Annotated in this window: 54 protein-coding genes, 1 tRNA gene and 4 riboswitches (1 of these 59 cut by a window edge); of the genes, 37 read left to right on the plus strand and 18 right to left on the minus strand. The window is 61.0% G+C overall.

Annotated features, from left to right (window positions below; genetic code table 11):
- Positions 1 to 248 precede the first annotated feature (248 nt).
- The 5 genes from WG78_RS20140 to WG78_RS20160 all read left to right on the plus strand — a co-directional run bounded on the left by WG78_RS20140 (position 249) and on the right by WG78_RS20160 (position 6,327).
- Positions 249 to 1,520 carry an ABC transporter substrate-binding protein gene (locus WG78_RS20140; protein WP_053939644.1) on the plus strand — a complete coding sequence of 424 codons (1,272 nt, stop codon included), beginning with the start codon at positions 249 to 251 and terminating at the stop codon, positions 1,518 to 1,520.
- 3 nt (positions 1,521 to 1,523) lie between these two features.
- The gene (locus tag WG78_RS20145; RefSeq protein WP_053939645.1) at positions 1,524 to 2,441 is read left to right on the plus strand and encodes a carbohydrate ABC transporter permease; all 918 of its coding nucleotides are present in this window, start codon (positions 1,524 to 1,526) and stop codon (positions 2,439 to 2,441) included.
- A 1-nt stretch (position 2,442) separates the two neighbouring features.
- Positions 2,443 to 3,294, plus strand: coding sequence for a carbohydrate ABC transporter permease (locus tag WG78_RS20150; protein ID WP_053939790.1), 852 nt, complete (start codon positions 2,443 to 2,445; stop codon positions 3,292 to 3,294).
- 283 nt (positions 3,295 to 3,577) lie between these two features.
- Positions 3,578 to 5,209, plus strand: a complete 1,632-nt coding sequence (locus WG78_RS20155) for an alpha-glucosidase family protein (RefSeq protein ID WP_053939646.1) — start codon at positions 3,578 to 3,580, stop codon at positions 5,207 to 5,209.
- Complete coding sequence (locus WG78_RS20160; protein ID WP_053939647.1) at positions 5,206 to 6,327, plus strand: ABC transporter ATP-binding protein; 1,122 nt, start codon at positions 5,206 to 5,208, stop codon at positions 6,325 to 6,327. Before WG78_RS20155 ends, WG78_RS20160 begins: the two co-directional genes overlap by 4 nt.
- A 161-nt stretch (positions 6,328 to 6,488) precedes the next feature.
- Here WG78_RS20160 and WG78_RS20165 read toward each other — a convergent pair whose 3' ends face one another.
- Positions 6,489 to 7,382 carry a YihY/virulence factor BrkB family protein gene (locus tag WG78_RS20165; RefSeq protein ID WP_053939648.1) on the minus strand — a complete coding sequence of 298 codons (894 nt, stop codon included), beginning with the start codon at positions 7,380 to 7,382 and terminating at the stop codon, positions 6,489 to 6,491.
- Between the two features lie 157 nt (positions 7,383 to 7,539).
- Positions 7,540 to 9,171: a methyl-accepting chemotaxis protein gene (locus WG78_RS20170; protein ID WP_053939649.1), complete on the minus strand. Its 1,632-nt coding sequence runs from the start codon at positions 9,169 to 9,171 to the stop codon at positions 7,540 to 7,542.
- 363 nt (positions 9,172 to 9,534) lie between these two features.
- Between WG78_RS20170 and WG78_RS20175 the strand changes: the two genes are divergently transcribed.
- The 4 genes from WG78_RS20175 (at position 9,535) to WG78_RS20190 (ending at position 13,217) form a co-directional block, all read left to right on the plus strand.
- Positions 9,535 to 10,863, plus strand: coding sequence for an MFS transporter (locus WG78_RS20175; RefSeq protein WP_161805170.1), 1,329 nt, complete (start codon positions 9,535 to 9,537; stop codon positions 10,861 to 10,863).
- A gap of 183 nt (positions 10,864 to 11,046) precedes the next feature.
- Positions 11,047 to 11,508, plus strand: a complete 462-nt coding sequence (locus tag WG78_RS20180) for a hypothetical protein (RefSeq protein WP_053939651.1) — start codon at positions 11,047 to 11,049, stop codon at positions 11,506 to 11,508.
- 245 nt (positions 11,509 to 11,753) lie between these two features.
- The gene (locus WG78_RS20185) at positions 11,754 to 12,422 is read left to right on the plus strand and encodes an O-methyltransferase (RefSeq protein ID WP_053939652.1); all 669 of its coding nucleotides are present in this window, start codon (positions 11,754 to 11,756) and stop codon (positions 12,420 to 12,422) included.
- A gap of 222 nt (positions 12,423 to 12,644) precedes the next feature.
- Complete coding sequence (locus tag WG78_RS20190; RefSeq protein WP_053939653.1) at positions 12,645 to 13,217, plus strand: hypothetical protein; 573 nt, start codon at positions 12,645 to 12,647, stop codon at positions 13,215 to 13,217.
- 75 nt (positions 13,218 to 13,292) lie between these two features.
- On the opposite strand, the gene WG78_RS20195 is transcribed toward WG78_RS20190, so the two are convergent.
- The 10 genes from WG78_RS20195 to WG78_RS20240 form a co-directional block, all read right to left on the minus strand.
- Positions 13,293 to 13,958 (minus strand): DUF1345 domain-containing protein, encoded by a 666-nt coding sequence (locus WG78_RS20195; RefSeq protein ID WP_053939654.1) that lies wholly within the window; start codon positions 13,956 to 13,958, stop codon positions 13,293 to 13,295.
- Between the two features lie 13 nt (positions 13,959 to 13,971).
- The gene (gene tam / locus WG78_RS20200) at positions 13,972 to 14,739 is read right to left on the minus strand and encodes a trans-aconitate 2-methyltransferase (protein WP_053939655.1); all 768 of its coding nucleotides are present in this window, start codon (positions 14,737 to 14,739) and stop codon (positions 13,972 to 13,974) included.
- Between the two features lie 98 nt (positions 14,740 to 14,837).
- On the minus strand, positions 14,838 to 15,167 hold the full coding sequence (locus WG78_RS20205) for a hypothetical protein (RefSeq protein ID WP_152969327.1): 330 nt from the start codon (positions 15,165 to 15,167) through the stop codon (positions 14,838 to 14,840).
- Positions 15,168 to 15,306: 139 nt separating this feature from the next.
- Positions 15,307 to 15,382: transfer RNA gene (locus WG78_RS20210), tRNA-Met, on the minus strand.
- 71 nt (positions 15,383 to 15,453) lie between these two features.
- Positions 15,454 to 16,497, minus strand: coding sequence for a peptide ABC transporter ATP-binding protein (locus WG78_RS20215; protein WP_053939657.1), 1,044 nt, complete (start codon positions 16,495 to 16,497; stop codon positions 15,454 to 15,456).
- On the minus strand, positions 16,490 to 17,473 hold the full coding sequence (locus WG78_RS20220; RefSeq protein ID WP_053939658.1) for an oligopeptide/dipeptide ABC transporter ATP-binding protein: 984 nt from the start codon (positions 17,471 to 17,473) through the stop codon (positions 16,490 to 16,492). The genes WG78_RS20215 and WG78_RS20220 overlap by 8 nt, the downstream gene beginning before the upstream one ends.
- Positions 17,473 to 18,378 carry an ABC transporter permease subunit gene (locus WG78_RS20225; protein WP_053939659.1) on the minus strand — a complete coding sequence of 302 codons (906 nt, stop codon included), beginning with the start codon at positions 18,376 to 18,378 and terminating at the stop codon, positions 17,473 to 17,475. Before WG78_RS20225 ends, WG78_RS20220 begins: the two co-directional genes overlap by 1 nt.
- A 2-nt stretch (positions 18,379 to 18,380) precedes the next feature.
- Complete coding sequence (locus WG78_RS20230) at positions 18,381 to 19,391, minus strand: ABC transporter permease subunit (RefSeq protein WP_053939791.1); 1,011 nt, start codon at positions 19,389 to 19,391, stop codon at positions 18,381 to 18,383.
- A gap of 150 nt (positions 19,392 to 19,541) precedes the next feature.
- Entirely contained in the window at positions 19,542 to 21,137 is a 1,596-nt protein-coding gene (locus WG78_RS20235) for an ABC transporter substrate-binding protein (protein ID WP_053939660.1), read from the minus strand.
- 469 nt (positions 21,138 to 21,606) lie between these two features.
- Positions 21,607 to 22,374: a DUF2189 domain-containing protein gene (locus WG78_RS20240; protein ID WP_053939661.1), complete on the minus strand. Its 768-nt coding sequence runs from the start codon at positions 22,372 to 22,374 to the stop codon at positions 21,607 to 21,609.
- A 357-nt stretch (positions 22,375 to 22,731) separates the two neighbouring features.
- Here WG78_RS20240 and coxB point away from each other — a divergent pair, with 357 nt between their 5' ends.
- The 6 genes from coxB (at position 22,732) to WG78_RS20265 (ending at position 27,347) form a co-directional block, all read left to right on the plus strand.
- Entirely contained in the window at positions 22,732 to 23,841 is a 1,110-nt protein-coding gene (gene coxB / locus WG78_RS20245) for a cytochrome c oxidase subunit II (RefSeq protein ID WP_083459466.1), read from the plus strand.
- A gap of 15 nt (positions 23,842 to 23,856) precedes the next feature.
- The gene (gene ctaD, locus WG78_RS20250) at positions 23,857 to 25,560 is read left to right on the plus strand and encodes a cytochrome c oxidase subunit I (protein ID WP_083459468.1); all 1,704 of its coding nucleotides are present in this window, start codon (positions 23,857 to 23,859) and stop codon (positions 25,558 to 25,560) included.
- Positions 25,557 to 25,652, plus strand: a complete 96-nt coding sequence (locus WG78_RS23205; RefSeq protein ID WP_236692088.1) for a cytochrome oxidase small assembly protein — start codon at positions 25,557 to 25,559, stop codon at positions 25,650 to 25,652. Before ctaD ends, WG78_RS23205 begins: the two co-directional genes overlap by 4 nt.
- A gap of 2 nt (positions 25,653 to 25,654) precedes the next feature.
- Positions 25,655 to 26,230, plus strand: coding sequence for a cytochrome c oxidase assembly protein (locus WG78_RS20255; RefSeq protein ID WP_053939662.1), 576 nt, complete (start codon positions 25,655 to 25,657; stop codon positions 26,228 to 26,230).
- Positions 26,227 to 26,409: a DUF2970 domain-containing protein gene (locus WG78_RS20260; protein ID WP_053939663.1), complete on the plus strand. Its 183-nt coding sequence runs from the start codon at positions 26,227 to 26,229 to the stop codon at positions 26,407 to 26,409. The genes WG78_RS20255 and WG78_RS20260 overlap by 4 nt, the downstream gene beginning before the upstream one ends.
- Before the next feature lie 71 nt (positions 26,410 to 26,480).
- Positions 26,481 to 27,347 carry a cytochrome c oxidase subunit 3 gene (locus WG78_RS20265; RefSeq protein WP_053939664.1) on the plus strand — a complete coding sequence of 289 codons (867 nt, stop codon included), beginning with the start codon at positions 26,481 to 26,483 and terminating at the stop codon, positions 27,345 to 27,347.
- Positions 27,348 to 27,774: 427 nt separating this feature from the next.
- On the opposite strand, the gene WG78_RS20270 is transcribed toward WG78_RS20265, so the two are convergent.
- Positions 27,775 to 27,972 carry a DUF2909 domain-containing protein gene (locus WG78_RS20270; RefSeq protein WP_053939665.1) on the minus strand — a complete coding sequence of 66 codons (198 nt, stop codon included), beginning with the start codon at positions 27,970 to 27,972 and terminating at the stop codon, positions 27,775 to 27,777.
- Here WG78_RS20270 and WG78_RS20275 point away from each other — a divergent pair.
- From WG78_RS20275 to cyoE, 4 genes are read left to right on the plus strand one after another with little or no spacing between them, the layout of a single operon-like run.
- Complete coding sequence (locus WG78_RS20275; RefSeq protein ID WP_053939666.1) at positions 27,971 to 28,711, plus strand: SURF1 family protein; 741 nt, start codon at positions 27,971 to 27,973, stop codon at positions 28,709 to 28,711. The genes WG78_RS20270 and WG78_RS20275 overlap by 2 nt on opposite strands.
- The gene (locus WG78_RS20280; protein ID WP_053939667.1) at positions 28,701 to 29,186 is read left to right on the plus strand and encodes a redox-active disulfide-containing membrane protein; all 486 of its coding nucleotides are present in this window, start codon (positions 28,701 to 28,703) and stop codon (positions 29,184 to 29,186) included. Before WG78_RS20275 ends, WG78_RS20280 begins: the two co-directional genes overlap by 11 nt.
- Before the next feature lies 1 nt (position 29,187).
- Positions 29,188 to 30,222, plus strand: a complete 1,035-nt coding sequence (locus tag WG78_RS20285; protein WP_053939668.1) for a COX15/CtaA family protein — start codon at positions 29,188 to 29,190, stop codon at positions 30,220 to 30,222.
- Positions 30,182 to 31,081, plus strand: coding sequence for a heme o synthase (gene cyoE / locus WG78_RS20290; protein WP_053939669.1), 900 nt, complete (start codon positions 30,182 to 30,184; stop codon positions 31,079 to 31,081). The genes WG78_RS20285 and cyoE overlap by 41 nt, the downstream gene beginning before the upstream one ends.
- A 191-nt stretch (positions 31,082 to 31,272) precedes the next feature.
- Here cyoE and WG78_RS20295 read toward each other — a convergent pair whose 3' ends face one another.
- Positions 31,273 to 32,277, minus strand: a complete 1,005-nt coding sequence (locus tag WG78_RS20295; protein ID WP_053939670.1) for a bile acid:sodium symporter family protein — start codon at positions 32,275 to 32,277, stop codon at positions 31,273 to 31,275.
- A 194-nt stretch (positions 32,278 to 32,471) separates the two neighbouring features.
- Positions 32,472 to 32,546: riboswitch (Fluoride riboswitch) on the plus strand.
- Positions 32,547 to 32,606: 60 nt separating this feature from the next.
- Between WG78_RS20295 and WG78_RS20300 the strand changes: the two genes are divergently transcribed.
- The 15 genes from WG78_RS20300 to WG78_RS20370 all read left to right on the plus strand — a co-directional run bounded on the left by WG78_RS20300 (position 32,607) and on the right by WG78_RS20370 (position 46,354).
- Positions 32,607 to 33,836 carry a voltage-gated chloride channel family protein gene (locus tag WG78_RS20300; protein ID WP_053939671.1) on the plus strand — a complete coding sequence of 410 codons (1,230 nt, stop codon included), beginning with the start codon at positions 32,607 to 32,609 and terminating at the stop codon, positions 33,834 to 33,836.
- Positions 33,837 to 34,156: 320 nt separating this feature from the next.
- Complete coding sequence (gene ssuE / locus WG78_RS20305) at positions 34,157 to 34,753, plus strand: NADPH-dependent FMN reductase (RefSeq protein ID WP_053939672.1); 597 nt, start codon at positions 34,157 to 34,159, stop codon at positions 34,751 to 34,753.
- A gap of 39 nt (positions 34,754 to 34,792) precedes the next feature.
- The gene (locus tag WG78_RS20310) at positions 34,793 to 35,734 is read left to right on the plus strand and encodes a sulfonate ABC transporter substrate-binding protein (protein ID WP_053939673.1); all 942 of its coding nucleotides are present in this window, start codon (positions 34,793 to 34,795) and stop codon (positions 35,732 to 35,734) included.
- A gap of 10 nt (positions 35,735 to 35,744) precedes the next feature.
- Positions 35,745 to 36,683 carry a sulfonate ABC transporter substrate-binding protein gene (locus tag WG78_RS20315; RefSeq protein WP_053939674.1) on the plus strand — a complete coding sequence of 313 codons (939 nt, stop codon included), beginning with the start codon at positions 35,745 to 35,747 and terminating at the stop codon, positions 36,681 to 36,683.
- A 20-nt stretch (positions 36,684 to 36,703) separates the two neighbouring features.
- Positions 36,704 to 37,891: an FMNH2-dependent alkanesulfonate monooxygenase gene (gene ssuD / locus WG78_RS20320; RefSeq protein ID WP_053939675.1), complete on the plus strand. Its 1,188-nt coding sequence runs from the start codon at positions 36,704 to 36,706 to the stop codon at positions 37,889 to 37,891.
- Between the two features lie 5 nt (positions 37,892 to 37,896).
- The gene (gene ssuC, locus WG78_RS20325) at positions 37,897 to 38,682 is read left to right on the plus strand and encodes an aliphatic sulfonate ABC transporter permease SsuC (protein WP_053939676.1); all 786 of its coding nucleotides are present in this window, start codon (positions 37,897 to 37,899) and stop codon (positions 38,680 to 38,682) included.
- 10 nt (positions 38,683 to 38,692) lie between these two features.
- Positions 38,693 to 39,505: an ATP-binding cassette domain-containing protein gene (locus WG78_RS20330; protein WP_053939794.1), complete on the plus strand. Its 813-nt coding sequence runs from the start codon at positions 38,693 to 38,695 to the stop codon at positions 39,503 to 39,505.
- 87 nt (positions 39,506 to 39,592) lie between these two features.
- Positions 39,593 to 41,266 carry a hypothetical protein gene (locus tag WG78_RS20335; protein WP_152969328.1) on the plus strand — a complete coding sequence of 558 codons (1,674 nt, stop codon included), beginning with the start codon at positions 39,593 to 39,595 and terminating at the stop codon, positions 41,264 to 41,266.
- A 165-nt stretch (positions 41,267 to 41,431) separates the two neighbouring features.
- Positions 41,432 to 41,647, plus strand: coding sequence for a TOBE domain-containing protein (locus WG78_RS20340; RefSeq protein WP_053939678.1), 216 nt, complete (start codon positions 41,432 to 41,434; stop codon positions 41,645 to 41,647).
- A 182-nt stretch (positions 41,648 to 41,829) separates the two neighbouring features.
- Complete coding sequence (locus WG78_RS20345) at positions 41,830 to 42,834, plus strand: sulfate ABC transporter substrate-binding protein (RefSeq protein WP_053939679.1); 1,005 nt, start codon at positions 41,830 to 41,832, stop codon at positions 42,832 to 42,834.
- A gap of 82 nt (positions 42,835 to 42,916) precedes the next feature.
- The gene (cysT, locus tag WG78_RS20350; protein ID WP_083459472.1) at positions 42,917 to 43,750 is read left to right on the plus strand and encodes a sulfate ABC transporter permease subunit CysT; all 834 of its coding nucleotides are present in this window, start codon (positions 42,917 to 42,919) and stop codon (positions 43,748 to 43,750) included.
- A gap of 2 nt (positions 43,751 to 43,752) precedes the next feature.
- Positions 43,753 to 44,619, plus strand: coding sequence for a sulfate ABC transporter permease subunit CysW (gene cysW / locus WG78_RS20355; protein WP_053939681.1), 867 nt, complete (start codon positions 43,753 to 43,755; stop codon positions 44,617 to 44,619).
- Positions 44,620 to 44,636: 17 nt separating this feature from the next.
- Entirely contained in the window at positions 44,637 to 45,713 is a 1,077-nt protein-coding gene (locus WG78_RS20360; protein ID WP_053939682.1) for a sulfate/molybdate ABC transporter ATP-binding protein, read from the plus strand.
- Between the two features lie 115 nt (positions 45,714 to 45,828).
- The gene (locus WG78_RS20365) at positions 45,829 to 46,101 is read left to right on the plus strand and encodes a type II toxin-antitoxin system Phd/YefM family antitoxin (protein WP_053939683.1); all 273 of its coding nucleotides are present in this window, start codon (positions 45,829 to 45,831) and stop codon (positions 46,099 to 46,101) included.
- The gene (locus WG78_RS20370; protein ID WP_053939684.1) at positions 46,085 to 46,354 is read left to right on the plus strand and encodes a Txe/YoeB family addiction module toxin; all 270 of its coding nucleotides are present in this window, start codon (positions 46,085 to 46,087) and stop codon (positions 46,352 to 46,354) included. Before WG78_RS20365 ends, WG78_RS20370 begins: the two co-directional genes overlap by 17 nt.
- 118 nt (positions 46,355 to 46,472) lie before the next feature.
- Here WG78_RS20370 and gcvP read toward each other — a convergent pair whose 3' ends face one another.
- From gcvP to WG78_RS20390, 4 genes are all read right to left on the minus strand, one after another.
- A complete protein-coding gene (gene gcvP / locus WG78_RS20375) occupies positions 46,473 to 49,331 on the minus strand; it encodes an aminomethyl-transferring glycine dehydrogenase (RefSeq protein ID WP_053939685.1) in 2,859 nt (952 codons plus the stop codon).
- Between the two features lie 194 nt (positions 49,332 to 49,525).
- Positions 49,526 to 49,912, minus strand: a complete 387-nt coding sequence (gcvH, locus tag WG78_RS20380) for a glycine cleavage system protein GcvH (protein WP_053939686.1) — start codon at positions 49,910 to 49,912, stop codon at positions 49,526 to 49,528.
- Positions 49,913 to 50,023: 111 nt separating this feature from the next.
- On the minus strand, positions 50,024 to 51,106 hold the full coding sequence (gene gcvT, locus WG78_RS20385) for a glycine cleavage system aminomethyltransferase GcvT (protein ID WP_053939687.1): 1,083 nt from the start codon (positions 51,104 to 51,106) through the stop codon (positions 50,024 to 50,026).
- Between the two features lie 35 nt (positions 51,107 to 51,141).
- Positions 51,142 to 51,246, minus strand: a riboswitch (glycine riboswitch).
- A gap of 13 nt (positions 51,247 to 51,259) precedes the next feature.
- A riboswitch (glycine riboswitch) is annotated at positions 51,260 to 51,357 on the minus strand.
- Between the two features lie 497 nt (positions 51,358 to 51,854).
- On the minus strand, positions 51,855 to 52,358 hold the full coding sequence (locus WG78_RS20390; RefSeq protein ID WP_053939688.1) for an REP-associated tyrosine transposase: 504 nt from the start codon (positions 52,356 to 52,358) through the stop codon (positions 51,855 to 51,857).
- A gap of 143 nt (positions 52,359 to 52,501) precedes the next feature.
- Positions 52,502 to 52,579: riboswitch (S-adenosyl-L-homocysteine riboswitch) on the plus strand.
- A gap of 79 nt (positions 52,580 to 52,658) precedes the next feature.
- Here WG78_RS20390 and ahcY point away from each other — a divergent pair.
- From ahcY to WG78_RS20405, 3 genes are all read left to right on the plus strand, one after another.
- Positions 52,659 to 54,089, plus strand: coding sequence for an adenosylhomocysteinase (gene ahcY, locus WG78_RS20395; RefSeq protein ID WP_053939689.1), 1,431 nt, complete (start codon positions 52,659 to 52,661; stop codon positions 54,087 to 54,089).
- Between the two features lie 238 nt (positions 54,090 to 54,327).
- Positions 54,328 to 55,347 carry an HDOD domain-containing protein gene (locus WG78_RS20400; protein ID WP_053939690.1) on the plus strand — a complete coding sequence of 340 codons (1,020 nt, stop codon included), beginning with the start codon at positions 54,328 to 54,330 and terminating at the stop codon, positions 55,345 to 55,347.
- Positions 55,344 to 56,023: the 5' portion of a putative bifunctional diguanylate cyclase/phosphodiesterase gene (locus WG78_RS20405; RefSeq protein ID WP_161805171.1), read on the plus strand. The gene runs 1,381 nt beyond the window's last position; the window shows 680 of its 2,061 coding nt (coding positions 1–680); its start codon is at positions 55,344 to 55,346; its stop codon lies beyond the right edge, outside the window. The genes WG78_RS20400 and WG78_RS20405 overlap by 4 nt, the downstream gene beginning before the upstream one ends.

Genomic DNA, 56,023 nt, shown 5'->3' on the forward strand with positions numbered 1-56,023 from the left:
GGCGCAACGGGGCGCCCCCCGGTTTCAAAACATGCGCCGCAGGCTCAAGCGTTTAAAGGTTTAACACCACACAGCGGAATCCCCCCAAAGCGCGCCAAAACATCCGCCCCCAATCATCCCCACCCCATGTTTCAATTGTTAACACACCCATCCCCCCACGAAATCCGCCATTAACATTCCACGCCTCCAATACGACTCACAGTGCGGGCCACACCCGCACATCCTTCCCCCATTGAGGAGTCGTGAAGATGCGCAAATCCACCACCACCACGTTGCTGGCGCTCGCCCTGGGCCTCGCTGGCATGAACGCTCATGCCGCGTTGGTCCGCATTGCGTGCGGCGCTACCGGGCAAGAGCTTGAGTTGTGCAAGCAGTCCGCCGATGAATGGGCCAAAAAGACCGGCAATGAAGTGCAGGTGGTGTCCACGCCCAATGATTCGAATGAACGCCTGGCGCTGTATCAGCAGATTCTGGGCAGCGGTTCCGACAAGGTGGATGTGCTGCAGATCGATGTGGTCTGGAGCGGCTTGCTGGCCAGCCATCTGATCGATCTGAAGCCGTATTCCAAAGGCGTGGAGAAAGATCACTTCCCCAGCATCATCGCCAACAACACGGTGGGCGGAAAGCTGGTGGGCATCCCGTGGTTTACCGATGCCGGCCTGTTGTACTACCGCAAGGATCTGCTGGAAAAGTACAACCTGAAGCCGCCGCAAACGTGGGATGACCTGGCCACCGACGCCAAGAAAGTGCAGGACGGTGAGCGCGCGGCAGGCAATGACAAGATGTGGGGTTTTGTCTTCCAGGGCCGCGCCTATGAAGGCCTGACCTGCGATGCGCTGGAATGGATTACCAGCTACAAGGGTGGAGCGATCGTCGAGCGTGACGGCAAGGTGTCGATCAACAATCCGGGCGCGATCAAGGCGATCGATACCATCGCCAAATGGATGGGCAATATCGTGCCCAAAGCCGCGTTGAATTACGGCGAGGAAGAAGCGCGCGGGGTATTCCAGTCCGGCAATGCGGTGTTCATGCGTAACTGGCCGTATGCCTGGGCGCTGGCGCAGAAGGATGAGAGCCCGGTGAAAGGCAAGGTCGGCATCATGGCCCTGCCCAAGGGCGGCGCGGACGGGCGCAATGCGGCCACGCTAGGCGGCTGGCAGCTAGCCGTGTCGAAGTACAGCAAAAACGCCAAGGCGGCGGCCGATCTGGCGATGTATCTCACCTCGCAGCCGGTGCAGAAAATGCGGGCGATTTCGGGCGCGTATAACCCGACCTTGCCGGCTTTGTACAAAGACCCGGATGTGCTGAAAGCCAATCCGTTTATGGGCGATTTGTACACCACGTTTACCAGCGCGGTGCCGCGTCCTTCCACCGTGACGGCCAGCAAGTACAACCAGGTCAGCAACCAGTTCTGGAACGCCACGCACGATGTGCTAAGCGGCAATGGCGATGCGGCGGCAGCGTACAAGCAGCTGGAGCAATCGCTGAAGCGTCTGGCCCCGTCCGGCACCTGGAAATAAGCGATGAGCACCGCCAGAGAACCGGTTTCGGTGATCGGGAAGCAGCGGCGGCGCCAGGCCTGGTGGCTGGTGTTGCCGACGCTGCTGGTGCTGGCCGCCACGGCGGGCTGGCCGTTGGCGCGCACGATCTGGTTCAGCCTGACTGACGCGCAGCTGCAAGACCTGAGCGCGCGCCAGTTTGTCGGGCTGGCCAATTACATTGGCGAAGGCGGCATTCTGCGTGATGGCGAATGGTGGCATGCGGTGGGCAACACGCTGCTGTTTTCGGTTAGCACGGTGTTTCTGGAAACGCTGATCGGGCTGGGCGTGGCGCTGTTGCTCAACACGCCCTCGCGCGTGCAAGGCTTGCTGCGCGCGGCGGTGCTGGTGCCGTGGGCGATCCCGACGGTGGTGTCGGCCAAGATGTGGTCGTGGATGCTGCATGACCAGTTCGGCATCATCAACGCCATTCTGGTGGGGCTGCATCTGGTTGATCGTGGCCTGGCGTTTACCGCCGATCCGCATCTGGCTTTTCCCACCATCATCATGGTCGACGTCTGGAAAACCACGCCGTTTATGGCGCTGCTGATATTGGCGGCGCTGCAGATGGTGCCCGGCGATTGCTACGAAGCCGCGCGCGTGGATGGCGTGCCGCGCTGGCGGGTGTTCCGCTACATCACGCTACCTTTGATCATGCCGGGCATTCTGGTGGCGATGATCTTCCGGTCGCTGGATGCGCTGCGGGTGTTCGACGTGATCTATGTGATGACCTCCAACAGCCACGTCACCAAGAGCATGTCGGTGTACGTGCGCGAACAACTGATCGATTTCCAGCAGGTGGGTTATGGCTCGGCGGCGGCGACCTTGTTGTTTTTCATCATCGCGCTGTGCACCACGCTGTATATGGGCCTGACCCGGCCCCGACTTGATGCGGACCGCTGACATGCATGATCACGATACCGGTATCCCTAAAAATCCATGGTCGGTGTTTGGCTATTACGTAGCGGTGGTGGCGGTGCTGATCTTTGCGCTGTTTCCGTTTTTTTATGCGATCAGCTCGTCGCTAAAGAAAGGCCAGGCGCTGTTTACCACCTCGTTATGGCCAGCGCATCCGTCGCTGGATAACTACATCGCCGTGTTCAAAGAGCAGCCGTTCGGCGCCAATTTGCTTAATTCGGTGATTGTGGCGACGGCGGTGGTGGCGTTTTCGCTGGGGCTGTCTTTGCTATCGGCCTATGCGCTGGGGCGGGTCAGCTTTAGAGGCCGCGGCACGCTGATGCTGTGCATTCTTAGCGTGTCGATGTTTCCGCAAGTGGCGTTGTTGTCCGGGTTGTTTGAGCTGATCCGCTTTCTGGGCCTGTACGACCATCTGGGCGCACTGATGCTGTCCGATCTGATTTTTACGCTGCCGTTTACGGTGTGGGTGCTGGTGACGTTTATCCGCGATCTGCCCAAAGAGCTGGAAGAAGCGGCGGTGATGGATGGGGTGGGGCTGTTTACGCTGATCTTCAAAATCTTTATGCCGCTGCTGTGGCCGGCGATGGTGGCGACGTCGTTGCTGGCGTTTATCGCGGCGTGGAATGAGTTTTTGTTTGCGCTGACGTTTACCTTGTCCTCAGACGAACGCACGGTGCCGGTGGCGATTGCGCTGATCTCGGGCGCCAGCAGCTTTGAGCTGCCTTGGGGCAACTTGATGGCCGCGTCGGTGATTGTGACGGTGCCGCTGATCTTGCTGGTGCTGGCGTTCCAACGCTACATCGTGTCCGGGCTGACCGCTGGCGCGGTCAAGGGCTAACGCCCCGCGCATAGGGTGGGTCTGGACCCACCACCCAAAGCCATCAAAAAGCACGCCGAAGCGAACCGGGATATGGCATTGAATGGTGGGTCCGGGCCCACCGCCCAAAGCCATCAATCAATACGCTGCCTTTTGCATGCTTGCGTGCCACTTTGATTGGTGGGTCATGACCCACCCTATGCGACAAACGTCCCGCGGTGCTTTTTGCTGGCCGAGTTACGCACGCGGCATTGAATGGTGGGTCTCGACGGGGACGCCGAGTCCCACCCAACAGGAGCAGTAAATGGCGACATTGTGGTGGCAAGGCGCGTTGATTTATCAGATCTACCCGCGCAGTTATCAAGACAGCAACGGCGATGGCATTGGCGATCTGCCTGGCATTACGCAGCGGCTGCCGTACGTGGCCAGCCTGGGCGTGCAAGCCATCTGGATTTCACCATTCTTTACCAGCCCGATGCTCGATTTTGGTTACGACGTGGCCGATTACTGCGATGTCGACCCGATGTTTGGCACGCTGTCCGACTTCGAGGCGCTGACCGCCCGCGCGCATGAACTGGGCCTGAAGGTGATTATCGATCTGGTGCTCAGCCACACCAGCGAAATCCACCCATGGTTTATCGAAAGCCGCGCCAGCCGCGATAACGCGCGCGCCAACTGGTATGTGTGGGCCGAATGCAAACCCGATGGCACGCCGCCCAATAACTGGCTATCGGTATTCGGCGGCCCGGCCTGGCAATGGGATACGCGGCGTGAGCAGTATTACCTGCACAATTTTCTGGTGGGCCAGCCCGATCTCAATTTTCGCGAGCCGCAAGTGCAGGACGAAATGCTGCGCGTAGCGCGCTTCTGGCTGGATCGCGGCGTGGACGGTTTCCGCCTTGATGCCGTCAATTTCTACACGCACGACGACCAGCTGCGCGACAACCCGCCGATGCCGCCGGGCCGTTATGCCGTGTCGGTGCAACGCAATAATCCGTATTCGCGCCAACGCCATCTGTACGACAAAAGCCGCCCCGAGAACCTGGATTTTCTGCATCGATTGCGCGGCGTGATGGACCAGTATCCGGGCTCGGTCACCATCGGCGAGCTGGGTGATGATGACCAGTATCTGACCTTGGCGCAGTACACCAAGGGCCAGGATTATCTGCATATGGCCTATGTATTTGCGCTGCTGACGGCCGATTGCAACGCGCAGCATGTACACGATGTGATCGCGGAATATCTGCGCGATGCGCCGCTGTCGCAGGTGTGCTGGTCGCTGAGCAACCATGACTTCAAACGTGTGGTGACGCGGTGGGCAGCCCTTGGCGGCACGCCATTGCAGCGCGCGCATTTGCTGATCGGCTTGTTGCTGAGCCTGCCCGGCGCGGTGTGCGTGTACCAAGGCGAAGAACTGGGCCTGCAAGAGGCCGATGTGCCGTTCGAACACATCCAGGACCCGTACGGCAAAGCGATGTGGCCCGAATTTAAAGGCCGCGACGGCTGCCGCACGCCGATGCCGTGGACCAACACCGTCGATGTCGGCTTCAGCAGCGCCACGCCGTGGCTGCCGGTGGGTGAAGGCCATGCCGCGCTGGCGGTCAGCGAGCAAGAAGCCGATGCCGAATCGGTGCTGGCGCATTTCCGCCGCTTTACCGCATGGCGTAACGCCAATCCGTCGTTGCAGATTGGCGATATCACGCTGTTGCCCACGCAAGGCGAAGTGGCTTTGTTCTTGCGCCGCAGCCCGCAGCAAACCTTGCTGTGCGCGTTTAATTTGTCCGATCAAGTGGCGCGTGTGGCCTTGCCCAAGGCCGAGGGCCGGCAAAGCCTGGAAGGCCACGGTTTTACCGCGCGCGTGGACGGTTATGAGCTGGTCTTGCCGCCGTTGCAGGCGGGTTATGTGCATCTGCACGGTTATGGAGAAGAGGCATGAGTCAGGTTGAACTGGTCGGCATCAACAAGCGCTTTGGCGAAACCACGGTGATCGCGGACGTCAATCTGACCATCGCGCCCGGCGAATTCTGCGTGTTTATCGGGCCGTCGGGCTGCGGCAAATCCACGCTGCTGCGCATTATTGCCGGGCTGGAAGCGCCGTCGTCGGGCGAGCTGCGCATCGATGGCGTGCGCGTTAACGAGATGGAACCGGCCAAACGCGATATCGCCATGGTGTTCCAGAGTTATGCGCTGTATCCGCATATGACGGTGTTCGAGAATATGGCGTTTGGCTTGCGCCATCTGCATTTGCCCAAAGGCGAGATCGACCAGCGCATCGAGGTGGCGGCGCAGGCGCTTAACCTGGCGACCATGCTGCAACGCAAGCCGATTGCGTTGTCGGGCGGGCAACGCCAGCGCGTGGCCATCGGTCGCGCCATCGTGCGCAAGCCCAAGGTGTTTTTGTTTGATGAGCCGCTGTCGAATCTGGATGCGGCCTTGCGCGTTAAAACGCGGGTGGAGATCGCCAAACTGCATCGCTCACTCGATGGCGTCAGCATGGTTTATGTGACGCACGACCAGGTGGAAGCGATGACGCTGGCCGACAAGATCGTGCTGCTGCGGCCGCTGGCGGGTAACCCGGATTTGCCCAGCGTGGCGCAGGTAGGGCATCCGCTGGAGCTGTACCACCATCCGGCCAATCGTTTTGTGGCGGCGTTTATAGGCTCGCCGTCGATGAATTTTATCGAGGGCGCGATCAGCGAAGTGACGGCGCACGACGTGACGGTAAATGTGGCGGGGCAGACGCTGGCAGCGGCGGTGGAGGGGCAGGGCTTGCAGGTGGGGGCCAAGGCTACGTTGGGCATCCGGCCCGAACACGTGCTGGTGGGCAAGGCGGGGCTGACGGGCACGGTGGCGCACATGGAGCATCTGGGCGAGCACGCTTATGTGCATCTGGACACCGCGCTATCGCCGCAGCCGCTGATTGCCAAGACGCAACTGGATGCGCTGAAGCTGGGCGAGCGCGTGCAGTTCTCACTGCCCGCCACCGCGATGCATCTGTTCGACGCCAACGGCCAGGCCATGCGGCGACAACAGCAAGAACCACTCGCCGCATAAGGCATAGGGTGGGTCGAGACCCACCATTCAAAGTGGCATGCCCAGATCGATGCTCGTGGACATGGCTTTGAAGGCTAGACCCACTACTCCAAGTGGCATGCCAGGATCGCTGTTGGTGGGTATGCCTTTGAAGGGTGGGTCTCGACCCACCCTATGCGATCTCAAGAATGGTGGCCGGCGGGTTCGTTCAGCGGGCGGACCAGTTCGGCGTGGGGGCTGGGCTTGATTGATTCGCCGCGCACGGTGGCGACGGCGAAGGTCAGCTCGGCGCCCAGCAGCAGGATCAGCCCGGCGTAATACACCCACACCAGCAGCACCATCAGACTACCGGCCGCGCCGTAGGCGTTGCCCACCGAGCTATGGTCCAGGTACATGCCAATGGCCATCTTGCCCAACGTAAACAGCACCGAGGTCAGCAACGCGCCGGCCAGCGTGTCGTGCCACGTGATGATGGCGTCAGGCAAGACTTTGAAAATGGTGGCGAAGACGGCGGTAAACACCACCAGCGAAATCACCGCTTCCAGCGTGTGCCACACCACCGGTTCGTGCGGTACCAGGATGGCGATGGCCGCGCTGGCGGTAAACGACACGATCAGCAAAAACGCCAGCGACAGCAGCAAGCCAAACGCATGCAGGCGCGAGCGCAGCCACGTCATCACCGCGCCATTGGGCTTGGGCTGCAGGCCCCAGATGCGGTTGATGGACGTCTGCAATTCGGTAAACACCCCGGAGGCGGACACCAGCGTGATCACGATACTGACGATGCCGGCGATGTTGCCAAAGCCAGGCGCTTTTTGCGCATTGTCGATCACGGCTTTGACCGCATCGGACGCCTTGGGGCCCAGCAGATCATTCAGGCCGGCCACCAGATCGCTTTGATAATTGAGATTCAGCGACGCGCAAATCCAGATCATCAGCACCAGCAGCGGCGCAAACGACAAGGCGGAGTAATACGCCAGCGCGGCGGCGCGGGTGGTTAGCTCGTCATTGCTGACGCCGGAAATGACGCGTTTGATTACCGCGCCGAGAAAGCGAAAGGTGACTCGGGTGCTCATGATGGCGCTCGTCTGGCTGGGGGTACGCTGCCAGTATCGGTGAGCGGCGTCACACCCGCTGCAAGCCAGCCGCGACACTGGCTGTAGGCAGGTTTCCCGTTGCGGCGTGGCGGATGGCCGGGGTTGTGCCAGACAACGCGGTGCGCCAGGCCGTCGCTTACAGGCGGAAGTGCGTCAGTTGCCCATCCAGCCCGCGCGCCAGTTGGCGCAAATCGCCCACGGCTTTGTTGGCCTCCACCGCACCACGGCCGTTTTCTTCCGACATATTGGCGATGCGCTCCACGCTGCGCGCCACATCGGTGGCCACGGTCGATTGTTCGGTCAGCGAGGCCGAAATATCCTGGATAACGCTGATCATGCGTTCCGATTCGCTGCGGATGCGCTGGATGGCGGTGCCGGCCTCGGTGGCGATGGCGGCGCTTTGTTCGATCTCGCGCACCTCGTCGGCCATATGGCCTACCGCCTCGCGCGTGCCGGCTTCGATGCGCTGGGTCATCTCGCGGATTTCATTGGTGGCGGCGGCGGTGCGTTCGGCCAGTTTGCGCACCTCATCGGCCACCACAGCAAAGCCGCGGCCTTGCTCGCCCGCGCGGGCGGATTCAATGGCGGCGTTGAGCGCCAACAGATTGGTCTGATCGGCAATCTCGCGGATGGTGGCGACGATGCCCGAGATGCGGCCCGCTTCGTGGCCCAGTTGTTCCACGCTGTGCGCCACGGTGCGCGAATTGACCGCCATCGCGGTGACGCCGCTGACGGTGCGCTCGATGATGCCCGCCGATTCTTGCGACACGCGGCCCGCCTCTTGCGACACGTCCAGCGCCTCGCGTGCGCTGACCGCCACGTGGTTGATGCTGACCGTCAGTTGTTCCACCGCCGCCGCCATCGAAGATGCCGACGCGCCTTGTTGCTGCACGCTGGTCTCCACGCCTTCCGAAATCGTGCCGATCTTGTCGGCGCTGACGCGTAGATCGCCCGACGCTTGTTTAACCGCCTGCAACATATCGCCCAGCGTGTGTTGCATGGTGGCCAGCGCGCCCAGCAACTTGCCGATTTCGTCGTTGCCGTCGGCGCTGATGCGGTTGGTAAAGTCACCTGCCGCCGTGGCCTGCGCCACGCGCACCGCACGCGCCAGCCGCGTGGAAATATGCCGCCCCAGCCATGTGGCAATGCCGAGGCCCAAGACCACGGCCACCATGCCGCCGCCCACCAGATTGATGACGGCCCAGCGATTGGTGCGTTCGGAATCGGCCTGGCGCGCCACCAGCAAATCGGCTTCGTCCTTGGCGATTTCATCAAGCGTTTTGCGGATATCGGCCATCAGCTGAAACGCATTGCCATTGGCGACGCGATCAACCACGTCGTTCATGGTTTTGGTGCCGGCGATAACGCCACGGCGCACTTCGATGTTGGGGCCCACGCCCTGGTCTTCGTAGGTGCGGTATTGCTGCTCCAGCGTTTGCAGACGCTGCTGCTGGCGCGCGTTGTCGGAGGTCAGTTCGCGGATGCGCGCCAGCGACGCGGCAAAGGTCTTGCGGCCCTCCAGCGCGGGCTGCAGAAAATTGTCCTTGCCCGACAACATATAACCGCGCACGCCGCTCTGGATGTTAAGCAGCGAGGCATACAGCTTGTCGCTTTCGACGATCACCTGATAGCTGTGCTCAGTCCATTCCTGGCTTTGTTTGGCCGCGCGCGTGCTGTACAGCGACGAGGCAAATACCAGCACCATGATGACGATGACGGCGGTAAAGCCTGCATACAGTTTCTGGCCGATGGACAGGTTGGCAAACATGGGGGGTATTCCTTTTTTATGTGCGGGCACAACACGGCAACCAGCCAGAGCCGTTCCTTTCGGAGTGCATGATCCGGTTTAGCATCGGGCAACTGTGCCGGTGGGGCGGATGGATACCGCGCATCAGCCACTGACATGCAAATCGGACAAAACCCGACGGCTAACCGCTTGGTCAGATTGTTGTGCGCAATTGCTTTGCCAATGAAGGTTGCCGCACGCAAGCGGATGTGGCCGTGCGGCGACAGCGGGTTTGCGCGTCTGGGCTGCTGCGATAACCTGTTGGCCTGTTGCACCCTTCTTGATGCCGCCGCCCCGGCTTATCGCCCGCCCGCGGCCCGCCGCCTTCGCCCCGGAGTTGTTCTGATGTTTGACCCGTTACGCCACTCGCTTGCGCGGGTAGGACCGTCTTTTCGCCATTTGTTGAGCTGCGATGGCTTGACGCAGCTGACCGTGATGATCGGCCAGCTGGCGCTGCCGTGGTGGATCATCCACGCGGGCAACACGGCCGATCTGGCCACCTATGGCGTGGTGCTGGCGGCGGTGGTGCTAATCGGCATGCCGCTGCTGTCGCCGCTGGGGGACCGCTTTGCCAAACGCAATCTGATCTGTGGCGCGATGGGTTGGTACGCGGTGCATGCGGCGGCATTGGCGTGGCTGGCAGGACGTTCGCAATATCATGGCGGCTGGTTGCTGGCGCTGGCGGCGTCGCAGGAACTGGCCTTCTGTTTGTATATGCCCGCCGCCAGCAGCATCGCGGCCGAGCTGGTCAGTTCCGCCGATCTGCCGCTGGCGCTTAATCTGCAAAAGGGCGCGGAATCGGCGGGGCGTTTACTGGGCCCGGCGCTGGCCGGGATTACGCTGGCGGCGTGGGGCACGGCGGCTACCTTGTGGATCCATGCGGCCTTGCTGGTGGCGGCGATGTTGCTGGCGCTGAAAATCCCCACCGGGCAACGCGCGCGCGACCATGTGCGGAACGGCTGGTGGCCCGAACTGAAGGCCGGCATGGCACCCGCCTGGCGTGTGCCGGTCGAACGCGGCTGGCTGCTGGTGAACACCGTATCGTGGCTGTTCATGTATCCGGCGATCAGCATGCTGGTGCCGGTCAAAGTCAAAGCGCTGGGGCTATCCAGTGTGTGGCTGGGTACCTGCGAGGCCGCGGTGTCGGTGGGCATGTTGCTGGGCACGTTGGGGCTGAGCCAACGCATCGTTAATCGCGTGGGCCGCTTTTATGCTCGCGTGGGCGGTGGCGTGTCGATGGGCCTGACGCTGGCCGTGGTGGGTTTTACTGCGCACCCGTATGTAATGACGCTGGCGTTCTTTTTAACCGGCCTGGGCTCGTCGGTGACCACGCTGGTGGGCCTGACTCATCGCACCCTGGCGCGGCCGCCCGCGTTTAGAGGGCGCATGTCATCCGCCGGTTTTGCCATCACGCAGGTGGCGTCCACGCTTGGCCCGGCGCTGGCGGGCGTGGCCTTGCTGCATTGGGCGATTACGCCGGTGTATGTGGTGTTTGGCCTGCTGACCGCCGTGACCAGCAGTTGGCTGGCGTGGGTGCCGGGCTTTCGGCACATGATGCAGCTGAACCATATCGAAGTGGATAACTGGTACGGCCGCAACTGGCCGCATGTATTCGCCGCGGCTGACCCGATGCCGGCGGCGCAACGCGATGAGCATCCCACCCCACCCCGCTGACAACGGCGGAAAGCGCTTTGCAACGCACGTGTTTCAATCCGGATGACACGTATCAGTGTGGTGTACAGCTTGTAACGTGGCGCGCACACACGCTCACAACGCGCTGGTGATCAGCATGACAGTATGCGTCTCACGGCAACACCCGCTTGCCCTGTACCTGACAACGCTACGAGGAACACTGTCATGAAATCTTTGATCGCTATCGCTACCGCCGTCGGTGTTCTGTTCGCAGCACCGGCTTTTGCTGCCGACGCTTCTGCCGCTGCCAGCGCCCCGGTTGCTCATCACCACGTGAAGAAGCACCACGCTGCCAAGACCACCACCGCTGCGTCTGACGCTCAGAAAGCACAAGCCAAGAAGCACAAGGCTTCGGCTGCATCGGCTGCCCAAAAAGCGCAAGCCAAAAAGCACAAGGCTTCGGCTGCATCGGCTGCCCAAAAGGCTCAAGCCAAGAAGCACAAGGCTTCGGCTGCATCGGCTGCACAGAAGGCACAAGCCAAGAAGCACAAGGCTTCGGCTGCATCGGCTGCACAAAAGGCTCAAGCTAAAAAGCATCACAAGGCATCGGCTGCTTCCGCAGCACAAAAAGCCCAAGCCAAGCATCATCATCACCACGCTCACAAGCACGTTCATCACAAGGCCTAAGTCTTGCGCTGACGCGGTTGTTAAAAGGGCCTCCCACTGGGAGGCCTTTTTTATTGTGCCGCGCCGAGAGACGGATGCGCTTGAGCGTCGTATATCGACGCTTGAACCGGTAAAGCGCCCGTACAGCGCGCTCAGGCCGTTGCCATGCTGTTGCGATCCCCGATTTGCTGATCTGTGCCTCGGCAATACACGCGGCGCTGTCTATGCTGGCAGGGCCGCTCTCGGCCGCTACCGGATCAGCCTGTATGAACCAGATGCAATGGACTCACCTCGATCAGTGGTTTTCGCAACTCCTGGCGCCCGAAGACGACGCGCTGAGGCAAGTGCTGGCGCAAAGCCATGCCGCTGGCTTGCCCGACATTAACGTCACCGCCAACCAGGGCAAATTGCTGCACATTCTGGCGCGCATCAGCGGTGCGCGGCGGATTCTGGAAGTGGGCACGTTGGGCGGTTACAGCACCATCTGGCTGGCGCGTGCTTTGCCCGCCGATGGGCAACTGGTGTCGCTGGAACTGAATCCCGACTACGCCAAGCTGGCGCGACAACATCTGGCCGCCGCGGGCGTGGCCGACCGCGCCACGGTGCTGGAAGGCCCGGCCACGCAAACGCTAGCCCAACTGATCAAAGACCAGACTGCGCCGTTTGATCTGATCTTTATCGATGCCAACAAGGATGACAATCCGGCCTATCTAGCGTTGTCGCAGCAGCTGGCGCGCGTGGGCACGGTCATCATTGGCGACAACGTGGTGCGCCAGGGTCGCGTGCTCGACGCCAGCAACGCCGACCCCGGCGTAGCGGGCATGCGCACCTTTCTGCAGCAACTGGCCGCGCCCAACCTCACCAGCACCGCCATCCAGACCGTGGGCAGCAAGGGGTGGGACGGGTTTTCGATTTCGATTGTGGAAAGCGCCTGACGCCCGTCAGGGCCGGGCGGTGCCAAGGGCGGCGCAACACGCTGCAACCCGCGCCGCACAAGGCTTTGCGCCACGTCGTTAAGTGGTTCCATCTATCGGGGATGGCTGGGTCTTGCTGCTGGACGGTGGCATCGCCACTCTGGCCGCATCGGTCGCTCGCGCTGCGGGTGGCCACCTGCCATTACCCCGATCGATAACGACCAGAAAACGACGAGGCTTATCTTGAAAACCTGCATCGCCCTGCTGTTCTGTGGCGTGCTGGGCAGCGCCTTTGCGGCTGACCCGGCTCCTGCCAGTCTGATGTCCAACACGCCTGCCGCCACCGCGCCCACCAACGGGTTCTGGGTGCAGGGCAGTCTGCACAAATGGGCCGTGCCGGCCGCTAGCCATTTCGCCACCGTGGAAGACATTGCCGCGCCGCCGCTGGCGCTGGAAGACATCGGCGAATATCAAACCTGGCTGGAACGGCTGCCTCCGCGCGCTTTCGCCGTGAATGGCAAGACCGGGTTTGGTATTGGCTACGGCGCCAAGGCGATGAAGACGGCGCTGGATAATTGCGAGGCCGTGTCGCACAGCAAATGCTGGTTGTATGCGGTGGATGATCAGGTGGTGTATGCCGCCAACGAAGCGCAACGCATCGGCCTGGGCCAGGCGGGGCTGCCCGATTCGAAACTGAACGCAGTGACCGCCAGCGCGGAACCGGTGAGCGCGCCCGCTGCGCCAGTCAAAGTGGCTACGCCCGCCAAGGCTTCGCGTAGCAAAACGCCGTCGGAGGCCCCCGCTGGCGGAGCGTGAGGCGCGCAAGAGCGCAACGATCAAAGAAAGCCACCGGCAAGGGTGGCTTTTTTTATGCGTGCGTCCAGGTTTGGGTTACGACAGCAAGCTGGCCCCGACGTTGATCGATAAACCCAGAATGCTGAGGTTGAACAGAAACGCCAGAATCTCATGCGCGATCACCACGCGGCGTAAGCGCGTGCTGCTGATGGCGATATCCGCCGTTTGCGAGGCCACCGAAATCGTGATCGCAAAATACAGAAAATCCCAATACTTGGGCTCGGCGATCTTGTCAGGAAACACCAGATGACGCTGTGGCGCTTCGCCGTCGCCGCCGTAATACATATGCGCATAGTGATTGGTAAACGACGTGGCGATCAGCAGCCATGATCCCGCCAGCGTAGCGCCCGTGAGCGCCAGATGCAGCACGCGCGCCATGCCGGTTAAATCTTTCACACCAGAGAGTTCGAGCATTATGGCGATCAGGCTGGCGGCCGAGCCCAGGCTCAGGATGGTCAGCACGGTGGCGGCGCTTTCATCCTGTAGTTTGGCCACGCGACGGATGCGCTCGGGGTCGGCTTGCAGCATATGAAACCACTGCACGGCCAGATACAGCCAACTGGTGACATTCCAGCCGCATAGCACGCTGGTGAGCGTGTCCTGATTGATTGCGAAATCAAGCAGCGCATAGGTGATCACACCCGCCGCCACCGCCACCAGCAAACGCGGTCGCGCATGAAAATAATGATGCAGTCTGGCCATGGGTACTCAAAGGTTAAATACGTTGCGCCACGATAAACAGGCGCGGAAACGGCAGCAGGACGCTGCCATCGGCCAAGGCAGGATACGCTTGGGCGATGGCCGCCAGATAGCGCGCCAGGTAAACCGATTGCTCGTCCGGCGTTAACGGCGCCAGAAACGGGCGCAAGCCGGTGCTTTTAAACCAGTCGACAATCGCAGCGGGGCCGCCCGGCAAGACGTGGTAATAGGTGGTGCGCCAGATTTCGACGTTGCGGCAAGACGGGCGCAATAGCGCGTGATAAAAGCGTGCGTCGTGGCGCGGACGCTGTTGTACGTCGGCAATGCGATCAGCCCATGGGCCCGCGGCGGCCACTTCGCGCATTAAAACGTGCGCGGGCTCATCAAGATTGTCGGGGGTCTGGATGGCCAGCACGCCGCCGGGCTGGAGCTGCTGCAGCAACCGTGGATAGAGCGTGGCATGGTCGGGCAGCCATTGCAGCGAGGCGTTGGCGAGGATGACATCCACCGGCTCGGGGGCGCGCCAGTCGGCGATATCGGCCAGTGCAAATTGCGCGTGGGGCAGGCGCTGGCGCGCGGCGAGCAACATATCGTCCGAGCTATCAATGCCGAGGATTTGCGCGGCGGGAAAGCGATCGGCCAAAACCTCGGTGGAATTGGCCGGGCCGCAACCCAGATCGACCGCGCGGTTCACTTCGATCTGCGGGATGGCCGCCACCAGATCGCGCACGGGGCGGGTACGTTCTGCTTCAAAGGCGCTGTATTGCCGGGCGGACCAGGTCATCGTGCATCCTTATGCATTAACAATGCGGGCACCGTTAAGAACGGTTGCAGGATCAGTATGGATGACGTGGCGTTGGGGCGGGGAGGCTGCGGCAGGCGTTACTGGCTGAACGAGGCTTGCAGCAACATCGCCAGCCCGAAGGCTATCAGCGGCGCGGCCATCGCCACCAGTTCAACGCGCCGCCAGCGTGCGCGCGGCTTGGGCTCGCGGCGCAGGCTCCAGCCGTTAAGCATGAGTGCGGTGAGGGAGCCAATGATGCAGATCAGCGCACTGAGCATGAAGGCGCCCAGCGCACCCAGGCCGCAAGCGCGGACAGGTTCGCCGCTGGGGGCATGCAGCGGCGCAGCGGCCACCCAGTACAACAGGCTTTGCAGCACGATGGCGGTGATCACAACGATTCTGGATGTGCGGCGCAATGCGAAAGCCATTTCGCCTTCCCCATGCAATTAAATTAGCCGCGATTATCGCGGACATTGCTTGTTCGACACAGAGCAAAAAGTCAGTCCGCAAATGGCATACAGCAAAACAAAAAGCCCAACTCAATGAGCTGGGCTTTTTGTCTGGTATTGGTTGCGGGAACAGGACTCGAACCTGTGACCTTCGGGTTATGAGCCCGACGAGCTGCCAACTGCTCCATCCCGCGACAGAGAAAGGCGAGTATGTCAGAGATATTTCCCCTTGGCAAGCCTTTCGTGCATTTCTTTTCAAGTGTGCTCAGTTTTTGGGCACGTTGGTGGCGGTGATGGAGCCAGACAGAATCTCTTCCACGCGATGGCAGCTCACCAGACGCCCCGCAATCGGGCGTAGTTCGGGCACCACTGCCCTGCAATGGTCATTGGCGTACGGGCAGCGCGTATGAAACGTGCAGCCGCTGGGTGGGTTGATCGGCGAGGGCAGTTCGCCTTGCAGACGGTTACGCGTTTTGCGGTTTTCGGCGCGGATGGCCGGCGTGGCCTGCATCAGTGCGCGCGTGTACGGATGCAGTGGCTGCTCAAAGATGGCCTGGCGCGTGCCGTATTCAACGGCGGAACCGAAATACATCACCATCACATCGTCGGCCACGTGTTCGACCACCGACAAGTTGTGGCTGATAAACACATACGCTGTGCCAAATTCCTGCTGCAAATCCATAAACAGGTTAAGGATCTGCGCCTGGATTGAGACATCCAGCGCGGACGTTGGCTCATCGGCCACCAGCACTTCCGGGTTCAGCATCATCGCGCGCGCCACGGCGATGCGCTGGCGCTGCCCGCCGGAGAACATATGCGGATAGCGGTGGTAGTGCTCGGGCCGCAAACCGACGCGGGTCATCATCTCGCGCACGCGTTGTTCGCGCTGTTGCGCGGTCAGGTCGGTATTGAGCAGCAGCGGTTCTTCCAGCTGGGTGCCCACCTTTTTGCGTGGATTAAGCGAGGCGTACGGGTTCTGGAACACCATCTGTACTTTCGGCCGCAGCTTTTTGCGTTCAGACGCATTGGCCGTGGCGACTTCGGTGCCATCGATATTGAGTGAGCCGCCGCTGGGCGTTTCCACCATGGTCAGTTGGCGCGCCAGCGTGGATTTGCCACAGCCCGATTCGCCCACCACCGCCAGCGTGCGTTGCGGCGCCAGCTCAAAACTCACATTGTTCAGCGCCTTGACCGTGGCATGGCCGCGCAAAAAGCCGCGCGATACCGCGTAATACTTGCTGAGTTCGCGCGCGATCAGGATCGGGCGCACCGTTTCAGCCGGGGATTGGGGAGTCAGCGTTTCAGACATGGGTAGGGCGTCCTGCATCGTCCAGCGCATAAAAGCAGCGCGCGACGGCTGCGCCAGCTGGATAAAGATCGGGATGTTCGGTGCGGCAGCGGTCTTGCACATACGGGCAACGCGGCGACAGCAGGCAGCCGCTGGGGCGGTCGTACTGGCCTGGCACCACGCCCGGCAGCGTATGCAGGCGCTCGGCGCCTTTGCTGTGTTCCGGGATGCTGGCCAGCAAGGCCTGGGTATACGGATGGCGCGGGCGATCAAAGATTTCAGTCACCGGGCTCTTTTCCACCACTTCGCCCGCGTACATCACCACCACGTGCTGGGCCACTTCGGCCACCACGGCCAGATCATGGGTGATCAGGATCAGGCCCATGCCCTGGCTTTTCTGCAGATTAAGCAGCAGCTCCATAATCTGCTGCTGCACGGTCACGTCGAGCGCCGTGGTTGGCTCATCGGCAATCAGCAGTTTGGGATTACAGGCGATGGCAATCGCAATCATCACGCGCTGGCTCATGCCGCCGGACAACTGGTGCGGATAGGCATTCAGCCGCGATTTTGCGTCGGGGATTTCGACCAGTTCCAGCAGTTCCAGCGCGCGTTGTTTCAGCGCATCGCCACGCAATGGCGTGTGTTGGCGCAGCGTTTCGATCAGCTGGAAACCCACGGTGTACGCCGGGTTAAGGCTGGTGAGCGCGTCCTGGAAAATCATCGAGATATCGCGCCCGACGATTTGCCGCTTTTGCGCGGGCTTCATGTTCAGCAGCGGTTTGCCGTCAAAGTTGAGCGCATCGGCGGTGACCCGGCCGGGGGCGTCGATCAGGCCCATCAGCGCCAGCATGGTCACGCTTTTGCCCGAACCCGATTCGCCGACCACACCGACGATATCGCCGGCATCCACCGACAAATCGACATTGGAGACGGCGCGGAACGGATGTGCGGCGCTGCCGAATTCAACCGACAGCTTGTTGATTTCGAGTAATGCCATTACGCCAGCCTTTTCAGTTTGGGGTCGAGCGCATCGCGCAGACCGTCGCCCATCAGGTTGAGCGCCAGTACGGTAATCAGAATGGTGATGCCAGGCATGGTCACCACCCACCAGGCGCGCTCGATATAGTCACGTGCGGCCGCCAGCATGGTGCCCCATTCCGGCAACGGCGGTTGCACGCCCAAGCCCAGAAAGCCCAAAGCTGCGGTATCGAGAATCGCCGACGAGAAACCGAGCGTGGCTTGCACGATCAGCGGGGCCAGGCAGTTGGGCAGCACGGTGTTGAACATCAGCCGCAACTTGCCCGCGCCCGAGAGCTGCGCGGCAATCACATAGTCTTTGTGCAGTTCGGTCATTGCCGCTGCGCGCGCCAGCCGCACGTACGAGGGCAAGCCCACCACGGCCAGTGCCAGCATGGTGTTCTGCAAACCGGGGCCCAGCACGGCCACAATCGCAATTGCCAGCAGCAACGATGGCAGCGCCAGCATGATGTCCATCAAACGCATGATGGTGGTGCCCAGCCAGCCCGGATAAAACGCGGCCAGCAAGCCCAGCACAATGCCGGGAATCAGCGACACGATCACCGAGATCAGGCCGATGGTGAGCGACAGTCGCGCGCCATTCATCAAGCGCGACAGGATATCGCGGCCCAGTTCATCGGTGCCCAGCACAAAGCGCGCGTGGCCATCGGCCAGCCAGGACGGCGGCGTCAGCATGAAGTCGCGGAATTGTTCGCTGGACGAATGCGGCGCAATCCATGGCGCCAGGATTGCGGCGGCGGCCAGCAATACCAGATAAACCAGCGCAATCAGCGCGCCTTTGTTGGCGCTGTATGCGGACCAGAATTCGCGCAGCGGCGTGGGGTGTCCGAGGTCAGTCGCCACGGTTTTAATGATTTCGGCCATGCTTACCTCGCGTGGCGGATGCGCGGATTGATCACCCCATAAAGGATGTCGACCAGCAGGTTTACAAGAATGATCAGCGTGGCAATCAACAGTATGCCGCCCTGCACGACGGGGTAATCACGCGCGCCAATGGCGTTGATCAGCCATGAGCCCACACCCGGCCACGAGAAGATGCTTTCGGTCAGCACTGCGCCCGCCAGCAGCGTGCCCACTTGCAGGCCAATCACCGTCACCACCGGCATCAGCGCATTGCGCAGTGCGTGGATCAGCACGATGCGCGCCATCGACAAACCTTTGGCGCGCGCAGTACGGATATAGTCTTCGCGCAACACTTCCAGCATGGCCGAGCGCGTCATGCGCGCGATCACCGCCATCGGAATGGTGCCCAGCACAATCGACGGCAATATCAGATGCATCACCACCGATTTGAACGCATCCATGTCATGCGCCAGCAGGCTATCCACCAACAGCAGGCCGGTGACGGGCTGGATGTCGTACAGCAGATCGATGCGGCCCGAAACCGGCGTCCAGCCCAGCTTGACCGAAAACAGCATGATCAGCATCAGGCCCCACCAGAAAATCGGCATCGAATAACCAGTCAGCGCAATGCCCATTACGCCGTGGTCGGCCACTTTGCCGCGGCGCATGGCGGCAATCATGCCGGCGGCCAGGCCGACGGGCACCGCAAACAACATGGCACAGAAAGACAGCTCGACGGTGGCGGGGAATAAGGCCAGAAACTCTTGCATCACCGGCACTTGCGAGCGCACCGACAGGCCCAGATTGCCGTGCAGCGCGTTCACCAGGTAATGCCAGTACTGCAGATACAGCGGCTGATCCAGACCCAGGTTGTGCATCGCCAGCTTGTAGAACTCAGGGTCGATGTGGCGCTCGCCCATCATTACAAGAATGGGGTCGCCCGGGATCATATGGATCAGTGAGAACGACAGCAGCGTAATCCCCAAAAAGGTAGGGATGACCACGCCGATGCGTCGTAATAGAAAGCGGATCATGAGACGGATGGGCTCCGGAATAACAAACAACAAATTGGCGGCAACAGCGCGCCAGGTCGAACTGCAAGCGGCAAAAGCAGCGCCGCCCACATAGACAAAGCCGGCCAGGCAACGCGTACCCGGCCGGCTTGATGTACTGCTACAGACCGCTTACTTCAGGCTCACGCCGTAGAACGAGTTCAGACCAAACGGGCTGATCTTGAAGCCATCCACTTCTTTGCGCATCGGCTGGTAAACCGTGGAATGCGCCACCGGGCTAAACGGCAGTTGCTGCGCGAAGATGGTTTGCGCTTGCTCGTACAGCTTGGTGCGATCGGCCTGGCTGGTCAGCGTGCGTGCTTTCACGATCAGATCGTCAAAGCCCTTGTCGCACCACTTGGCGTAGTTGTTGCCTTCCACGGCGGCGCAGCTCAGCAGCGCGCCCAGCCAGTTATCCGGATCACCGTTGTCGCCGGTCCAGCCAATCAGCATCGCGTCGTCTTCGCCAGCGCGTGCACGCTTGATGTACTCGCCCCATTCAAAGGTGACGATTTTGGCTTTCACGCCGATCTTGCTCCAGTCGTTCTGGATCATCTCGGCCATCAGCTTGGCGTTGGGGTTGTAGGGGCGCGAAACCGGCATGGCCCACAGCGTAATTTCAAAGCCATTGGGCAAACCGGCCTTGGCCAGCATGGCCTTGGCTTTGGCGACGTCGTAGCTGTTGGTCTTCAGCGACTTGTTATACGACCACTGGGTGGGCGGCATCGGGTTGGTGGCCAGCTGGCCAGCGCCCTGGTACACGGCATCGATAATGGCTTTTTTGTTGACGGCCAGATCGAGCGCCTGGCGCACTTCCACCTTGTCCAGCGGCTTGTGCGTCACGTTGTACGAGATATAACCCTCGTTAAAGCCGGCCTGGCTCGGTACCTTCAGCGCCGGGTTGGCGGCCATGGCTTTCAGATCGGCCGGGCGCGGTTGCGCCATGATCTGGCACTCGCCCTTTTGCAGTTTCTGATAACGCACCGACGGGTCGGTGGTGATCGCAAAAATCAGCTTGTCGATCTTCACTTCGCCTTTACGCCAGTAATCCGGATTGGCGCTGTAGCGGATTACGCTGTCTTTCTGATACGCGTTAAACACAAACGGGCCGGTGCCGATCGGTTGCGTATTGATCTGGTCGGCCTTGTTGGCTTTCAGCAGTTGGTCTGCGTATTCCGCCGACACCACCGACGAGAACGACATCGCCAGGTTTTGCAGGAAGGCCGCATCCACCGATTTCAACGTCATCTTGACGGTGTAGGCATCCACCTTCTCGATTTTGGTGATGTTGGTATCCAGGCCCATATCCGACGCATACGGATAGGTGGCGTTGGTGGCTTTGTTAAACGGCAGGTCTTTGTTGGTAAAGCGCGAGAACGTAAACACGACGTCATCGGCATTGAAGTCACGGCTGGGCTTGAAGTACGGCGTGGTGTGGAACTTGACGCCTTTGCGCAGCGTAAAGGTATAGGTCAGGCCATCGCTGCTGACATCCCATTTTTCGGCCAGGCCAGCGCGGATTTGCGTGGAACCAGGAGCGAATTCAACCAGGCGGTTGTAGATGGTTTCGGCCGAGGCATCAAAGTCGGTGCCGGTGACGAAACGGGCTGCGTCAAAGCCGGACGGACTGGCTTCGGAGCAGAAGATCAGCGTTTTGCCTGCGGCCATTGCGCCGCCTGCGGAGAAAGCCAGCGCCAGTGCCAGCGCCAAACCTGCCTTGCTCTTCATCCCTGTTCACTCCATGTCTGTTTATCTGTAAATAGCGATCAACTGTTCCTTGTGGGAACGTCTGGGCGCAATTCTTGGTGCAGGTTCCAGCCAGCGTTATCGGGGAAAACCCGTATTCCTGGGCGGAAACATGACGGCGTGATTAAAGCACGTGCCGTGCCAGAGCATGTTTTTTTGTCCGGCCAGGTTTGATCAAGCGCAATGGTTGCAAAAGCAAGTACGCGTAACGCGCACGACTACATCGGCAACAAAAAAGGCCAGGCGCTATGCCTGACCTTTCTTGAGATGCGGTGCAAGTTGCTGTCCCGTTGCCATCGGTTGAGTCATCACCCACCATCCAGAGCCAGCAAGAAGTTCGCATCTGGCGTTTTTTGCCTATGGCTTTGAGGGGTGGGTCATGACCCACCCTATGGATCGGGCACCGGTTCAGCCATGGCGCGCATTACCCGCGCTTTGCATGCATATCGTTCTAGTGCACCAGTTCTTTATATGCAATCCACGTGGCGTGGCCCAGCAGCGGGAACAGCACAATCAGCCCCAGCAAGCCGGTGGCAAAGCCGATTGCGGTTAGCGCCACAATGATGGCCGCCCACACGATCATGGCTGGCAGGTTTTCCATCACCACGCGCAGGCTGGTCATCATCGCGGTCACCACATCCACTTCGCGATCAGCCAGCATCGGAATCGACACCGCCGTCAGCGCAAAAGTCAGACAGGCCAGCACAAAGCCGCCAAAGATCCACGCTGCGGTAAACATCCAGTATTCGCCCAGCAAGGCCGTCCAGAAGAAATGCAGGTTGACCGCTTCGCCGCCATAAAACAGTGCAAACAGAATGCACGATACGCGTTCCCAGCCGATGGCCACCGACCCCAGCACCACGCCCATAAACGCAATCTGGCCCAGGTTTTTCAGCAGATCGTGCAACGATTGGGCAAATGAAGTGGGCCGACCTTCCTGGCGTTCGCTGGTCAATTCATAGATACCGGCCGCGCCCAACGGGGCCAGCAACATAAAGCCGGTGATGCTGGTGGAGGTCAGATACGTGTAGTTGGAAGCCACCGCCAACACAAGCCAGCCCGCAATGGCAATCAAAAGCCCATAGCCCAGACTGGGTAGCGGATGCTGGCGGAAGTCTTGCCAGCCTAGTTTTAGCCATTCGAGCGGCCGGGATGCGCTTACCTTGTCGGTTTGAGGCAAAGTGAAGTGATCATCGAGACCGTGCATGTGCAAGTCCATGATTTATCTCCTTAAATGCGGGTACCACTTGCAGTGGCTGACTTAAGGTTTATCCGCCGCGCCCAAAAACGAAACACGCATCAGATGAGCGGTGCAGCAAAACGGTGCATGTGTTCTCACAACTGCAACAGTTGCTTGCAATTACGTCAGCGTTTGCTAGAAATTGAGTAGCCCGTATAGCCGGCACTACATAAAAAGCCGGTACCGATAAGCTGAATCTGGAGACCTACCCGCTAGCGCAGTCACGATCACGCAACCTGCCTGTGTTTAAACAACAGACAGCATCGCGTGTGCGCGCTAACGGTATGAGCGGCACAGACCAGCAGGCCGGGTATAAACAGCCACTGGAGGTTTCTGATGCAGCTCAGGCGACTTTGCGCCATGGCGGCGGCCTGTACGCCGTCGTTTGCCCTTGCTGAAAGCCCGTACACGTTCCAGACCCCGCAATCGCCTATCGCCAGCCATATCAACGACCTGCACACGTGGATCATGCTGATCATCGTGGTGGTGTTTGTGGTGGTGTTTGGCCTGATGTTCTATTCCATCTTCAAACATCGCCGCAGCGTGGGGCATCAGGCGCGGCATTTTCATGAAAACACCGCCGTCGAAGTGGCCTGGACCATCATCCCGGCGCTGATCCTGGCGGTGATGGCGTTTCCCGCCGCCCGACTGGTGCTGGCGCAAAAGAACACCACCAACGCCGACATCACCATCAAGGCCACCGGCTACCAATGGCTGTGGGGCTACGACTATATGGATTACGGCTTTGGCTACAAAAGCCGGCTGGCCACCCCGCGCGCGCAGATCGAAAACTACAAGGACGGCGCGCCGCCCAAAAGCCCGTTGTATTTGCTGGAAGTGGACGAACCGCTGGTGGTGCCCGTGGGCAAGCGCGTGCGGATACTGACCACCGCCAATGACGTCATCCACAGCTGGTATGTGCCAGCGCTGGGCGTCAAACAAGATGCCATTCCCGGGTTTATCCGCGATACCTGGTTTACCGCCGAACACATCGGCACCTATCGCGGCCAGTGCACCGAATTGTGCGGGCGCGACCACGGCTATATGCCGATTGTGGTCAAGGTGGTCAGCGATGCCGATTTCAAAACCTGGGTGACCGCGCAGCAAGCCAAGGCCAAAGCCGCGCAGGACGACCCCAACAAGAAATGGACCAAAGACGAACTGCTGGCGCGCGGCAAGCAAGTGTTTGAAAGCAACTGCGCGGCTTGCCACAAAGTGGATGGCAAGGGCGGCGGGCCGTTCCCGGCGCTGGCGGGCAGCAAAATTGCCACCGGCCCCAAAGAAGGCCACATCCATATCGTGCTGACCGGCAAAAACGCGATGCCGTCGTGGGCCGGCTTGTCGGATGTCGAGGTGGCTTCGGTCATCACTTATGAACGCAACAGCTTTGGCAATCACACCGGCGACTTCGTGCTGCCGGCGGAAGTCAAAGCGGCTCGCAAGTAACCGGGGGATAGCGATATGACCACCACCACCGACGCACTGAACCCGGCGCACCCGATCGACCACGGCCATGGCGCGGACCATGGTCACGGCGGGCACGACGCACACGACCACCATCACGCCCCGGCCGGTTGGCGGCGCTGGGTGTACGCCACCAACCACAAAGATATCGGCACGATGTATCTGTGGTTTGCTTTCAGCATGTTCTTGCTGGGCGGCACCTTTGCGCTGGGCATCCGGGCTGAATTGTTCAGCCCCGGCATGCAGTTCTGGCAGCCCGAATTCTTTAACCAGCTGACCACGCTGCACGGCGTGATCATGGTGTTCGGCGCCATCATGCCGGCGTTTACCGGGCTGATGAACTGGATGATCCCGCTCATGATCGGCGCGCCGGATATGGCGTTTGCGCGCATGAACAACTGGAGCTTCTGGCTGCTGCCGCCCGCGGCCATGCTGCTGATCATCTCGCTGTTTGTGCCCGGTGGCGGCCCCGGCGCGGGCTGGACCTTCTACCCGCCCTTGTCCGTGCAGTTAGGCGCAGGCATGGATTTCGGCATTTTCGCCATCCACCTGATGGGCCTGTCGTCGATCATGGGCTCGATCAATATCGTCACCACCATCCTGAATATGCGCGCACCGGGCATGACCTTACTGAAGATGCCGATGTTTGCCTGGACGTCGCTGGTGACTGCGTATTTGCTGATTGCCGTCGCCCCGGTGCTGGCCGGTGCAGTCACGATGCTGCTCACTGATCGCCACTTTGGCACGCACTTTTTTAATGCCGCAGGCGGGGGCGATCCCATCCTGTTCCAGCACGTGTTCTGGTTCTTCGGCCACCCCGAGGTCTACATCATGGCGCTGCCCGCGTTTGGCGTGGTTAGCCAGATCCTGCCCACCTTCAGCCGCAAGCCGCTGTTTGGTTATGTGTCGATGGTGTACGCGGTCTGCGCCATCGCCATCCTCAGCTTTATGGTGTGGGGCCATCACATGTTTGCGGTGGGCTTTCCGGCCACGGCGCAGCTGTTTTATATGTTTATGACCATGCTGATTGCCGTGCCCACCGGCGTGAAGGTGTTCAACTGGATTTCCACCATGTGGCAGGGCTCGATGACGTTTGAGACGCCCATGCTGTTTGCCATCGGCTTTTTGTGTCTGTTTACCATTGGTGGGATGTCGGGCCTGGTGTTGTCGCTGGCCCCGGTCGATATCCAGCTGCATGGCACCTATTACGTGGTGGCGCATTTCCATTACGTGCTGGTGGCGGGTGCGTTGTTCAGCCTGTTTGGCGCTACCTATTACTGGCTGCCCAAGTGGACCGGCAATATGTATAGCGAACGCATGGGCAAGCTGCATTTCTGGTGGTCGATGATCGCCTTCAATATCACTTTCTTTCCGATGCATTTTCTCGGCCTCGCGGGCATGCCACGGCGCATTCCCGATTACGCGCTGCAGTTCACCACCTTTAACGAAGTGGCCAGCGTGGGCGCGTTTCTGTTCGGCTTTGCGCAAATCCTGTTTCTGTACAACGTGATCCACACCATCCGCGGTGGCGTCGGCCCGTCGCCGCAACGGCCGTGGGATGGCGCGACCACGCTGGAATGGGACGTCGCCTGCCCCGCGCCGCATCACACCTGGACCGAACCGCCTTCGCTGGCGCTGGTGCGCGAGGGTCTGATTGCGCAGGGCCTGGAAGAATCCACCCATGTGGAGGAACTGAAGTGAGCAAGAATTTCCGCACCGCGCTGATCATGGCCAGCATCGCGCTGATGTTCTTTATCGGCATCGTGCTGCGGCATTGGCTGTTTGGTAACTAGCCATGACCAGCCTGGCGCTGCAACGACAACAAGGAAACCGCCGCACCGCGCGCCGCTTGCTGCTGGCGGTGCTGGCGATGTTGGGGTTCAGCTTTGCCATGGTGCCGTTCTACAACGTGTTCTGCCGCGTGATGGGCATCCAGCAAGACCGCACCGCCGTGGCCGATGCGCCGGTGGCGGGTTGGCAGCAGCAGGTATTGTTCGATAGCAATGTGGCGGCGGGCGTGCCGATGCAGATTCGCGCGCTGGACGCCCGGCGCGAAGGCCACGCTGGCGGCCTGATGAAAGCGCGTTTCGAGCTGCGCAACCTGGCGGACACGCCGTTGGGCGTACGGGCAGTGCCGAGTTATGCGCCGTTGTCCGCAGTGCGCTATGTCGAAAAGGTGCAGTGCTTTTGTTTTGATGCCATCCACCTGGCGCCGCGCGAAGTGCGCGAGGTGACGGTGGTGCTGGTGTTCAAGTCCGATCTGCCGGCCACGCTGGGGCCCATCACCTTGTCGTATACGGTGTTTGGTCTGGATGGCGGCAAGCAGCAGACCACAGCGACCGCGCAATCCATCGCGAAGGCCGCAACATGATTGCAGCATTCAAGGCCGTGTTGGCCGCGTTTTTTGGGGTGCGGGGGCGAAAGAGCGCGGAAGCGCAAAAAGTGAAGCCGGGTCAGATCATCTTCGCCGCATTTTTTTGCGCGTTGGTGCTGGCACTGGCTGTGGCAGGGCTGGTGCACGTGTTGGTGAGCAGCCAGGGCAGCCACTGATCAAACCGCGGGTTTGCGCAGTGGTTGCCCCCGCCCTACGGATGTGGTGCTGAACAAAGAGGGAAGCAGCAATGAACGTGGAAAACGGAATTCATGACGCGCCGTACTTTGTACCGCAGCCGTCAAAGTGGCCGATCATGGGCTCGCTGGCGCTGTTCTTTATTACGGCAGGCACGGCGTTTGGCATCAACAATGTGTCGATCGGCTGGTACGCGCTGGGTTTGGGATTTTTAGTGCTGATCGGCATGCTGTTTGGCTGGTTTGGCGATGTAATCCGCGAATCCAACCATGGCGATTATGGCCCGCAGGTGGATTACTCGTTCCGCTGGGGCATGAGCTGGTTCATCTTCTCCGAGGTGATGTTCTTTAGCGCCTTCTTTGGCGCGCTGTTTTATACGCGCGTGGTGTCGGTGCCGGAACTGGGCTGGTTTTCCAACACGCATGATTATCTGTGGCCGATGTTCCATCAGGCCTGGCCCGCGCTGTCCGGCCCCAAGGTGGCGCCGTATACGCCGATGGAAGCCGTGGGCATCCCCGCCATCAATACCGGTTTGCTGCTGACCTCGGGCATTACCGTGACCATCGCGCACTGGGGCTTTGTTAAAAACAACCGCCGCCAGATGACCCTGGGCCTGGCCGCCACCGTGCTGCTGGGCGTGATCTTCTTGTGCCTGCAGGTCAAGGAATACCACCACGCGTACACCGAAATGCATTTGACGCTGGCCTCGGGCGCGTATGGCATGACCTTCTTTATGCTGACCGGCTTTCACGGCATGCACGTACTGGTGGGCGCGATCATGCTCAGCGTGATGCTGGCCCGCGTAATCAAAGGCGACTTCACCCCGGCGCATCACTTCGGCTTCGAAGCCGCGGCGTGGTACTGGCACTTTGTGGACGTGGTCTGGCTGGGGCTGTTTATTTTTGTGTATTGCTTATAGATCGCGCATAGGGTGGGTCAAGACCCACCTATCAAAGCCGCCGATTCGAACGTGGCCGCTTTGATATGCCACTTTGGGTGGTGGGTCCAGACCCACCCTATGAGTTAAAGAAAGCAAGCGCATAGGGTGGGTCAAGACCCACCTATCAAAGCCGCCGATTCGAACGTGATGGCTTTGATATGCCACTTTGGGTGGTGGGTCCAGACCCACCCTATGAGGTTTTTATGCGTTGTCGGGTTGTGTTGGAAAGTGGATGGCGCGTACCGCGCCGAGGCTACGCCTCGAAATGTGCGTTACCCGTAGGGCAACGCACATTTTGGTTATGCCACACACACTGCAAAGGCCCGCAAGGGCCGCGCACCGGGCCAATGCAAAGCAGTGGGTAGGAATCGCCCCGCACGGATATCAGCGGGGCGTAGACGCCGCCTTATGCGGCGTGCGGTTGTAATAGACCAAAGTACCAGGCCAGCAGCAGCAAGATAAACAGACACACCGAGACCGCAATCCGGATGGTCAAAGAGCGCACCAGCGCCGGGGACCCGGAAGGACCGCGCACCAGTTGCAACAGCGCGCGGCCGAGGGCAAACAGAACCACCAGCAAGAGCAGGGCGATGACTATTTTCATGGCAAGTTCCTCCGATGCAAACCGTAGCACACGCCGCACCGACTTGCCGCGCCGCCACCGCGCGCCGGGCCGCCGTGCGCTGGTGGGCATGGGGCTGCTGGTGCTGTTAACCGTCTGCCTGGGCGCATGGCAAGCCGCGCGGGCGCTGTACAAACAAAGCCTGGCCGACCAGTACGCCGAGCGCATCGCCGAGCCCGCCTTGCTGTGGGGCACCGGCACGCAGCCGCCGCTGTACCGCCGTCTACAACTGGTGGGCCAGTGGCTGCCGCAATACACGCTGTATCTGGATCACCGCGATTTTGATGGCGCCAATGGCTACGAGGTGATCACCCCATTCCGGCTGGTGGATGGCAGCCTGGTGCTGGTTAACCGCGGCTGGAAAATGCAGGCTGCGCACGAACTCCCGCCCACCGCCGCGCCCATGGTCGAAGCCATGCCGTGGCCGCGCTTTTTTGAACTGGCGCAAACACCGCCGCAAGGTCGCGTATTCCAGAACATCACCGCCAGCCGCTTTGCCGATTGGTCGGGCCTGGCGCAACCGCAATGGTTTGCGCGCCAGCGCAGCGGCGGCGACTCGCTGATCCTGGACGCCACCGAACCCGACTTCAACCCGATGCGCCACGTGGGCTACATGCTGACGTGGTGGGGCATGAGCATCGCGGGCATCTTTTTGTGGCGCAAATTCCGCCAGCAACAAGAACAGCAACTACGCCAGGAGGCGCGCAAACATGGTGCTTAATCGCGGCCAGAAAACGCTGTTAACGCTGTTTGGCATGACGCTGCTGCCCATCGTGGCGGCGCAGATTCTGTTCCACGCCTGGCGGCCCGACACCACCTATAGCTACGGCACGCTGCTGGCCCAACCGGCCGCTGTGCCCGCCACCGGCCACTGGCGTCTGGTGGCGGCCGATCCGCAAGGCTGTACCGCGCGCCAGCGCGATCTGCTTTTCGCCACGCGGCAAATGCGGCTGGCGCAAGGGCAAGAAGCGCAACGCATCCAGCGCGCCTCCACCGCCAACTGCGCCAATCTGGATAGCGATGTGGCGCTGCTGCAATCGCACAATATGTTCCGCCAGGCCGGGCTGTATCTGATCGATCCGCAAGGCAATCTGGTGATGCATTACCAGCCCGAAAAAATCGCCGATAACGACGGCCGCAAAAAAGCCATGGCCGAAATTGGCCGCGTGCTTAAAACCAACGAAGGCCTGGGTTGAGATGCTGAGCGCCAGTCCCGCTGTCAGTCCGCGCGTACGCCTGTTGTTGTGGGTGGCCGTGGTCTGGACCTTCTGTTTGCTGATGCTGGGCGCATGGGTGCGTCTGCACGACGCGGGCCTGGGCTGCCCGGATTGGCCCGGATGCTATGGCCATCTGACGGTGCCCGAAGCGCCGCATGAAATCGCCAAAGCCAGCGCGCAATTTGGCGGCACGGTCGAGCCCGCCAAAGGCTGGAAAGAGATGATCCACCGCTACGCCGCGGGTGGCTTGGGCCTGCTGGTGCTGGCACTGACGGTGGCGCTGCTACGCAAACGCACGCCCCACTCGGCCCCGGTGTGGCTGGTGCTGGCCCCGCCCTTGGTGATCTTGCTGCAAGCCTTGCTGGGTATGTGGACGGTCACGCTCAAGCTAATGCCGGTGGTGGTCACCGCGCATCTGATGGGTGGCATGAGCATGCTGGCGCTGCTGACCGCGTTGGCCGCGCGCAGCACGCTAGCGCCGATGGCCTTGCCGGCAGAGACCCGCAGCGTGGCCTGGCTGGCGCTGGCGCTGGTGGCCGTCCAGATTGTGTTGGGGGGCTGGGTGTCGACCAATTACGCCGGGCTGGCATGCGATGGCTTTCCGGCTTGTCGTGGCAGCTTTGCGCCCGCGCCCGGTTTGCTGGATGCGCTGCGGCCCGATCGTGCGCTGGGCCTGACCGCCGACGGCAACCCGCTCACCATTGATCATCTGGCCGCCATCCATTGGCTGCATCGCTGCGGCGCGCTGCTGGTGACATTGCTAGTGCTTGCGCTGGTGTTGCGGCTGTGGCGCGATGCGCGTCCGTTTGCCCTGGCCTTGCTGGCCGCGCTGGTGCTGCAAGTGGCGCTGGGCGTGGCCAATGTCGAGTTGTCTTTGCCGCTGCCGTTGGCGGTGGCGCACAACGGCGGCGCAGCATTGTTGCTGCTGACGCTGATTACGTTACTGGCCCGGTTACGCCGGCCTAAGGAAATCCATGGCTACGCAAACGCTGGTCGCGCCTTCGCGCTTCGTTGAATTCTGGCAACTGGGCAAACCGCGCGTCGTCAGCCTGATCGTGTTCTGTGCCGCCGCCGGGGCGCTGCTGGCCACCCCGCAATGGGCGGTGGCGTCGCATGTGGCGATCTCGCTGGTGGGCATTGCGCTGGTGGCGATGGGGGCGGCGGCGGTCAATTGCCTGGTCGAACATAAACGCGATGCGGTCATGAGCCGCACCGCGCGCCGCGGCACCGCCAAAGGCACGGTGTTGCCGTGGGAAGCCGGTTTGTATGCGGCCGCGCTCACCGGCTCGGGCTTGTGGCTGCTGGCCACCTTCGCCAACGCGCTCACCATGTGGCTGACGCTGGCCACCTTCTTTGGCTATGCCGTGGTCTACACGCGCTGGCTGAAACCGGCCACGCCGCAAAATATCGTGATTGGCGGTGCGGCCGGGGCGATGCCGCCGGTGCTGGGCTGGGCCGCCGTCACCGGCACCGTGCCGCCGGAAGCGGCCGTGCTGTTCTTGCTGATCTATACCTGGACACCGCCGCACTTCTGGGCGCTGGCGCTGTATCGCCGCCTCGATTATCAAAAGGCCGGGCTGCCGATGCTGCCGGTCACTCACGGCCCGGCCTATACGCGCCAGATGATTCTGCTGTACGCGCTGGCGCTGTTTGCGGTCAGCCTGTTGCCGTTTGCCATCGGCATGAGCGGCTGGCTGTATCTGGCCATCGCCTGCTGGTTTAACGCCGGCTTCGTGCTGCGCAGCTGGCGCCTGTACCGCACGCACGACGAACAAGTCGCGCGCGGGCTGTTCTTTTATTCGATCAAATACCTGGCGTTTGTGTTTGGCGGTTTACTTGTGGATCGCCTGGCGCACGTCATAGGGTGGGTCTAGACGGGGTCGCCTAGACCCACCTTTCAATGGCATTGACTCGAACGGTGAGGTTCCAAACTGCCGCGTCGGTTGGAGGGGGCTAAAGGCTCTCAATCAAAGCGGCGTCTTGAAGCTGCTCAGCTCGAATCGGCGGCTTTGAGTGGTGGGTCCAGACCCACCCTATGCGTTGTCCATCATCCGGGTCGAATCAATCAAGATTTAGCGATGATCTCGGCGGCGACCGGGGCTTCGGGGTGGGGGCGGCGGGCGTAGCGCTGGGCCAGCACGGCGCAGGTCATCAGCTGAATCTGGTGGAACAACATCAGCGGCAGCACAATCGCGCCCACCGCGTGGCCGGCAAACAGCACGTTGGCAATCGGCACGCCGCTGGCCAGGCTTTTCTTCGAGCCGCAAAACACAATCACAATCTCGTCTTCTTTATTAAAGCCCAGCACGCGGCTGCCATAGGTGGTCAGCAGCAGCACCACGGCCAGCAATATGGCGTTGACGATCAGCAACGCACCCAGCGCGGGCAGGGGCGTGTTGTGCCACAAGCCCTGGATCACCGCCTCGCTGAACGCCGTATACACCACCAGCAAAATCGAGCCCTGATCCACAAACTTGAGCATGCCCTTGTTGCGATCCACCCAGCCGCCGATCCACTTGCGCGCGATCTGGCCGGCAATAAACGGCAGCAGCAATTGCATGACGATGTTCAGCACCGAATCCATTGAAAAGTTCATGCCGCCATGCGCGCCCAGCAGCAGGCCCGCCACCACCGGCGTAATAAAGATGCCAAACAGATTGGACGCCGACGCGCTGCAAATGGCCGCGGGCACGTTGCCACGCGCCATGGCGGTAAAGGCAATCGACGACTGCACGGTGGACGGCAGCGCGCATAAAAACAGCACGCCCATATACAGCTCGGGCGTCACCATCGGCGATAGCAAGGGCTTCAGCAGCAGCCCCAGCAGCGGAAACATCACAAAGGTACTGAGCATGACCACCAGATGCAGCCGCCAGTGCGTGGCCCCGGCAATCACCGCCTCGCGCGACAGCTTGGCGCCATGCAGAAAAAACAGCAGGCCAACGGCGAAATTGGTGATGTAGCCAAACGCCACCGCGCCCTGGCCATGGCACGGAATCAGGCTGGCGATGATGACGGTGGCGATCAGGGCCAGCGTAAAGTTGTCGGGCAGAAAGCGGGGACGGGTCATGCGGGTGTTTCCGGTAAAGACGGCGCGAAGGCCTTATTAAAAGCGGGGGAGGGGCGTGCGCGCAATCTGTTTGGCATATCGCGCCAGGCGGCGAAGCGGGGTCGTGCTTTTTTCCACCGGTTGCTTTGCAACGTTGCATCGCCCGCAATGGTTTACCCGGCCCGATTGGCGCTGCCACAGCTTGCCGCTATACTCGCCCTGCAGGAGATGGCATTCCTCCCAGAACCGCCGCGCCGCCCTCCGGTGCAGCTGATGATGCCTACGTAACCCGTCCGGGTGCGTAGGCTTGCGTCCGGATATTGTGATCACCCCGACCGGACTGCTTATCGATGAATCACCCCCTTATTCAAGAATTGCGTGGCTTGCTGACTTATCTGGCGCGCTGGTTGCCGGTCGCCCTTGTGGTGGGCGCGCTGGCGGGCACCGCCTCGGCGCTGTTTTTGTTTGCGCTGGATTGGGCCACCCACACGCGGCTGCAGCATCGCTGGCTGATTCTGTGCATGCCATTGATGGGCTTTGCGGTTAGCTGGGTGTACGGCCGCGTCGGTCGCAACGTCGAGGCCGGCAACAATTTGCTGATCGAAGAAATCCACAGCCCGCAAAACCGCATCCCCCTGCGCATGGCCCCGCTGGTGTTGCTGGGCACGGTGGCGTCGCATCTGGTGGGCGCATCGGTGGGGCGCGAGGGCACGGCGGTGCAGATGGGCGGATCGCTGGCGGATCAGATCAGCCGCGTGATTCCGTTTACGCCCGCGCAACGCCGTATCTTGCTGATGGCGGGGTTGAGCGCCGGGTTTGCCTCGGTATTTGGCGTGCCGCTGGCGGGCGCGATCTTTGGCCTGGAAGTGTTGGCGATTGGGCGCTTGCGTTATGACGCCTTGTTTCCGTGTCTGGTGGCTGCGATTGCGGGGGACCAGATCTGTTTGCTGTGGGGCGTGCATCACACGGTGTATCCGGTCAATGTGTTCCCCGCCCCGACCGCGTGGGGGCTTACCGCCACCCTGATTGCGGGCGCGTTGTTCGGCGCGGTGGGCATGCTGTTTGCGCGCAGTACCAACACGCTGGGCGCGTGGCTGAAGGCCCGCATCGCGTATGCGCCGCTGCGCGCTCTGCTTGGTGGCGTGGTGATTGCGGCGGTGGCGTGGGGCTGGCTGGGCGCGGATCGCTACCTGGGCCTGGGCGTGCCGGTGATCGTGCAGGCGTTTACCCAGCCGGTGCCGGGCTATGACTTTATCGCCAAGCTGGTGTTTACCGTCACCTCGCTGGCCAGCGGCTTTAAAGGCGGCGAAGTGACGCCGCTGTTTTATATCGGCGCGACGCTGGGCAACGCGCTGGCCCCGCTGCTGCATATGCCGATTGCGCTGATGGCGGCGATCGGGCTGGTGGCGGTGTTTGCTGGCGCGGCCAATGTGCCGATTGCGTCGGGCATCATGGCGATGGAGCTGTTTGGCGCGGAAATCGGCGTGTATGCGGCGGTGGCGTGCTCGGTGGCGTGGCTGTTTTCGGGGCACACCGGCATCTACAAGGCGCAGCGCACGGGGCACAAGTGGCTGGCGTGAACCGCTGATGACGCGCGCGTGTGCCCTCGCATAGGGTGGGTCTTGACCCACCATTCAAAGCAGCAGCCCCGTGCCGCCGTATTTGATATTCGCGGCCGCTAAACACTTTTTAAATGCTGAAAAACAATCGGCATGGCCACCCGCGCTTCCATGCCCACGGCTTTGGAGGGTGGGTCTTGACCCACCCTATATAACCGTTCTTTTTCATATATCCTTTTTAGATATAAAACGCGCTCAAAAGTATTTGTGGAAATAACAAAGGCATCATAAATTCCTGACTCGCCCAACGAAACGCCTCGTTAGAGTCAAAAGGAATTTAGATGCCTGTTGTCGTTACCCTGTCCGGCAGCCCCAGCGCCCGGTCCCGCTCGCAAGGTTTGCTCAACCGTGCTGCCCAGGTTCTGGCGCAACAGGGTATCGAAGTGCAGTCGTTTACGTTGGCCGATTTTCCGGCTGAGGCGCTGCTGCACGCGCGCTTTGAAGATCCGTCGATCAAGGCGTGGCAAGACGCCGTGGCCCACGCCGATGGCCTGGTGGTCAGCACGCCGGTTTACAAAGCGGCTTATAGCGGCGCGCTCAAAGTCATCCTCGACGTGCTGCCCGAGCGCGCGCTGACGCACCACGTGGTGTTGCCGCTGGCCACCGGCGGCAGCCCGGCGCATATGTTGGCGGTTGATTATTCGCTGCAGCCGGTGCTGACCGCGCTCAAGGCGCGGCATGTGCTGGGTGGCATCTACGCCACCGACAAAGAACTGACCTGGCAAGACGACGGCAGCCTGCTGCTGGCCCCCGAAATTGACGATCGCCTGCATGTGGCGATCTCGCGCTTTCTCGCTCATATCCCCAATCCCGGCCACGTTCAGCTCGACCCCGATTTGCTGCATGCGCAGCTGCGGCTCGGGCGCGTCAGCCTGTAATCGCTCGACCCCATAAAAACCAGATCCGGAGACACGCACATGCTACGCAAACTGTTCACCGCACTCGCGCCACTGGCGCTGGGCCTCGCTTTTGCCGCCCCCACTGCCGCGCAAGCCGCCGACCAGGTGGTGCGCGTCGGCTATCAAAAATATGGCGCGTTTACGCTGCTGAAAGGCCGCGGCACGCTGGAGAAAAAACTGGAAGCGCAAGGTTGGAAGGTTAGCTGGACCGAATTCCCCGGCGGCCCGCAATTGCTGGAAGCGCTCAACGTCGGCGCGGTTGATTTCGGCCTGACCGGCGAAGCCCCGCCCGTATTTGCCCAAGCCGCAGGCGCGCAACTGGTTTACATCGCTAACGAGCCGCCCGCCCCGCAAGGCGAGGCCATCCTGGTGGCCAAGGATTCGCCGATCAAATCGGTGAAGGACCTCAAAGGCAAAAAAGTGGCGCTGAACAAAGGCTCCAACGTGCATTACCTGCTGGTTAAAGCGCTGGAAGAAGCCGGTCTTAAATACAGCGATATCCAACCGGTGTACCTGCCGCCCGCCGATGCGCGCGCCGCGTTCTCCAAAGGCGCAGTCGATGCCTGGGTCATCTGGGACCCGTACCTGGCCGCCGCCGAAGCCCAATTGCCGGTGCGCACCTTGCGTGACGGCAAAGGCCTGGTGGCTAACCATCAGTTCATCCTGGCCACGCGCAAATTCGCCACCGCCCAGCCTGCCGTGGTTAAAAACGTGCTGAGCGAACTGCAAAGCGCCGACCAGTGGGCCAACGCCAATCCGGCGGAAGCCGCCAAAACACTGGCATCACAAATCGGCTTGCCGGTGGATGTGGTTGCTGCCACCTTGCCGCGCAACACGCTGGGCCTGACGCCGATTACCCCGCAAGTGGCCAACCAGCAACAGCAAATTGCCGACGTCTTTAAAGGCCTGGGCTTGATCCCGGTGCCGGTGAAGATCAGCGACGCGCTGCTGGCACAGTGAGCTGAACATCATGCGATCGATCCGCTCCGTTCTCACCCACCTTGGCCTGGCGCTGAGCCTGAGCGCCGTCAGCCTGGCCACGCACGCTGATGAACTACGCATTGGCTTTCAGAAAAGCTCGTTCAATCTGATCGTGCTGAAAAGCCGTGGCACGCTGGAAACAAAGCTTGGCGCCGGCACCAGCGTGCGCTGGGTGGAGTTTCCCGCCGGGCCGCAGTTGCTGGAGGCGCTGAACGCCGGATCGGTCGACTTTGGCATGACCGGCGACACCCCGCCGATCTTTGCGCAATCCGCGGGCAGCCGCCTGGTTTACGTCGGCTTTGAGCCGCCCAAGCCACAAGCGTCCGCCTTGCTGATCCCGAAGAATTCGGCCATCAAAACGCTGGCCGACCTGAAAGGCAAACGCGTGGCGATCCAGAAAGGCTCGTCCTCGCATGGTTTTTTACTGCGTTTGCTCGATAAAGCGGGCCTGAAATGGGAAGACATCCAGCCGCAATATCTGGCCCCCGCCGATGCGCGTGCAGCGTTTGAGCGTGGCGCCGTCGACGCCTGGGCGATCTGGGACCCGTATTACGCCGCCGCCGAAAAATCCGGCAGCGCCAAAGTCTTGCTGACGGCGGAAGGCATCAGCCCCAACCAGACGTTTTATCTGGCCAACCGCGACTTTGCCAAAGCCAATGCGCCGCTGCTCAACACCGTGTTTGAAGAGCTGACGCGCAACAGCGATTACATCGAACAGCATCCCAAAGACACCGCGCATTTGTTATCGGCTTATGTGGGGCTGGATCAGGCCACGTTTGAGCAAGTGCTGGCGCGTCGCCCCAGCTACCGCGTGAGCTGGCTGGATGACAAAACCATCGTCGAACAACAACGTCTGGCCGACCGGCTGACGCAAGCCGGGCTGATACCCAAAGCCGTGACCGTCGCCGACATCGTCGTGCGCCACTAAACACCGCAGGAGACCCCACCATGAGCCTTAATATTTTCTGGTTTCTGCCCACCCACGGCGATGGCCGTTATCTGGGCACCGGCAAGGGCGCACGCGCCGTCACGCATCATTACCTCAAACAGATTGCCCAGGCCGCCGATGACCTCGGTTATTACGGCGTGCTGATCCCGACCGGGCGCTCCTGCGAAGACGCCTGGGTGGTGGCCAGCTCGCTGGTGCCGCTGACCGAACGCCTGCGCTTTCTGGTGGCCATCCGCCCCGGCATCGTCTCGCCTACCGTGGGCGCCCGCATGGCCGGTACGCTGGACCGCATCTCCAATGGCCGCGCGCTGATCAACGTGGTCACCGGCGGTGATCCGGAAGAACAAGCCGGTGACGGCATCTGGCTGGATCACGACGAGCGCTACGAAGTCTCGGATGAATTTTTGCGCATCTGGCGCAGCGTACTGGAAGGCGAGAGCGTCGATTTCGACGGCAAGCATCTGCAGGTGAAGGGCGCGAAGACGATGTTTCCGCCGGTGCAGACGCCGTATCCGCCGCTGTATTTTGGTGGCTCGTCGCCGCGCGCGGTGGACCTGGCCGCCGAGCAAGTCGACGTTTACCTGACCTGGGGCGAACCGCCCGCCGCGGTGGCCGAGAAAATTGCCGCCGTGCGCGACAAGGCGCAAGCGCTGGGCCGCACCGTCAAATTCGGTATCCGCCTGCATGTGATTGTGCGCGAGACCAGCGAAGCCGCCTGGGCCGCCGCCGATGAGCTGATCAGCCACGTCACCGACGATACGATTGCCAAAGCGCAAAAATCGCTGGGCCGTTATGACTCGGTGGGCCAGCAACGCATGGCTGCGCTGCATGGCTGGCGTCGCGACAAGCTGGAAGTCAGCCCCAATCTGTGGGCGGGCGTGGGCCTGGTGCGCGGTGGCGCGGGCACGGCGCTGGTCGGCAGCCCGGAAGAAGTGGCCGCGCGCATCAAGGAATACGCCGATCTGGGTATCGAAAGCTTTATCTTTAGCGGCTACCCGCATCTGGAAGAATGCTATCGCCTGGCCGAACTGGTGTTTCCGTTGCTGCCGCTGGCGCCGCAACACAGCAATGGCCCGGTGCGCGTTAATCTGAGCGGGCCGTTTGGCGAGATGGTGGCCAACGATGTGCCGCCCGCCGCCGTGGGCGAGAAGGCCGATGCGCCTGCGCTCAAGATTGCGCAGGGTTAAGCGCGATGGCATCCCGTTCCGCATCGCAACGCTTTGCCCGGCAGATTACGCCGTGGCTGGTGCCCGCGCTGATTGTCATTGCGTGGCAAGTGGCGTCCAGCCTGGGCCGCATCGACACGCGCATCATGCCGTCGCCGTTTGCGGTATTAAAGGCCGGCGAAACGCTGGCACTGTCGGGCGAGCTGTGGACGCATCTGCGCATCAGCTTTGTGCGCGCCATGCTCGGCTTTGCCATTGGTGGCGGCATCGGGCTGGCGCTGGGGCTGATCACCGGCTTGTCGCGCCGCGGTGAACTGGCGCTGGACAGCACGGTGCAGATGATCCGCACCATCCCGCCGCTGGCGCTGATTCCGCTGGTGATTCTGTGGTTTGGCATCGACGAGAGCGCCAAGCTGTTTCTGGTGGCGTTTGGCACGCTGTTTCCGGTGTATATCAACACTTATCACGGCATCCGCTCAGTTGACCCCGGTCTGGTGGAAATGGCGCGTAGCTATGGCCAGCGTGGCTGGCCCTTGTTTCGCGATGTGATTCTGCCGGGCGCGTTGCCGTCGATATTGGTGGGCGTGCGCTTTGCGCTGGGCTTTGCCTGGATTTTGCTGATCGTGGCTGAAACCATTTCGGCCAGTAGCGGCATCGGCTATCTGGCCACCAATGCGCGCGAGTTTTTGCAAACCGATGTCGTAGTGCTGTCGATACTGCTGTATGCCTTGCTGGGCAAGGCGTCCGACGTGGTGGCGCGCTTGCTGGAACGGCGCTGGCTGCGCTGGAATCCGGCTTATCAGAATGTATGAGGAGGCCGCGATGAATGCACCCCTGGCAACAACGGCAACGCGCGGCGTGGCGCTGGATGTACGCGCGGTCAGCAAGCAATTTGGCGAGCGCACGGTGCTGGACCAGCTCGATCTGCGGCTGGATCGCGGCGAGTTTGTCGCGCTGGTGGGCCGCAGCGGTTGCGGCAAATCCACGCTGCTGCGGCTGATTGCCGGGCTGGAAACTGCCAGCTCGGGCGATATCACCGCCGACGGCAAACCGCATGCGCAAGCCCAGGCGCAAACCCGCATGATGTTTCAGGACGCGCGTTTGCTGCCGTGGAAGACCGTGCTGCAAAACGTCGGCCTGGGTTTGCCGGGCGACTGGAAAGCCGCCGCGCTCAATGCCCTGGCCGAAGTGGGGCTGGAAGAACACGCGCAAAAATGGCCAGCGCAACTATCGGGCGGACAACGCCAACGGGTGGCGCTGGCGCGCGCGCTGATCCACACGCCACGGCTGTTATTGCTGGATGAACCGCTGGGCGCGCTGGATGCGCTCACCCGCATCGAAATGCACCAGCTGATCGAACGCGTGTGGCAAAAACATGGCTTTACCGTGCTGCTGGTGACGCACGATGTGCAAGAAGCGGTGGCGCTGGCCGATCGCGTCATCCTGATCGAGAAAGGCCAGATTGGCCTGGACCAGGCGGTGGTGTTGCCGCGTCCGCGCACGCGCGCCTCGCATGAATTTGGCGCATTGGAAGAACACATTCTTAACCGCGTGCTGGCCACGCCGCAGAGCCCGATATCGCCGTCCGGGCTGGATGCGGTGGTGCATTTTGGCGCGTTGCGCTGGGCGCAATAAGCCGCGTTGGCGCTTTAAGACGCTTCTTATATCCGGCAATGCTGGGGGTCCGTAGGTTGGCCGACTTGTTTCTGACAAGGCCAGCGTATGCGACCCCTTTGCTTTATCGCGCGGCACGGGTTGGCGCTGGCGCTGATCGTGCTGTTGCATGCCAGCAGCGCAATCCGCAGTCCCACGGACGGCGCGGGATGGATCAGCGGCCGGATCACCTATGACTTTGTGCCGGTGCGCGGCGATGCCGCTGGCGGCGCGTTGCTGGATTACGCCGCTACCCAGGTCAAACCGGTCCGCCATGTGACGGTGGAGGCCATAGACGCGACTGGCCGGGTGAGGGGCCGCGCCGTTACCGGTGAAGACGGGCGCTATCGGCTGCAGGCGCCGGCTGCGACGCAACTGCATTTGCGGATCAAATCCGAAATCAATAATCGCACCGCACAGGGGGTGAGCTGGCGCTACGCCGTGCGCGACAATACCTCGGCGGGCTTTGCCCACGGCGGCGATGCAGCCGCGCTGTACATGTTGCGCAGCAAGACGTTTAGCAGCGCTGACCACGCCCAGGTGGTCCACGTGCATGCCGGGTCGGGCTGGACCGGCACGCGCTATGGCGCAGCACGCGCCGCCGCGCCGTTTGCCATCCTCGACCAGATTGACACCGCCGCTAGCGTGCTGGCCAGCGCCTATCCCGGTGGCGAGTTGCCGCCGCTCAATGTGTTCTGGAGCGCCCGCAACCGCCCCAGCGTCGGCAATCCGGCGGTGGGCGAGATCGGCGAAGCGCACTACCAACCCTCGGGCGCTGCGCCTGGCCTGTATCTGTCGGGCCGCGAGGACGTTGACACCGATGAATATGACCGCAGCGTGCTGCTGCACGAATACGGCCACTACGTCATCAGTACACTGTCGCGCATCGATATTCTGGGCGGCACTCACAACATCGGCGCGGTGCTGGAGCCCGGCTTTGCGCTCAGCGAGGCATGGGCCAACGCGTTTTCGAGCATGGTGCGCGGCTCGGTCGAACATCAAGACACCATGGGCGTGGGCCAGCGCGAAGGCTGGAGCAGTTCGCTGGTGACCTTGTCGCCCGATATGGCGCGCGGCTGGTATAGCGAAGTGGCCCTGGGCTATGTGTTGCACCAGCTTTACGGCGCGGTAGGTCTGCGGCCGTTGCTGGACACGTGGACGGCGCAGCGGCAGGGCTCGCCCGCGTGGTCCAGCATTTATGCGTTCGCCACGCCGTTGCGCGCGCGACTGGATAGCGCGGGCCAGCAACGGCTGGACCAGTTGCTGCAAGACATCGGCGTGATTAACGCTGCCCAGCTCGATGTGTGGGGTAGCCGCGAACACCACCTTGATCCAGCTTTGCTGAGCACGCCCAGCGACGCCAGCGCCGTGCGGGCTTTGCTGTTTCCGCTCAACCCGGAGTTGAGCGCGCGTGCGCAACCGCTTTGCTTTAGCACTCGTTTTGGCCGGGATAACAAACAGGGCAATGCGCGCTTCGGGCATTTTGTGGCGGCCCGGCCCGGCCGTTGGCGCCTGCGGTTGACGCCCACGCAGCGCGCCGCGTGGCCGCTGCGTCGCCAGATCCTGGTGAGCCTGCGCACGGAAAATGGCGATGTCTATGAGGCCTTTGCGCTGGCGCGGCGGCCCGGCCGGTTTGAGCTCGATATCCGTCAGGCCGGCATTTACAACGTGTTGCTGGAGTTGAAGCCCAACGGCCCCGATATCGCCAGGCCGGTTTGTTTTGCGGTTCGAGTCAGCCGCTGATGCCATCGGGCTTATAACCGCGTGCAAAAGCGCGATGCCGCGATGGGTTGATATGTCTTCATGGACTTAACAGAGAATTAATAATTACTTATTGGAATAAAGAAAGCGGGTTATCTTGCGTCATCCAAGCCCCCCGCTTGAGTCCCGCTACCAGGAGATCTGAAGATGACCATTCAATCGATCAACGTTCGTAACCAGTTTCGCGGCACCATCAAAGAAATCATCGAAGGCCCGGTACTGTCGGAAGTCGACGTGACCACGCCGTCGGGCATCGTCACTTCGGTGATCACCACGCGCTCGGTGCGCGAGCTGGATCTGAAGCCCGGCCGCGAAGTGATCGCGTTTGTTAAATCGACGGAAGTGTCGATTGCAACGCTGTAATTGCTTGCGCTTGTAAGCATGTGCACGGCCCGACTCCAGTCGGGCCGTTGTCGTTTGGGCCGCCAGGCCGCGCCAATGCTGGCGTTTCAGGATACCGTTATAAACTTGTAGCGAATCAGCCTTTGCCGGAATAAAGGAATCAGCGAGAATCCTTTCAAACCGCATAAATGGAGTTCGCCCCGATGTTCCGCACCCGTCTGTTGGTCAGTGTTCTGGCCGCTTCTATTGCAATGCCCGCTTTGGCTGATGTGACATTGCTCAACGTGTCTTACGACGTGATGCGTGATTTCTATAAAGACTACAACCCGGCGTTCCAGAAGCATTACGAGGACAAGTTTAAAGACAAGGTCACTATCCAGATGTCGCACGGCGCATCGAGCAAACAAGCGCGCTCGGTGATCGATGGCCTGCCGGCCGATGTGGTGACCATGAACCAGCACAACGATATCGATGCGATTGCCGATAAAGGCAAATTGCTGCCGGCCGATTGGGCCAAACGTTTGCCCAACCAATCCGCGCCGTTTACCTCGTTGCAAGTATTGATCGTCAAGAAAGGCAATCCCAAAGGCATTAAAGACTGGAATGATCTGGCCAAGCCGGGCATTCAAGTGGTGTTTCCCAATCCCAAAACCTCGGGCAATGGTCGTTATACCTTCCTGGCCGCGTGGGGTTATGCGCTGCGCCAACCGGGTGGCAATGAACAAAAAGCCGCGCAATTTGAAGCCGCCGTTCTGAAGAATGTACCGGTGCTGGAAGCCGGCGGCCGCGCCGCCACCACCACCTTTATCCAGCGCGGTATTGGCGATGTGTTGGTGACATTTGAAAACGAAGCCGAAATGATTGCGCGCGAATTTGGTCGCGGCAATTTTGAGGTGATTTATCCGACCGTTTCGATCGAAGCCGAACCGCCGGTGGCCGTGGTGGATAAAGTGGTCGACAAAAAAGGCACGCGCAAAGCCGCCGAAGAATATCTGAGCTGGCTGTGGAGCCCCGAGGCGCAAGAAATTGCCGCGCAAAACTATCTGCGCCCGCGCGATAAAGCCATCCTGGCCAAACACGCCAGCCAGTTCCCCAATGTTAAATTGTTCGGCATCAATGATTTTGGCGGCTGGCAAGCTGCGCAGAAAAAGTACTTTGATGACGGCGGCGAATACGACAAGATCGCCGCGGAAGTGGCCAAGCGTTAAGCCCGGGGCAGTCAAGGCCGGCGTGGCGCTGGCCTTTTGCATTTAAAAAAGCACAACATCTCGCCCCGCAAGGAGCATCACCTTGGCTTTCAAACAACACAGCGTGTTGCCGGGTTTTAATCTGGCGCTCGGCTATACGCTGCTTTATCTATCGGTGATCGTCCTGATCCCGCTGGCGGCGCTGTTTTTTAAAAGCGCGCAAATGCCGCTGGATGCCTTCTGGCATACCGTTACCGATCCACGGCTGGTGGCCAGCTACAAGCTGACCTTTGGCGCGTCCTTATTGGCCGCCGTAATCAATCTGTTTGGCGGTTTGTTGCTGGCGTGGGTATTGGTGCGTTACCCGTTTCCCGGCAAACGCTTTATTGATGCCATGGTGGATTTGCCGTTTGCATTGCCCACTGCGGTGGCCGGTATTTCGCTGGCGACCATTTATGCGCCCAATGGCTGGGTCGGCCAGTTATTTGCGCCGTGGGATATCAAGATTGCGTTTACCCGGATTGGCGTGGTGATTGCCTTGACGTTTGTAACGCTGCCGTTTGTGGTGCGCACGGTGCAGCCGGTGCTGGAAGATCTGGAAAAAGAACTGGAAGAAGCCGCCGCCAGCCTGGGCGCCACGCGCGGCCAGGTATTCCGCAAAGTCATCCTGCCCACGTTGTTGCCCGCGCTACTGACCGGTTTTGCGCTGGCGTTTGCGCGTGCCATAGGCGAATACGGCTCGGTGATTTTTATCGCGGGCAATATGCCGTTTGTGTCTGAAATTACCCCGCTGATGATTATCTCCAAGCTGGAGCAATACGATTACGTCGGCGCCACGTCGATTGCCATCGTGATGTTGCTGGTCAGCTTTGCGTTATTGCTGGTGATTAATGGCCTGCAATGGTGGTCGGCCAAACGTTTGGGACGGAGAAAATAATCATGGCGCAAACGCCCCGTTCTATTGCGACGACCGAATCGCGCCCCGTGCGTTGGGCGCTGACCACGCTGGCTTTGCTGTTTATTGCGCTGTTTTTGCTATTGCCGCTGGTGTCGGTGTTTACCGAAGCCTTGCGCAAAGGCTTTGGCCTGTATTTTGAAGCGCTGAAAGAGCCGGATGCCTGGTCGGCCATCAAACTCACCCTTATCGCCGCGCTGATTGCGGTGCCTTTGAATCTAAGCTTTGGCCTGGCTGCCGCGTGGGCGATTGCCAAGTTTGATTTCAAGGGCAAAAGTATCCTGATTACGCTGATTGATCTGCCGTTTTCAGTGTCGCCGGTGGTGGCCGGTCTGATTTATATGCTGATGTTTGGCACGCAAGGCTGGATCGGCCCGTGGCTGAATGACCACGATATCAAGATCGTGTTTGCGATCCCCGGCATTGTTTTGGCCACTGTGTTTGTGACCGTGCCGTTTGTAGCGCGTGAACTGATTCCGTTAATGGAAGCGCAAGGCTCGGAAGAAGAGCAGGCCGCATTAAGCCTGGGCGCTTCGGGCTGGCAGACGTTTTATCGCGTCACCCTCCCCAATATCAAATGGGGTTTGCTCTACGGCGTGATTCTGGCCAATGCGCGCGCAATGGGTGAATTTGGCGCGGTGTCGGTGGTGTCCGGCCATATTCGCGGTCAGACCAATACCATCCCGTTGCACGTCGAGATTCTTTACAACGAATACAACTTTGTCGGCGCGTTTGCCTGCGCCTCGATTCTGGCTTTATTGGCGCTGGTGACATTGGGCGTTAAAAGCTGGGTGGAATGGCGTACCGAACAACTGGCTGCGCGTGATCGCGCCAATGCCGTAGACGGCTGACCGGGGATTTAGACAGCATGAGTATCGAGATTCGTAATATCGCCAAGCGCTTCGGCAATTTCACGGCGCTGGACCATATCAATCTGGAAGTAAAAACCGGCGAATTGCTGGCGCTGCTGGGCCCGTCCGGCTGCGGCAAAACCACACTGCTGCGCATTATTGCGGGGCTGGAAGCGCCCGATGACGGCCAGATTCTGTTTCATGGCGAAGACACCACCGAAAAACACGTGCGCGAACGCAATGTGGGTTTTGTATTCCAGCATTACGCGCTGTTCCGCCATATGACCGTGTTTGAGAACGTGGCGTTTGGCTTGCGCGTGCGCCCCAAAGAAACCCGCCCCAGCGACGCCGAAATCAAACGCAAAGTGCACGAGCTGCTAAACCTGGTGCAGTTGGACTGGCTAGCCGACCGTTATCCGGCGCAATTGTCGGGCGGCCAACGCCAACGCATTGCGCTGGCGCGCGCGCTGGCAGTGGAACCCAAAGTGCTGCTGCTGGATGAGCCGTTTGGCGCGCTGGACACCAAGGTGCGCAAAGAACTGCGCCGCTGGCTGCGCCGTCTGCACGACGAAATGCACATCACCAGCGTGTTTGTGACGCACGATCAGGAAGAAGCGCTGGAGGTGGCCGACCGCGTGGTGGTGATGAACAAGGGCAAGATCGAACAGCTGGGCTCGCCGTCTGACGTGTACGACAAACCGGCCACGCCGTTTGTGTATCAATTCCTCGGCGACGTAAACCTGTTCCAGTCACGCGTGCATGAAGGCTGGGCGCATGTGGGCGACGCGCGTTTTGCCGCGCCGCAAGGCCAGACCGATCAGGCGGTGGTGTATGTGCGCCCGCACGAAATCGACGTCAGCCGTGAAGGCGGCGCGGGCGCGCTGTCCGGCGTGATCAGCCACGTGCGCTTGCTGGGCGCGACGGTGCGGCTGGAAGTGGATGTGGCCGGCCAGGACGCCGTCGAGGTCGAGCTGACACGCGAGCGCTATCTGCAAGGCGACTGGAAAGTGGCCGAAACCGTGTACCTGCTGCCGCGCGAGGCGCGGGTCTACGTGCCGTCTGCGGCGGAATGGACGGACGGCGGCGGCATTTAAGCGCGTTTCGATAAACGCACAATCAAAAGACCGGCATTCTTGCCGGTCTTTTTTATGGGCAACGTAACTAGTAGCTGTGCTAAGTTCTGTACAACGTTTTTTGAAGGAGCCTACCATGGACGCCGTCACATACACCTATGCCCGCCAACATCTGGCGGAGGTGATGCGCAAGGTTAATGAAGATTGTTGCGAAGTCATCGTTACGTCTCAACGGGGGAAACCGGTGGTCATCATGGCGCTCAGCGAATATCAGGCATTGGAAGAAACGGCGTACTTGCTGCGTACGCCCGAATCGGCAATCCGCTTGCTGGAAGCGGTGTTGCGGATGAAGGCGGGTGAGGGCGAGGAGCACGCGCTGATTGAAGACGACGATGAAAGTCATCTTTGATCGCTCAGCGTGGGAGGACTACGTGGGCTGGCAGGTCGAGAACAAGGTGATCTTCAAACGCATCAATGAATTGATCAAAGCCATGTTGCGCGACCCGTATGCCGGTCCTGGCAAGCCAGAGCCTTTAAAGCATGCGCTGGCTGGCTGCTGGTCACGCCGGATCGCGGCGGAGCACCGGCTGGTGTATGCCGTGCGCGAGGATGTCATGCATATCCTGCAATGCCGCTTTCATTACGGCCAGACCAGCCAGTAGTGCCGCGTGCTTTACGAGCTTGATCCGCGCCGCACATCAGGCTGAGCACCACCGGCCCGCATAAAAAAGCGGCCCTCGCAGGCCGCTTCTTGCAACGCAGTACCTCCAACCCCGGCGCTTAAGCGTAGTTGTCCGTGCTCGGGCAGCTGCACACCAGGTTGCGGTCGCCAAACACATCGTCGATACGTTTGACGGTGGGCCAGAACTTGTTGGCGGCGACATAGGGCAGCGGAAACACCGCGGTTTCGCGGCTGTATGGATGCGCCCAGTCGCCGATCACATCAGCTTGAGTATGCGGCGCGTTGTGCAGCGGGTTGTCTTGCGCAGGCCACTCGCCGCTTTCCACTTTGGCCGCTTCGGCGCGGATGCTGATCATGGCGTCGATAAAGCGATCCAGCTCGGCGCGCGATTCGGATTCGGTTGGCTCGATCATCAGCGTGCCCGCGACCGGGAAGCTCATGGTCGGGGCGTGGAAGCCGTAATCCATCAGGCGCTTGGCGATATCGACTTCGGTGACGCCCGAGGCGGCCTTGAGCGGACGCAAATCGATAATGCATTCATGCGCCACACGGCCTTTGCTGCCGGTGTACAGCACCGGGTAATGCCCGGCCAGGCGCGTGGCGATGTAGTTGGCGTTTAGCAGCGCGGCCACTGTGGCCTGGCGCAGACCAGCCGCACCCATCATCGTCACGTACATCCAGCTGATCGGCAGAATGCTGGCGCTACCAAATGGTGCGGCCGATACCGCGCTCATGCCCGCCTGGGCACCGGGCACGGGGGTGACGGCATGGCTGGCCATAAACGGCGCCAGATGCGCTTTCAGACCAATCGGGCCCATGCCGGGGCCGCCGCCACCGTGCGGAATGCAGAAGGTTTTGTGCAGGTTCATATGCGATACGTCCGCGCCGATATCGGCCGGGCGGCACAAGCCGACCTGGGCATTCAGGTTGGCGCCGTCCATGTAAACCTGGCCGCCGTAGTTGTGCACCAGCTCGCAGATTTCCTTGACCGCTTCTTCAAACACGCCGTGCGTGGACGGGTAGGTGAGCATCAGCGCGGCCAGATCGGCGGCGTGTTCTTCGGCCTTGGCGCGCAGATCGCTCAGCTCGACGTTGCCGGCGTCATCACACGCCACTACCACCACTTTCATGCCCATCATCTGGGCCGTGGCCGGGTTGGTGCCGTGGGCGGAGCGCGGAATCAGACACACATCGCGTTTCTGGTCGCCGCGGCTGTCGTGATAGCGGCGGATGGCCAGCAGGCCGGCGTATTCGCCTTGCGCGCCCGAGTTGGGCTGCATCGAAATCGCGTCAAAGCCGGTGATGGCCTTCAGTTGCTCGGCCAGGCCGTCGATCATTTCGAGATAACCGGCGGTTTGCTCCACCGGCGCAAACGGATGCAGCTCGGCAAATTCGGGCCACGTGATCGGAATCATTTCGCTGGTGGCGTTCAGCTTCATGGTGCAAGAGCCCAGCGAAATCATCGAATGATTGAGCGCCAGATCCTTGTTTTCCAGTTTCTTTAGATAACGCAGCATTTCGTGTTCGCTGTGATGCGTATTGAACACGGGGTGGCTGAGGATGGCCGAGGTGCGCAGCAGGTTTTGCGGGATAAAGTCGCCGCCAAACTCAGCATCCAGCGCGCTCACGTCAAAGGTTTTGCCGGTAAACAGGCCCAGCAAGGTGGCCAGATCGGCCTCAGTGGCTTGTTCGTGGAAGGCCGCGCCCAGCACGCCATTGCCCGCGTCGCGCAGGTTGATGCCGGCGGCCAGCGCGGACTGGTAAACGCCCGCGGCTTGCGCGCCCAGATCGACTTCGACCGTATCGAAGAACTGCTCGAACACCAGCTTCAGCCCCGCTTGTTGCACGCCTGCGGCAAACAAGGCGGCCAGGCGGTGGATGCGTTGCGCAATGCGCTTGACGCCCGCCGGGCCGTGGTACACCGCGTACATGCCAGCGATATTGGCCAGCAGCACTTGCGAGGTACAGATATTGGAGTTGGCTTTTTCGCGGCGGATATGTTGCTCGCGCGTTTGCAAGGCCATACGCAGCGCCTGCTTGCCCGACGCATCAATCGACACGCCAATGATGCGGCCCGGGGCCGAACGCTTCATCTCATCCTTGAAGGCGAAATAGGCGGCGTGCGGGCCACCAAAGCCCATCGGCACGCCAAAGCGCTGGGTATTGCCGACGGCGACATCCGCGCCCATTTCGGCGGGCGATTTCAACATCACCATGGCCATCAGATCCGCCGCGACGATGGCGACGGCGCCTTTGGCTTTGGCGGCGGCAATGGGCTGGCTCAGGTCGATCAGCTGGCCCGATGCGCCCGGATACTGGAACAGCGCGCCAAAGTATTCGTCCGCACCGGCCGCTTCGGCCGGGCCGACCACCAGTTCAAAATCAAAATACTGCGCACGGGTTTTGAGCACGTCGAGCGTTTGCGGCAACACGCGCTCATCCACAAAAAAGCGATTACCACCGGCTTTGGACACGCGACGCGCCATCGCCATCGCTTCGGCGGCGGCGGTGGCTTCGTCTAGCAGCGACGCATTGGCCAGTTCCAGCCCGGTCAGGTCGATGACCATTTGCTGGTAGTTGAGCAATGCTTCCAGTCGGCCTTGGGCGATTTCGGCCTGGTAGGGCGTGTAGGCGGTGTACCAGCCGGGGTTTTCCAGTACGTTGCGCAAAATGACATTGGGCAGGCGCGTGGGGTAGTAGCCCAAGCCGATAAACGACTTGTTGACCTTGTTCTTGCCCGCGATGGTTTTCAGCTTGGCCAGTGCCTCGGCCTCGGAAATGGCATCCGGCAACGCCAGCTTCTGGTTGAAGCGGATACCGGCTGGCACGGTCTGGTCGACCAGTTGCGCGCGGGTTTGTAAACCCAGCGTGGCCAGCATGGCGGTAGCGTCTTGATCATCAATGCCGATATGGCGATTGATGAAATCGTCATGGTTAAACAGTTCTGAGAGCGTCATTTCGTATCCGGGCAAGGGCAAGGGTATAGCTTGGGCCGCCGCAGCGCAGCCATCTCGCATCCCGGCGGTACTCAGAATCCTCATGGCCCAAACGGCCACTCCGGTTCCTGCGTTCCGGCGGTATGCAAGCTGACTACACTGCGACAGCCCTTAAACGGATTCGGGCTTTATATCCGCCCGCCGCTGCGGGCGAATTACGCGCCCAGTTCTTTGGCGTATTCGTCAGCCGACAACAGCGCGTCGACATCGGCCGGGGTGGCCGGCTTCATCTTGAAGAACCAGCCGCTGGTGTACGGCTCGGTATTGGCGATTTCGGGCGAGGCTTCCAGCGCCGGGTTCACTTCGATCACTTCGCCAGCAAACGGCGCGTAGATGTCGGATGCGGCTTTTACCGATTCGACCACGCCCGCTTGTTCGTCTTTGGCCAGCACCGCGCCCACTTTGGGCAGCTCGACAAACACCAGATCGCCCAGCAGTTCCTGGGCATGGTGAGTGATGCCGATGGTGACGGTGCCGTCAGCTTCGGTGCGCGCCCACTCGTGGCTCGCGGCGTATTTCAGTTCTGCAGGGATATCCAGCATGGTTGGGGTCTCTCTCTGTATTTGGATCGATCAGGAAGCCCGAACGCCGCAGCGCCCGGGCATTAAAGCCACTTGCGATCCGGCCGTGCCCACGGTCGGATTGCTTGAATTTTAGTCAAACACCTTCTTGCCTTGGCGCACGAAAGGAAGCTTGATCACGCGCACGGGCGTCAGTGTGCCACGCAGGTCGACCTCTGCGGCATCAGCGGTGGCTGACGGCACGCGGGCAATGGCGATGGATTGTTTGAGCGTGGGCGAGAAGGTGCCGCTGGTGATGACGCCTTCGCCGTGTTCGGTGAGCACTTTCATGCCTTCACGCAACACGCCGCGGCCATCCAGCACCAGGCCGACTTGCTTGTGCGTCACGCCCGCGGCTTTCTGCGCTTCCAGCGCTTTGCGGCCGATAAAGTCGCGGCTGGCAGGTTCCCATGCAATGGTCCAGCCCATGCCGGCTTGCAGCGGGCTGATGCTTTCGTCCATATCGTGGCCGTACAGATTCATGCCGGCTTCCAGACGCAAGGTGTCGCGCGCGCCCAGGCCGATCGGGGCCACGCCACCGGCCAGCAACTGGGCAAAGAACGGAGGGGCTTCAGCGGCGGGCACCATGATTTCCAGGCCGTCTTCGCCGGTGTAACCGGTGCGGGCCACAAACCACTCGCCAAACGGCAAACCCTGGAACACTTTGAGCGCGCGGATATGCTCGGCCCAGGCGGGTTTGATGGCACAGACTTTGTCGATGGCGGTCGGGCCTTGCACGGCCAGCATCGCCAGATCGTCACGTACTTTCAGTTGCACATTGGTGCCGGCGCTGGTCTGTTGCAGCCAGGCCAGATCCTTGTCCCGCGTACCGGCGTTCACCACCATGCGATAGCCGTCTTGCGCCAGATACACGATCAGATCGTCGATGACGGTGCCGTCTTCGGTCAGCAGGCCGGAATACAGCGCCTTGCCGACAAAGCCGAGCTTGGCCACGTCGTTGGCCAGAATGCGTTGCAACCAGGCTTGGGCGTCGCTGCCGGTGATGTCGAGCACCACCATATGCGATACGTCAAACACGCCCGCATCGGCGCGCACGATTTCGTGTTCTTTAAGTTGGGAGCCGTAATGGATAGGCATCGACCAACCGGCAAAATCGACCATCTTGGCGCCGGCATCGATATGGGACTGGTACAGCGGCGTGGTGCGTAGCGTCATCAGGGGCATCCGGTATGTAGAGTTTGGGCATTGCTCTACACCCCTCTGTCCTGGCACCTGAGATTTTCAGGGCGCAGTTGCCGCCCCTTAGCCCCTTCGGTGTGCGCGTAATTTCCGCGCCGCTCTTCAGAGTTTTTTCCAGCCCGGAGGGCCAGCGGTCGTACAGTCCTTTTGCCTGAGCGATTGCGGGTGCGCTTGCGCCTTCGGCGGCCGGCCCATTGCGGGCATCGACACTCTCCTGCACGACGGGCGGATTATGCGCATGGGATGCGGGCAAGGCAACCACCGGCCATCGCGACGCAACACGGCTACCACAACGCGCAATCTTATAGGGTGGGTCATGACCCACCCATCAAAGCCGTGGAGAAGAATGCAGCGTTCTGGTCATCCACTTTGAAAGGTGGGTCTTGACCCACCCTATGGGGTGGAGCGTTAGCGTGGCGGTGATAGGGTGGGTCATGACCCACCCATCAAAGCCGTGAAGAAGAATGCAGCGTTCTGGTCATCCACTTTGAATGGTGGGTCTTGACGGGGACGCCGAGTCACACCCTATGGGGTGGAGCGTTAGCGTGGCGGTGATAGGGTGGGTCATGACCCACCCATCAAAGCCGTGAAGAAGAATGCAGCGTTCTGGTCATCCATTTTGAATGGTGGGTCTAGACCCACCCATCAAAGCCGTGGAGAAGAATGCAACGTTCTGGTCATCCACTTTGAATGGTGGGTCTTGACGGGGACGCCGAGTCACACCCTACAGGGGTCCTGCCCAGTCTGGGGGGTAGAGGCCTTGCGCGACGTAGCGGTGGAACGTGGACCATGGCCAGTCTGCGAGTCGGGTTACATAGCCGTGCTTGATCGGATTGATATGTACATAGTCGATGTGCGCGCGCAGGTTTTGCGGGTTTTCGATGCGATGTTCCCAATACCGACGCTGCCAGTTGCCGCGTTCGCCACGGTTGGCGCGGCTGGGGGAACGTGCTTCGTCCATGGGCAGTGATCGCGAGAACACGCTTTTGATCAGCCGCCAGCGAACCCCGAAATCATCATCCGCCGGTGGCAGCTCCAGCACGCAATGCAGGTGATTGGGCATCAGCACCCACGCATGCACCGTAAATGGATGCTTATCCCGCACGGTTCTGACCGCAATGCCCAGCCCCCGCGCATGACGGGTCAGCAAGTCCCGAGACGGGTCTTCCAGATTGACCGTAAAAAACGAAACCGCACCACCGCGTCGCAAGCGTAAATAACGCGACATTGCTCCCTCCGGCAAAAGCGCCAGCGTAGACCGCCGCAGTGCCTCAACCCGAGCGCTAAGGTCGCAGCGATTGATGCGGATCAAGCCGCCCGCCCAGCCACGGCCTACAGACCAATGTCATGGTTTTGGCTATAATCCCGCCACTTCCGGGGAGCGCTGCAAGTTGTGGTTGTGATCCAGCCATGCCCCAGGCCCGGAATTCTCAACGGCGCTCACCTGATCAAACCGTGCCGGACACGGGCTTCAGGTGTGCGTACCGCCATCCCTGCCCAGACCGGCCACATCGTAAAGGACGTTCAGATGAACGCTGTGGCTGATAGCAAATTCTCCGATTTCAAAGTTGCCGACCTGTCGCTGGCCGACTGGGGCCGCAAGGAAATCCGTATCGCAGAAACCGAAATGCCTGGCCTGATGGCCGTGCGTGATGAAGCCGCTGGCCGCCAGCCGCTGAAAGGCGCGCGCATTGCCGGTTCGCTGCACATGACCATCCAGACCGCCGTGCTGATCGAGACGCTGCAAGCGCTCGGCGCCGAAGTGCGTTGGGCGTCGTGCAATATCTTCTCGACGCAAGACCATGCCGCCGCCGGTATCGCGGCCAATGGGCACAACGGCGTGGGTACGCCGGTGTTCGCGTTCAAGGGCGAATCGCTGGAAGAATACTGGGCCTTCACCCACCAGATCTTTGAATGGCCCAATGGCGAATACGCCAACATGATTCTGGATGACGGCGGCGACGCCACGCTGCTGCTGCATCTGGGCGCGCGGGCCGAATCCGACCTGTCCGTGGTGGCCAACCCCACCAACGAAGAAGAAACCGTGCTGTACGCCGCGATCAAGGCGCAGGTAGCCAAAGATCCGAAGTGGTACTCCACGCGTCTGGCGCAAATCCAGGGCGTCACCGAAGAAACCACCACGGGCGTGCATCGTCTGTACCAGATGCACGAGCAAGGCAAGCTGGCTTTCCCGGCCATCAACGTCAACGATTCGGTCACCAAATCCAAGTTCGACAACCTGTACGGCTGCCGCGAATCGCTGGTAGACGGCATCAAGCGCGCTACCGACGTGATGATCGCGGGCAAAGTGGCGGTGGTGCTGGGTTATGGCGATGTGGGCAAGGGTTGCGCGCAATCGCTGCGTGGCCTGGGCGCTACCGTGTGGGTCACTGAAATTGACCCGATCTGCGCCTTGCAAGCCGCCATGGAAGGCTACCGCGTGGTGCGTATGGATGACGTCGCCGGCCAGGCCGACATCTTTGTCACCACCACCGGCAACGTCGGCGTGATCAAGCATGAGCACATGAAAGCCATGCGCAACAACGCCATCGTTTGCAATATCGGTCACTTTGACAGCGAAATCGAAGTGGCGTCGCTGCGTCAGTACGAGTGGGACAACATCAAGCCGCAGGTCGACCACATCGTGTTCCCGGACGGCAAGCGCATCATCCTGCTGGCCGAAGGCCGCCTGGTTAACCTGGGTTGCGGCACCGGTCACCCGTCGTTTGTGATGTCCAATTCGTTTGCCAACCAGGTGCTGGCGCAAATCGAACTGTTTACCAAGCGCGAGCAATATCCGGTGGGCGTGTACGTGCTGCCCAAGCATCTGGACGAGATGGTTGCGCGGCTGCATCTGGCCAAGATCGGCGCCAACCTGACCGAACTGAGCGACGAACAAGCCGCGTATATCAGCGTGCCGAAAAACGGCCCGTTCAAGCCGGCGCACTACCGCTACTGATCCCGGTGGCGTACACGGGCGGCGCTGGCGCCGTCCGTACCGGGATAAACCGACGTTTGTCTCGTGCCTACAAAACGGTCCTGCTGGACCGTTTTGTTTTACCCGCAAAATGTAACGCGATGCACTAACGTACACGGTGCAATGCCGTTGAAGCTTGTCGACTGCATTAGCGTTCGTTAATGTAGTCAGATTATGCTCTGTGCATACGGCTCACCCACCAGGACCACCCTCAAGACTTATGGAAGACCTCACCGCCCCGTTTTTACTGGAACCAGTCTGGCGCAGCGATGGGGCGTGGGTGGCCTTGCGAGCGCATTGCCCGGCGTCACAGTTGCAAGATCTGGCGGCGATGCTGGCGCAACAAGACCTGACCGCATGGCCGGTGTACTGGCAGCCCGAGCCGGGTGCGGCCGATGGCATTGCGCCGGATGCCCTGCCCAAAGGCATCCACGCCTTGTTGCCGCCCGACGCCCTGCTGGTAAATGGCGCCCGGCGTTTATCCGCCACGCATACCCCGCCCGCGCCCGCATTGGTCAGTGGCGTGGTGCAAACCGGCATCGCGCAAGGCTTGCCGCAGGATGTCTGGTGCACCGGGCCATGGCCGCGCACCGGCCAAGCCACGCAAACCGCGTCGCGTAATCCGGCGCAACCGGTGTTGTTGCAACTGCTTAGCCTGATTGTTTCGGATGCCGATACCGAGGAACTGGAGGCCGTATTCGCGCGCTCGCCGCAGTTGGTGTTGCGCTTGTTGCGCCTGGTGAACTCGGTGGCGGTATCGGGTACGCGCAAGGCGCAAAGCCTGCATCAGGCGATTGCGGTGCTGGGCCGCCGCCAGTTGCGGCGCTGGTTGCAGCTGTTGTTGTACGCAGAACAATACGTACCCGATGGCGGCGTGCCGCCGTTGTTATTGCTGGTGGCGCTGCGTGCGCGCCGGCTGGAAAGCTGGGCTGCCGCGGGCTGGCTGGGCGGCGTATCGGCCGATGCCGCGTTTCTGGCGGGCATGTTGTCGTGCCTGGATGTGCTGTTTGGCGAACCGTTGCCCGCTTTGCTGGGCGATTTGCCGTTGGACCCGCTGCTGATGCGCGCCTTGCTGGAGGGCGCTGGCGAACTGGGCGCGGCGCTGGCGCGTATGCCGCAACTGGAAGCCGCTGACCTGACCGCGCTGGCGCAATGGTCCGCCGCGCACAGCGTGGAATGGCGACATACCGAAGTGGCGACGCTGGCCTGGGTCTCGCAACTGGCGCGGAGCATGGCATGACGCCAGTTCCCCTATCGCCCCAGCCCTTACTGGCTTCGCTCGATGCCTCGGTGATCACGCTGGATCTGGACGGCTATGTGCTGGCCTGGAGCCGTGGCGCGGCGCGGCTGTTTGGTTATGAAGCGGCCGATATCATCGGCAAACACATCCTGGTGGTGTACGCCGACGAAGATGATCATGACGCCGAGTTGTTCAACACGGTGTTGACGCAAGGCAGCGGCGAAATGGAAGTCAAACGCCGCCGCAAAAACGGCGAGACCTTCTGGGCCAGCATGCATTTGTCGCTGGTGCGCGATGACCAGGGCGCGCCACTGCATATGATGGGTTACGTGCGCGACATTACCGATCGCCTCGAAGCCGAAGAAAAAAACCGTCTGTTTGGCCTGGTGTTTGAACAAGCCAGCGATGCGGTGGTGATTGTGGATTTGCAGCAGCGCATCGTGCGCGTCAATCACGCTTTCCAGCGTATTACCGGCATTCCCACCGCCATTGCGCGCGGGCAACAGCCTACTTTCTTTGCCGCATTGGCGTCCGATACACGCGTCTATTCCTTGATGCAGGCCTCATTGCAAGCCACCGGCCATTGGGAAGGCGAGTTATGGGATACACGGCTGGATGGCACCAGTTACCCGCTGGCATTGGCGCTATCGAGCGTGCGCAATCAGGTGGGCGAAAT

Origin of the sequence: Amantichitinum ursilacus (genome assembly GCF_001294205.1) — a bacterium.
GTDB lineage: Bacteria > Pseudomonadota > Gammaproteobacteria > Burkholderiales > Chitinibacteraceae > Amantichitinum > Amantichitinum ursilacus.

Excerpts from the sequence above, each read along its gene's own strand:
- WG78_RS20310 (WP_053939673.1), top strand. The coding sequence starts at position 34,793 with ATGCTACGCAAACTGTTCACCGCACTCGCGCCACTGGCGCTGGGCCTC.
- WG78_RS20140 (WP_053939644.1), top strand. The coding sequence starts at position 249 with ATGCGCAAATCCACCACCACCACGTTGCTGGCGCTCGCCCTGGGCCTC.
- gcvH (WP_053939686.1), bottom strand. The coding sequence starts at position 49,912 with ATGCTGGATATCCCTGCAGAACTGAAATACGCCGCGAGCCACGAGTGG.
- WG78_RS20230 (WP_053939791.1), bottom strand. The coding sequence starts at position 19,391 with ATGATCCGCTTTCTATTACGACGCATCGGCGTGGTCATCCCTACCTTT.
- WG78_RS20175 (WP_161805170.1), top strand. The coding sequence starts at position 9,535 with ATGTTTGACCCGTTACGCCACTCGCTTGCGCGGGTAGGACCGTCTTTT.
- WG78_RS20255 (WP_053939662.1), top strand. The coding sequence starts at position 25,655 with ATGACCAGCCTGGCGCTGCAACGACAACAAGGAAACCGCCGCACCGCG.
- WG78_RS20400 (WP_053939690.1), top strand. The coding sequence starts at position 54,328 with ATGGAAGACCTCACCGCCCCGTTTTTACTGGAACCAGTCTGGCGCAGC.
- WG78_RS20285 (WP_053939668.1), top strand. The coding sequence starts at position 29,188 with ATGCTGAGCGCCAGTCCCGCTGTCAGTCCGCGCGTACGCCTGTTGTTG.
- WG78_RS20165 (WP_053939648.1), bottom strand. The coding sequence starts at position 7,382 with ATGAGCACCCGAGTCACCTTTCGCTTTCTCGGCGCGGTAATCAAACGC.
- WG78_RS20225 (WP_053939659.1), bottom strand. The coding sequence starts at position 18,378 with ATGGCCGAAATCATTAAAACCGTGGCGACTGACCTCGGACACCCCACG.
- WG78_RS20240 (WP_053939661.1), bottom strand. The coding sequence starts at position 22,374 with ATGGACTTGCACATGCACGGTCTCGATGATCACTTCACTTTGCCTCAA.
- gcvT (WP_053939687.1), bottom strand. The coding sequence starts at position 51,106 with ATGACGCTACGCACCACGCCGCTGTACCAGTCCCATATCGATGCCGGC.
- WG78_RS20390 (WP_053939688.1), bottom strand. The coding sequence starts at position 52,358 with ATGTCGCGTTATTTACGCTTGCGACGCGGTGGTGCGGTTTCGTTTTTT.
- ssuC (WP_053939676.1), top strand. The coding sequence starts at position 37,897 with ATGGCATCCCGTTCCGCATCGCAACGCTTTGCCCGGCAGATTACGCCG.
- WG78_RS20150 (WP_053939790.1), top strand. The coding sequence starts at position 2,443 with ATGCATGATCACGATACCGGTATCCCTAAAAATCCATGGTCGGTGTTT.
- WG78_RS20370 (WP_053939684.1), top strand. The coding sequence starts at position 46,085 with ATGAAAGTCATCTTTGATCGCTCAGCGTGGGAGGACTACGTGGGCTGG.
- WG78_RS20345 (WP_053939679.1), top strand. The coding sequence starts at position 41,830 with ATGTTCCGCACCCGTCTGTTGGTCAGTGTTCTGGCCGCTTCTATTGCA.
- WG78_RS20315 (WP_053939674.1), top strand. The coding sequence starts at position 35,745 with ATGCGATCGATCCGCTCCGTTCTCACCCACCTTGGCCTGGCGCTGAGC.
- WG78_RS20300 (WP_053939671.1), top strand. The coding sequence starts at position 32,607 with ATGAATCACCCCCTTATTCAAGAATTGCGTGGCTTGCTGACTTATCTG.
- WG78_RS20340 (WP_053939678.1), top strand. The coding sequence starts at position 41,432 with ATGACCATTCAATCGATCAACGTTCGTAACCAGTTTCGCGGCACCATC.
- WG78_RS20235 (WP_053939660.1), bottom strand. The coding sequence starts at position 21,137 with ATGAAGAGCAAGGCAGGTTTGGCGCTGGCACTGGCGCTGGCTTTCTCC.
- ssuD (WP_053939675.1), top strand. The coding sequence starts at position 36,704 with ATGAGCCTTAATATTTTCTGGTTTCTGCCCACCCACGGCGATGGCCGT.
- ctaD (WP_083459468.1), top strand. The coding sequence starts at position 23,857 with ATGACCACCACCACCGACGCACTGAACCCGGCGCACCCGATCGACCAC.
- WG78_RS20205 (WP_152969327.1), bottom strand. The coding sequence starts at position 15,167 with ATGGCTTTCGCATTGCGCCGCACATCCAGAATCGTTGTGATCACCGCC.
- WG78_RS20270 (WP_053939665.1), bottom strand. The coding sequence starts at position 27,972 with ATGAAAATAGTCATCGCCCTGCTCTTGCTGGTGGTTCTGTTTGCCCTC.
- WG78_RS20265 (WP_053939664.1), top strand. The coding sequence starts at position 26,481 with ATGAACGTGGAAAACGGAATTCATGACGCGCCGTACTTTGTACCGCAG.
- WG78_RS20160 (WP_053939647.1), top strand. The coding sequence starts at position 5,206 with ATGAGTCAGGTTGAACTGGTCGGCATCAACAAGCGCTTTGGCGAAACC.
- cysW (WP_053939681.1), top strand. The coding sequence starts at position 43,753 with ATGGCGCAAACGCCCCGTTCTATTGCGACGACCGAATCGCGCCCCGTG.
- WG78_RS20360 (WP_053939682.1), top strand. The coding sequence starts at position 44,637 with ATGAGTATCGAGATTCGTAATATCGCCAAGCGCTTCGGCAATTTCACG.
- WG78_RS20280 (WP_053939667.1), top strand. The coding sequence starts at position 28,701 with ATGGTGCTTAATCGCGGCCAGAAAACGCTGTTAACGCTGTTTGGCATG.
- gcvP (WP_053939685.1), bottom strand. The coding sequence starts at position 49,331 with ATGACGCTCTCAGAACTGTTTAACCATGACGATTTCATCAATCGCCAT.
- coxB (WP_083459466.1), top strand. The coding sequence starts at position 22,732 with ATGCAGCTCAGGCGACTTTGCGCCATGGCGGCGGCCTGTACGCCGTCG.
- WG78_RS20145 (WP_053939645.1), top strand. The coding sequence starts at position 1,524 with ATGAGCACCGCCAGAGAACCGGTTTCGGTGATCGGGAAGCAGCGGCGG.
- WG78_RS20170 (WP_053939649.1), bottom strand. The coding sequence starts at position 9,171 with ATGTTTGCCAACCTGTCCATCGGCCAGAAACTGTATGCAGGCTTTACC.
- ssuE (WP_053939672.1), top strand. The coding sequence starts at position 34,157 with ATGCCTGTTGTCGTTACCCTGTCCGGCAGCCCCAGCGCCCGGTCCCGC.
- ahcY (WP_053939689.1), top strand. The coding sequence starts at position 52,659 with ATGAACGCTGTGGCTGATAGCAAATTCTCCGATTTCAAAGTTGCCGAC.
- WG78_RS20365 (WP_053939683.1), top strand. The coding sequence starts at position 45,829 with ATGGACGCCGTCACATACACCTATGCCCGCCAACATCTGGCGGAGGTG.
- WG78_RS20220 (WP_053939658.1), bottom strand. The coding sequence starts at position 17,473 with ATGGCATTACTCGAAATCAACAAGCTGTCGGTTGAATTCGGCAGCGCC.
- WG78_RS20155 (WP_053939646.1), top strand. The coding sequence starts at position 3,578 with ATGGCGACATTGTGGTGGCAAGGCGCGTTGATTTATCAGATCTACCCG.
- WG78_RS20185 (WP_053939652.1), top strand. The coding sequence starts at position 11,754 with ATGAACCAGATGCAATGGACTCACCTCGATCAGTGGTTTTCGCAACTC.
- WG78_RS20275 (WP_053939666.1), top strand. The coding sequence starts at position 27,971 with ATGGCAAGTTCCTCCGATGCAAACCGTAGCACACGCCGCACCGACTTG.
- WG78_RS20295 (WP_053939670.1), bottom strand. The coding sequence starts at position 32,277 with ATGACCCGTCCCCGCTTTCTGCCCGACAACTTTACGCTGGCCCTGATC.
- WG78_RS20195 (WP_053939654.1), bottom strand. The coding sequence starts at position 13,958 with ATGGCCAGACTGCATCATTATTTTCATGCGCGACCGCGTTTGCTGGTG.
- WG78_RS20180 (WP_053939651.1), top strand. The coding sequence starts at position 11,047 with ATGAAATCTTTGATCGCTATCGCTACCGCCGTCGGTGTTCTGTTCGCA.
- WG78_RS20215 (WP_053939657.1), bottom strand. The coding sequence starts at position 16,497 with ATGTCTGAAACGCTGACTCCCCAATCCCCGGCTGAAACGGTGCGCCCG.
- WG78_RS20260 (WP_053939663.1), top strand. The coding sequence starts at position 26,227 with ATGATTGCAGCATTCAAGGCCGTGTTGGCCGCGTTTTTTGGGGTGCGG.
- cyoE (WP_053939669.1), top strand. The coding sequence starts at position 30,182 with ATGGCTACGCAAACGCTGGTCGCGCCTTCGCGCTTCGTTGAATTCTGG.
- WG78_RS20330 (WP_053939794.1), top strand. The coding sequence starts at position 38,693 with ATGAATGCACCCCTGGCAACAACGGCAACGCGCGGCGTGGCGCTGGAT.
- WG78_RS20335 (WP_152969328.1), top strand. The coding sequence starts at position 39,593 with ATGCGACCCCTTTGCTTTATCGCGCGGCACGGGTTGGCGCTGGCGCTG.
- tam (WP_053939655.1), bottom strand. The coding sequence starts at position 14,739 with ATGACCTGGTCCGCCCGGCAATACAGCGCCTTTGAAGCAGAACGTACC.